General features: G+C 71.9%; 47 protein-coding genes and 2 tRNA genes (1 of these 49 cut by a window edge). 40 read left to right on the forward strand and 9 right to left on the reverse strand.

What is annotated here, in order from left to right; translation table 11 throughout:
• Nucleotides 1-94: 94 nt before the first annotated feature.
• Nucleotides 95-1,117 (reverse strand): rod shape-determining protein, encoded by a 1,023-nt coding sequence (locus tag ACWGH0_RS12640; RefSeq protein WP_453404164.1) that lies wholly within the window; start codon nucleotides 1,115-1,117, stop codon nucleotides 95-97.
• A gap of 150 nt (nucleotides 1,118-1,267) precedes the next feature.
• Here ACWGH0_RS12640 and folC point away from each other — a divergent pair, with 150 nt between their 5' ends.
• The 24 genes from folC to ACWGH0_RS12760 all read left to right on the forward strand — a co-directional run bounded on the left by folC (nucleotide 1,268) and on the right by ACWGH0_RS12760 (nucleotide 33,410).
• The gene (folC, locus tag ACWGH0_RS12645) at nucleotides 1,268-2,782 is read left to right on the forward strand and encodes a bifunctional tetrahydrofolate synthase/dihydrofolate synthase (RefSeq protein ID WP_453404165.1); all 1,515 of its coding nucleotides are present in this window, start codon (nucleotides 1,268-1,270) and stop codon (nucleotides 2,780-2,782) included.
• 5 nt (nucleotides 2,783-2,787) lie between these two features.
• On the forward strand, nucleotides 2,788-3,144 hold the full coding sequence (locus ACWGH0_RS12650) for a DUF4233 domain-containing protein (protein WP_453404166.1): 357 nt from the start codon (nucleotides 2,788-2,790) through the stop codon (nucleotides 3,142-3,144).
• Nucleotides 3,145-3,236: 92 nt separating this feature from the next.
• Nucleotides 3,237-3,650: a nucleoside-diphosphate kinase gene (gene ndk, locus ACWGH0_RS12655; RefSeq protein ID WP_453404167.1), complete on the forward strand. Its 414-nt coding sequence runs from the start codon at nucleotides 3,237-3,239 to the stop codon at nucleotides 3,648-3,650.
• A gap of 289 nt (nucleotides 3,651-3,939) precedes the next feature.
• On the forward strand, nucleotides 3,940-4,959 hold the full coding sequence (locus ACWGH0_RS12660; protein WP_028813452.1) for a rod shape-determining protein: 1,020 nt from the start codon (nucleotides 3,940-3,942) through the stop codon (nucleotides 4,957-4,959).
• 101 nt (nucleotides 4,960-5,060) lie between these two features.
• A complete protein-coding gene (gene mreC / locus ACWGH0_RS12665) occupies nucleotides 5,061-6,014 on the forward strand; it encodes a rod shape-determining protein MreC (protein WP_453404168.1) in 954 nt (317 codons plus the stop codon).
• A 12-nt stretch (nucleotides 6,015-6,026) separates the two neighbouring features.
• Nucleotides 6,027-6,698: a rod shape-determining protein MreD gene (mreD, locus tag ACWGH0_RS12670; RefSeq protein WP_453404169.1), complete on the forward strand. Its 672-nt coding sequence runs from the start codon at nucleotides 6,027-6,029 to the stop codon at nucleotides 6,696-6,698.
• A gap of 37 nt (nucleotides 6,699-6,735) precedes the next feature.
• Nucleotides 6,736-8,904 carry a penicillin-binding protein 2 gene (gene mrdA, locus ACWGH0_RS12675; protein ID WP_453404170.1) on the forward strand — a complete coding sequence of 723 codons (2,169 nt, stop codon included), beginning with the start codon at nucleotides 6,736-6,738 and terminating at the stop codon, nucleotides 8,902-8,904.
• The gene (gene rodA / locus ACWGH0_RS12680; RefSeq protein ID WP_453404171.1) at nucleotides 8,904-10,103 is read left to right on the forward strand and encodes a rod shape-determining protein RodA; all 1,200 of its coding nucleotides are present in this window, start codon (nucleotides 8,904-8,906) and stop codon (nucleotides 10,101-10,103) included. Before mrdA ends, rodA begins: the two co-directional genes overlap by 1 nt.
• Nucleotides 10,104-10,142: 39 nt before the next feature.
• Entirely contained in the window at nucleotides 10,143-11,690 is a 1,548-nt protein-coding gene (locus ACWGH0_RS12685) for a CYTH and CHAD domain-containing protein (protein ID WP_453404172.1), read from the forward strand.
• 51 nt (nucleotides 11,691-11,741) lie between these two features.
• Entirely contained in the window at nucleotides 11,742-13,667 is a 1,926-nt protein-coding gene (locus ACWGH0_RS12690) for a TIGR03960 family B12-binding radical SAM protein (protein ID WP_453404173.1), read from the forward strand.
• Between the two features lie 127 nt (nucleotides 13,668-13,794).
• Nucleotides 13,795-14,958, forward strand: a complete 1,164-nt coding sequence (locus ACWGH0_RS12695) for a hypothetical protein (protein WP_453404174.1) — start codon at nucleotides 13,795-13,797, stop codon at nucleotides 14,956-14,958.
• A 129-nt stretch (nucleotides 14,959-15,087) separates the two neighbouring features.
• Nucleotides 15,088-15,870 (forward strand): TIGR03936 family radical SAM-associated protein, encoded by a 783-nt coding sequence (locus ACWGH0_RS12700; protein ID WP_453404175.1) that lies wholly within the window; start codon nucleotides 15,088-15,090, stop codon nucleotides 15,868-15,870.
• Nucleotides 15,871-16,100: 230 nt separating this feature from the next.
• Nucleotides 16,101-20,021 carry an Rne/Rng family ribonuclease gene (locus ACWGH0_RS12705; protein WP_453404176.1) on the forward strand — a complete coding sequence of 1,307 codons (3,921 nt, stop codon included), beginning with the start codon at nucleotides 16,101-16,103 and terminating at the stop codon, nucleotides 20,019-20,021.
• Nucleotides 20,022-20,325: 304 nt separating this feature from the next.
• Nucleotides 20,326-20,646, forward strand: coding sequence for a 50S ribosomal protein L21 (rplU, locus tag ACWGH0_RS12710; RefSeq protein ID WP_223774625.1), 321 nt, complete (start codon nucleotides 20,326-20,328; stop codon nucleotides 20,644-20,646).
• An 11-nt stretch (nucleotides 20,647-20,657) separates the two neighbouring features.
• A complete protein-coding gene (gene rpmA / locus ACWGH0_RS12715; protein WP_093800874.1) occupies nucleotides 20,658-20,915 on the forward strand; it encodes a 50S ribosomal protein L27 in 258 nt (85 codons plus the stop codon).
• Between the two features lie 133 nt (nucleotides 20,916-21,048).
• Complete coding sequence (obgE, locus tag ACWGH0_RS12720; protein WP_453404177.1) at nucleotides 21,049-22,482, forward strand: GTPase ObgE; 1,434 nt, start codon at nucleotides 21,049-21,051, stop codon at nucleotides 22,480-22,482.
• A 233-nt stretch (nucleotides 22,483-22,715) separates the two neighbouring features.
• Nucleotides 22,716-24,215: a D-ribitol-5-phosphate cytidylyltransferase gene (locus ACWGH0_RS12725; protein ID WP_453404178.1), complete on the forward strand. Its 1,500-nt coding sequence runs from the start codon at nucleotides 22,716-22,718 to the stop codon at nucleotides 24,213-24,215.
• A gap of 169 nt (nucleotides 24,216-24,384) precedes the next feature.
• Complete coding sequence (locus ACWGH0_RS12730) at nucleotides 24,385-26,508, forward strand: hypothetical protein (RefSeq protein WP_453404179.1); 2,124 nt, start codon at nucleotides 24,385-24,387, stop codon at nucleotides 26,506-26,508.
• A 192-nt stretch (nucleotides 26,509-26,700) separates the two neighbouring features.
• Nucleotides 26,701-27,930, forward strand: coding sequence for a glycosyltransferase family 2 protein (locus ACWGH0_RS12735; protein WP_453404180.1), 1,230 nt, complete (start codon nucleotides 26,701-26,703; stop codon nucleotides 27,928-27,930).
• Between the two features lie 192 nt (nucleotides 27,931-28,122).
• Nucleotides 28,123-29,250, forward strand: a complete 1,128-nt coding sequence (gene proB, locus ACWGH0_RS12740) for a glutamate 5-kinase (protein ID WP_453404181.1) — start codon at nucleotides 28,123-28,125, stop codon at nucleotides 29,248-29,250.
• Between the two features lie 133 nt (nucleotides 29,251-29,383).
• Nucleotides 29,384-29,869 (forward strand): hypothetical protein, encoded by a 486-nt coding sequence (locus tag ACWGH0_RS12745; RefSeq protein ID WP_453404182.1) that lies wholly within the window; start codon nucleotides 29,384-29,386, stop codon nucleotides 29,867-29,869.
• A 313-nt stretch (nucleotides 29,870-30,182) separates the two neighbouring features.
• Nucleotides 30,183-31,487 carry a glutamate-5-semialdehyde dehydrogenase gene (locus ACWGH0_RS12750; RefSeq protein WP_453404183.1) on the forward strand — a complete coding sequence of 435 codons (1,305 nt, stop codon included), beginning with the start codon at nucleotides 30,183-30,185 and terminating at the stop codon, nucleotides 31,485-31,487.
• Between the two features lie 75 nt (nucleotides 31,488-31,562).
• On the forward strand, nucleotides 31,563-32,168 hold the full coding sequence (locus ACWGH0_RS12755) for an SCO2584 family spore wall biosynthesis protein (RefSeq protein WP_453404184.1): 606 nt from the start codon (nucleotides 31,563-31,565) through the stop codon (nucleotides 32,166-32,168).
• 123 nt (nucleotides 32,169-32,291) lie between these two features.
• Nucleotides 32,292-33,410 (forward strand): SCO2583 family membrane protein, encoded by a 1,119-nt coding sequence (locus ACWGH0_RS12760; RefSeq protein ID WP_453404185.1) that lies wholly within the window; start codon nucleotides 32,292-32,294, stop codon nucleotides 33,408-33,410.
• Here the strand turns inward: ACWGH0_RS12760 and ACWGH0_RS12765 are convergent.
• Complete coding sequence (locus tag ACWGH0_RS12765; protein WP_453404186.1) at nucleotides 33,407-34,486, reverse strand: M48 family metallopeptidase; 1,080 nt, start codon at nucleotides 34,484-34,486, stop codon at nucleotides 33,407-33,409. The genes ACWGH0_RS12760 and ACWGH0_RS12765 overlap by 4 nt on opposite strands.
• Before the next feature lie 192 nt (nucleotides 34,487-34,678).
• Between ACWGH0_RS12765 and ACWGH0_RS12770 the strand changes: the two genes are divergently transcribed.
• From ACWGH0_RS12770 to ACWGH0_RS12805, 8 genes are all read left to right on the forward strand, one after another.
• Nucleotides 34,679-34,846, forward strand: a complete 168-nt coding sequence (locus ACWGH0_RS12770; protein WP_167518260.1) for a hypothetical protein — start codon at nucleotides 34,679-34,681, stop codon at nucleotides 34,844-34,846.
• 38 nt (nucleotides 34,847-34,884) lie between these two features.
• Nucleotides 34,885-35,499 carry a nicotinate-nucleotide adenylyltransferase gene (gene nadD / locus ACWGH0_RS12775; protein WP_453404187.1) on the forward strand — a complete coding sequence of 205 codons (615 nt, stop codon included), beginning with the start codon at nucleotides 34,885-34,887 and terminating at the stop codon, nucleotides 35,497-35,499.
• 52 nt (nucleotides 35,500-35,551) lie between these two features.
• Complete coding sequence (locus tag ACWGH0_RS12780; protein ID WP_453404188.1) at nucleotides 35,552-37,216, forward strand: LCP family protein; 1,665 nt, start codon at nucleotides 35,552-35,554, stop codon at nucleotides 37,214-37,216.
• Nucleotides 37,217-37,284: 68 nt separating this feature from the next.
• Nucleotides 37,285-37,722: a ribosome silencing factor gene (gene rsfS, locus ACWGH0_RS12785; protein ID WP_453404206.1), complete on the forward strand. Its 438-nt coding sequence runs from the start codon at nucleotides 37,285-37,287 to the stop codon at nucleotides 37,720-37,722.
• Nucleotides 37,719-38,387, forward strand: a complete 669-nt coding sequence (locus ACWGH0_RS12790; protein WP_453404207.1) for a histidine phosphatase family protein — start codon at nucleotides 37,719-37,721, stop codon at nucleotides 38,385-38,387. The genes rsfS and ACWGH0_RS12790 overlap by 4 nt, the downstream gene beginning before the upstream one ends.
• A gap of 70 nt (nucleotides 38,388-38,457) precedes the next feature.
• A tRNA-Ala gene (locus tag ACWGH0_RS12795) sits at nucleotides 38,458-38,530 on the forward strand.
• Nucleotides 38,531-38,830: 300 nt separating this feature from the next.
• Nucleotides 38,831-38,986: a hypothetical protein gene (locus ACWGH0_RS12800; RefSeq protein ID WP_453404209.1), complete on the forward strand. Its 156-nt coding sequence runs from the start codon at nucleotides 38,831-38,833 to the stop codon at nucleotides 38,984-38,986.
• A 3-nt stretch (nucleotides 38,987-38,989) separates the two neighbouring features.
• Nucleotides 38,990-39,223: a hypothetical protein gene (locus ACWGH0_RS12805; RefSeq protein WP_453404189.1), complete on the forward strand. Its 234-nt coding sequence runs from the start codon at nucleotides 38,990-38,992 to the stop codon at nucleotides 39,221-39,223.
• Here ACWGH0_RS12805 and ACWGH0_RS12810 read toward each other — a convergent pair.
• Complete coding sequence (locus tag ACWGH0_RS12810; RefSeq protein ID WP_453404208.1) at nucleotides 39,192-40,406, reverse strand: glycosyltransferase 87 family protein; 1,215 nt, start codon at nucleotides 40,404-40,406, stop codon at nucleotides 39,192-39,194. The two genes, ACWGH0_RS12805 and ACWGH0_RS12810, sit on opposite strands and share 32 nt — an antisense overlap.
• Nucleotides 40,407-40,539: 133 nt before the next feature.
• Between ACWGH0_RS12810 and ACWGH0_RS12815 the strand changes: the two genes are divergently transcribed.
• Nucleotides 40,540-40,612, forward strand: a tRNA-Ala gene (locus ACWGH0_RS12815).
• A 130-nt stretch (nucleotides 40,613-40,742) separates the two neighbouring features.
• On the opposite strand, the gene ACWGH0_RS12820 is transcribed toward ACWGH0_RS12815, so the two are convergent.
• Together ACWGH0_RS12820 and ACWGH0_RS12825 are read right to left on the reverse strand one after the other, a co-directional pair.
• The gene (locus ACWGH0_RS12820) at nucleotides 40,743-42,320 is read right to left on the reverse strand and encodes an NADH-ubiquinone oxidoreductase-F iron-sulfur binding region domain-containing protein (RefSeq protein ID WP_453404190.1); all 1,578 of its coding nucleotides are present in this window, start codon (nucleotides 42,318-42,320) and stop codon (nucleotides 40,743-40,745) included.
• On the reverse strand, nucleotides 42,317-43,774 hold the full coding sequence (locus ACWGH0_RS12825) for a hypothetical protein (protein ID WP_453404191.1): 1,458 nt from the start codon (nucleotides 43,772-43,774) through the stop codon (nucleotides 42,317-42,319). The genes ACWGH0_RS12820 and ACWGH0_RS12825 overlap by 4 nt, the downstream gene beginning before the upstream one ends.
• A 511-nt stretch (nucleotides 43,775-44,285) precedes the next feature.
• Here ACWGH0_RS12825 and leuS point away from each other — a divergent pair.
• The 5 genes from leuS (at nucleotide 44,286) to ACWGH0_RS12850 (ending at nucleotide 53,339) form a co-directional block, all read left to right on the forward strand.
• A complete protein-coding gene (gene leuS / locus ACWGH0_RS12830) occupies nucleotides 44,286-47,150 on the forward strand; it encodes a leucine--tRNA ligase (RefSeq protein WP_453404192.1) in 2,865 nt (954 codons plus the stop codon).
• A 237-nt stretch (nucleotides 47,151-47,387) separates the two neighbouring features.
• Nucleotides 47,388-48,158 (forward strand): hypothetical protein, encoded by a 771-nt coding sequence (locus ACWGH0_RS12835; RefSeq protein WP_453404193.1) that lies wholly within the window; start codon nucleotides 47,388-47,390, stop codon nucleotides 48,156-48,158.
• A 320-nt stretch (nucleotides 48,159-48,478) separates the two neighbouring features.
• Entirely contained in the window at nucleotides 48,479-49,324 is an 846-nt protein-coding gene (locus tag ACWGH0_RS12840) for a DegV family protein (RefSeq protein ID WP_453404194.1), read from the forward strand.
• 710 nt (nucleotides 49,325-50,034) lie between these two features.
• Nucleotides 50,035-50,802: a helix-hairpin-helix domain-containing protein gene (locus ACWGH0_RS12845; RefSeq protein ID WP_453404195.1), complete on the forward strand. Its 768-nt coding sequence runs from the start codon at nucleotides 50,035-50,037 to the stop codon at nucleotides 50,800-50,802.
• Complete coding sequence (locus tag ACWGH0_RS12850) at nucleotides 50,799-53,339, forward strand: ComEC/Rec2 family competence protein (RefSeq protein ID WP_453404196.1); 2,541 nt, start codon at nucleotides 50,799-50,801, stop codon at nucleotides 53,337-53,339. The genes ACWGH0_RS12845 and ACWGH0_RS12850 overlap by 4 nt, the downstream gene beginning before the upstream one ends.
• On the opposite strand, the gene ACWGH0_RS12855 is transcribed toward ACWGH0_RS12850, so the two are convergent.
• From ACWGH0_RS12855 to ACWGH0_RS12865, 3 genes are all read right to left on the reverse strand, one after another.
• Entirely contained in the window at nucleotides 53,336-53,794 is a 459-nt protein-coding gene (locus ACWGH0_RS12855) for a pyridoxamine 5'-phosphate oxidase family protein (protein ID WP_453404197.1), read from the reverse strand. The genes ACWGH0_RS12850 and ACWGH0_RS12855 overlap by 4 nt on opposite strands.
• 164 nt (nucleotides 53,795-53,958) lie before the next feature.
• The gene (locus ACWGH0_RS12860) at nucleotides 53,959-54,972 is read right to left on the reverse strand and encodes a hypothetical protein (RefSeq protein WP_453404198.1); all 1,014 of its coding nucleotides are present in this window, start codon (nucleotides 54,970-54,972) and stop codon (nucleotides 53,959-53,961) included.
• Between the two features lie 135 nt (nucleotides 54,973-55,107).
• A complete protein-coding gene (locus ACWGH0_RS12865; protein WP_453404199.1) occupies nucleotides 55,108-55,353 on the reverse strand; it encodes a hypothetical protein in 246 nt (81 codons plus the stop codon).
• A 105-nt stretch (nucleotides 55,354-55,458) separates the two neighbouring features.
• Here ACWGH0_RS12865 and holA point away from each other — a divergent pair, with 105 nt between their 5' ends.
• A complete protein-coding gene (gene holA, locus ACWGH0_RS12870) occupies nucleotides 55,459-56,442 on the forward strand; it encodes a DNA polymerase III subunit delta (protein WP_453404200.1) in 984 nt (327 codons plus the stop codon).
• 344 nt (nucleotides 56,443-56,786) lie between these two features.
• On the opposite strand, the gene rpsT is transcribed toward holA, so the two are convergent.
• Nucleotides 56,787-57,053 (reverse strand): 30S ribosomal protein S20, encoded by a 267-nt coding sequence (rpsT, locus tag ACWGH0_RS12875; RefSeq protein ID WP_028813489.1) that lies wholly within the window; start codon nucleotides 57,051-57,053, stop codon nucleotides 56,787-56,789.
• A gap of 202 nt (nucleotides 57,054-57,255) precedes the next feature.
• Here rpsT and lepA point away from each other — a divergent pair, with 202 nt between their 5' ends.
• Nucleotides 57,256-57,671 carry the 5' end (the start) of a translation elongation factor 4 gene (gene lepA / locus ACWGH0_RS12880; RefSeq protein WP_453404201.1) on the forward strand. Its footprint extends 1,450 nt past the window's final position, so the window shows 416 of its 1,866 coding nt (coding positions 1-416); its start codon is at nucleotides 57,256-57,258; the stop codon falls past the right edge of the window.

Here is a 57,671-nt window from a genome sequence, read left to right on the forward strand (position 1 = left end):
GCCCGCGCGCCCCCCCCTTTCGCGCCCGTCCCCCCCCACCCGGGGCGCCCGCCCCCCGGCGGGGGGGGCCCCCGGCCGTGCGGAGCCGGTGCGGCTAGTCCGCCAGGAAGTCCTCCAGTACGTCGAAGTTCTCGACGCACTTGCCCGCTCCCAGCGCCACGCAGTCCAGCGGCTCGTCCGCCACGAACACGGGAACCCCGGCCCCTGCCGCTATGCGCAGGTCGAGGCCCGGAAGCAGCGCCCCGCCGCCGGTCAGCACGATGCCGTGCTCCATCACGTCGTCCGCCAGTTCCGGCGGGCACTCCTCCAGCGTCGACTTGACCGCCGAGACGACCGCTTCGCACGCCTCGTCGAGCGCCGCCCGCACCTCGGCCGCCGACAGCTCCAGCGTGTGCGGCAGGCCGCCGTGGATCTTCTCCCGCCCGCCCACGGCGAACGTGCGGTTCTCCAGCTCGGGATCCTCCGGGACCGGCCACGCCGAACCGATCGCGAGCTTCACGGCCTCGGCCGTCCGCTCGCCGATGAGCAGCCCGTGCTCCTTGCGCACATGGTCGGCGATGGCGGCGTCCAGCCGGTCGCCGCCCACCCGCAGCGACCACGCCGCGACGATCCCGCCGAGCGAGATCACGGCGACCTCCGTGGTGCCGCCGCCGATGTCGACCACCATCGACCCGTGCGCCTTCGACACCGGCAGCCCGGCTCCCATCGCCGCCGCCATCGGCTCGTCGACGAGGTGCACGCTGCGGGCGCCCACCCGTTCGGCCGCCTGGACGATCGCGCGCTCCTCGACCGGCGTAATACCGCTCGGTACGCACAGGACCATGCGGGGGCGGGCCTTGCGGCCGGGCACGGCCTTGCGCACGAAGTGCCGGATCATCTCCTCGGCGGCCCGGTAGTCGCTGATCGCACCGCCCTTGAGCGGGCGGATCGCCGTGATCGAACCCGGCGTCCGGCCGATGGTGTCCCTGGCCTCGCGGCCGACCGCGAGGGCGGTGCCGGAACCCGCCTGCACCGCCACCACGGAGGGCTCATTGAGCACGATGCCCTTGCCGCGGGCGTAGACGATGGTGTTCGCCGTACCCAGGTCTATGCCGATGTCGTTGGCCGTGTCACCCATCTGGAGAAACCTCCGATCGTGTTTCCCCAGGCTGGCACGACATCAGCGGATCCGCCGCCGCAGAGGGGCCGAAGGCCGTCCGGTCGGGGGACCGGGGCGGTGGACAGGTCCTGGCGGGGCGCTGTCGGTGGCGCTCCGTAGACTGGTCCCGTGAGCCAGCTCCCCCCGCACGATGACAGCGACACTCCCGACGCCTTCGAAGAGATCGTCGAGGCCGAGACCGGCCGCGACCCCGACCTGGCGGTGATCGAGGCAGGCAGCCGCACCCTGCGCACCCAGGGCGCCCCGCGCCAGGGCGACGACGCCGCCGGGCGTCCGCGGGATCCGGAGGTCGACAAGGCGCTGCGCGCCGTCGAGCAGGAGCTGATGGGCCGCTGGCCCGAGACCAAGCTGGATCCGTCGCTGGTCCGGATGGCGGCGCTGATGGACGTCCTGGGCGAGCCCCAGCGCGCGTACCCCTCGGTCCACATCACCGGCACCAACGGCAAGACCAGCACCGCCCGCATGATCGAGGCGCTGTTCGGCGCCTTCGAGCTGCGCACCGGCCGGTACACCAGCCCGCACGTGCAGTCGATCACCGAGCGCATCAGCCTGGACGGCGTCCCGATCGACCCGGAGCGCTTCATCGAGACGTACCGGGACATCGAGCCGTACGTCGAGATGACCGACGGCATGCAGGAGCACCGCCTGTCGTTCTTCGAGACCCTGACGGGCATGGCGTACGCCGCGTTCGCCGACGCGCCCGTGGACGTGGCGGTCGTCGAGGTCGGCATGGGCGGCAGCTGGGACGCGACGAACGTGATCGACGCGTCCGTCGCCGTCGTCACACCCATCGACCTCGACCACACCGACCGGCTCGGCGCCACGCCCGGCGAGATCGCGGTCGAGAAGTCCGGGATCATCAAGCAGGGCGCCACGGTCGTCCTGGCCCAGCAGCCGGTCGACGCGGCGCAGGTGATGCTGAAGAAGGCCGTCGAGGTCGACGCCACGGTGGCCCGCGAGGGCATGGAGTTCGGCGTCGTCTCCCGCGAGATCGCGGTCGGCGGCCAGCTCGTCACCCTGCGCGGACTCGGCGGCGAGTACGAGGAGATCTTCCTGCCGCTGCACGGCGCGCACCAGGCGCACAACGCGGCGGTGGCCCTGGCGGCCGTCGAGGCGTTCTTCGGCATCGGAGCCGAGCACGCCCGCACGCTCGACAACGACACGGTCCGCAAGGCGTTCGCCTCGGTCACCTCGCCCGGCCGGCTGGAGGTCGTCCGCCGCAGCCCGACCGTGGTGCTGGACGCGGCGCACAACCCGGCGGGCGCCCGGGCGGCGGCGGAGGCCGTCACCGAGGCGTTCAGCTTCAGCCGCCTGATCGGGGTCGTCGGCACCAGCGGCGACAAGGACGTGCGAGGCGTCCTCGAAGCCTTCGAGCCGGTCTTCGCCGAGGTCGTCGTCACCCGTAACTCCACCTCCCGCGCGATGGACGTGGACGAGCTGGCCGCGATCGCCGTCGAGGTCTTCGGCGACGACCGCGTCCAGGTCGAGCCGCGCCTCGACGACGCGCTGGAGGCCGCCGTCACGCTCGCCGAGGAAGAGGGCGAGTTCGCCGGCGGCGGCGTTCTGGTGACCGGTTCCGTGATCACGGTCGGCGAAGCCCGGCTGCTCCTCGGGAGGGGCTGAATCCTGTGCGTATGCTCTGCGCGTCCACTCTCATCAGCGAGTTCTTCGTCGTGGCCTTCGCCGGCCTCGTCGCGATGAAGTCCGACGACCTGTCGATGACGGCGGTCTGGACGGTCTGCGGCGTCGCGATGCTGCTGTCCGTCCTGCTCTGCGGAATGCTCGGCCGGCCGGGCGGTGTCCAGCTCGGCTGGGCTCTGCAGATCGGGCTGATCGCGAGCGGCTTCGTGGTCCCGGCGATGTTCTTTCTCGGCGCGGTCTTCGCGGGCCTGTGGTGGGCGTCGATCCACTACGGGCGCAGGATCGACGAGGCGAAGGCCCGGTGGGCCGCGCAGGCCGAGGCGCAGGAGGCGCAGGCCCAGTAGGGCGCGGTGGCCAGTGCCGGGTGCCGCCGCCGCGTCGGGTCCTTGTAGCCTCTGGGCATCGCATTCGCCATGCCCTGCAAGGAGCCCCGTACATGTCTCAGCGCACTCTCGTCCTTCTCAAGCCGGACGCGGTCCGACGCGGGCTGATCGGCGAGGTCGTCGGTCGCATCGAGCGCAAGGCCGGCTGGAAGATCACCGCGCTGGAGATGCGCAGCCTCGACCACGAGACGCTGGAACAGCACTACGGCGAGCACAAGGGCCGCCCCTTCTACGAGCCGCTGGTCGAGTTCATGTCGTCCGGTCCGGTCGTCGCCCTGGTCGTCGAGGGCGAGCGCGTCATCGAGGGTGTACGCCAGTTGGCGGGTCCCACTGACCCGATCGCGGCGGCTCCGGGGTCCATCCGGGGTGATTTCGGCACCATCGTCCGGGAGAACCTCATCCACGCCTCGGACTCGGAAGGCTCGGCGGAGCGGGAGCTGAAGCTTTTCTTCCCCGGTCTTTCCTGACACCAGGTCAGCCAAATAGAGGTCAAGCCCTGGGGCGACCGAAGTAATTCGGCCGCCCCCCGGCATATGCGGGAAGATGTGGGGAACGGATCCCTCCGACACGACGTCACCATTACTGGGACGGGTACGTGTTCCGCTCACAATGGCGAAGGACCCTCGCGCCGCTTCCGTGCAGGCGGCACTACGATGGAAACCGCCACGCCCGCACCACCCACTCCGCCGTCCTAAAAAGCCAACCGCTCCACTTGGGAAGGCCCGACGCATCCTCATGGGGAACAAGGGGAACTCAATGTCGTTCATCGGCCGTGACATGGCTGTCGACCTCGGGACCGCCAACACGCTGGTGTACGTCAGGGGCAAAGGGATCGTGCTCAACGAGCCCTCCGTCGTCGCCATCAACACCAACACCGGCGGCATCCTGGCCGTAGGTGCCGAGGCCAAGAAGATGATCGGCCGGACGCCGGGCAACATCGTTGCCGTCCGGCCGCTGAAGGACGGCGTCATCGCCGACTTCGAGATCACCGAGCGGATGCTCCGCTACTTCATCCTGAAGATCCACAAGCGCCGCTACCTGGCCCGCCCCCGCGTCGTCGTCTGCGTGCCCTCCGGCATCACCGGAGTCGAGCGCCGCGCCGTCATCGAGGCGTCCACGCAGGCCGGCGCCCGTCAGGTGCACATCATCGAAGAGCCCATGGCCGCGGCCATCGGCTCGGGCCTCCCCGTCCACGAGGCCACCGGCAACATGGTCGTGGACATCGGCGGCGGCACCACCGAGGTCGCGGTCATCTCCCTCGGAGGAATCGTCACGGCACAGTCGATCCGGGTCGCCGGCGACGAGCTGGACAGCTCGATCATCCAGCACATCAAGAAGGAGTACTCCCTCCTGCTCGGCGAGCGCACCGCCGAACAGATCAAGATCACGATCGGCTCGGCGTTCGACCTGGAGAAGGACGAGCACACCGAGATCCGCGGCCGCGACCTCGTCTCCGGTCTGCCCAAGACCGTCGTCATCTCGGCGGCCGAGGTCCGCAAGGCCATCGAGGAGCCGGTCAACGCCATCGTCGACGCCGTGAAGACGACGCTCGACAAGTGCCCGCCCGAGCTCTCCGGCGACGTCATGGACCGCGGCATCGTCCTCACCGGCGGCGGCGCGCTGCTGCGCGGCCTCGACGAGCGGCTGCGCCGTGAGACCGGCATGCCGATCCACATCGCCGAGGACCCGCTCGACTCCGTCGCCCTCGGAGCGGGCAAGTGCGTCGAGGAGTTCGAGGCGCTCCAGCAGGTACTGGACGCCCAGCCCCGCCGGTGAAGCACCCCGACGAATCCGCCGCACGAGGCCATCCCTCTCGTGCGGCGGATCGTTGATATACAGACACGAGAATTCCGACGAGGAAGGCACGGCCGCCGCACGTGAGGGACACACGAGAGAGCCGGCTGCTCCTGGTGCTGCTGATCGCCATCGCATTCGCGTTGATCACGGTGGACATCCGTGGCGGCGAGGATTCGCCGGTCGACGGCGCCAGGCGGGCCGCCGCCACCGTCTTCGGACCGGTGGAGAACGGGGTCGCCGCAGCCGTCGACCCGATCGGCAACGCGGTGGGGGCCGTTCGGGACTCGGGCCGGCGACACGACCGCCTCGCCGTCCTCGAACGCGAGAACGCCGCGCTCAAGCACAAACTCGGCAGTGACGACCGCAACCGCAGCGGCGTACGCCAGCTCGACAAGATGCTCAAGCGGGCGGGCGCCGGCCAGTACGGCATCAAGGGCGCCGAAGTCATCGCGATAGGAGCGGCCCAGGGCTTCTCCTGGACCGTCACCATCGACTCCGGCAGCAACGACGGCATCAAGCGCGACATGACCGTGCTCAACGGCGACGGACTCGTCGGCCGCGTCACCACCGTCGGCCCGGACACCGCGACCGTACTGCTCGCCAACGACCCCGACTTCACCGTCGGCACCCGCCTGGAGAAGACCGACGAACTCGGCTTCGCCACCGGCCAGGGCGACCGTCCGCTGCGCGTCCAAATGCTCAACGGCAAGGCCAAGGTCAAGGCCGGCGACCGGCTCGTCACCTTCGGCTCCGAGGCGTCCAAGCCGTTCGTGCCCGGCGTACCGGTCGGCCGCGTCGTCCGCGTCGACCCCTCCGGCGGCGACCTCACCCGTACCGTCTACGTCCGCCCGTACGTCGGCTTCACCAAGCTCGACATCGTCGGCGTCGTCGTCCAGGCGCCCCGCAAGGACCCGCGCGACATGGTCCTGCCGCCGAAGCCCGCAGGCCCCAGGCCCACCCCCACGGTCACCGTCACCGTCACCCCCTCGGGGCCGCCCGCCGACGGCGGAGTCGTCGCCGACGGCGGCGAGTAGGAGCTGAACCCCATGCGCTTCAACCGGATGCTGCTCTCCACCACCCTGGTGATCGTCGCCCTCGTCGTCCAGGTCACCGTTCTCGCCCGGCTCCAACTGCCCGGCGCCGTACCGGACCTGATGCTCCTGACCGTCCTCGGCCTGGCCTTCGTGTACGGCAGCACCAGCGGCGCCCTCATCGGGTTCGGCGCGGGCCTCCTCGCCGACCTCGCGCCGCCCGCCGACCACGCCGCCGGCCGCTACGCGCTCGTCCTGTGCGTCATCGGCTACCTCGCCGGACTCGCCAAGCCGGAGACCGGCCGGCTCAGGTCCGCGACCGCCCCGATGATCGCGGTCGTCGTCGCCGCGATCGGCTCCACCCTCCTGTACGCGGGAGTGGGCGCCCTGGTCGGTGACACGGCCGCCCGCCACGTGGGCATCGTGAACCTGCTGTTCACCTCCGCGCTGTACGACCTGCTGCTCGCCCCGTTCGTCGTGCCCGGCGTCATGGCGCTGGCCAGACGCGCCGAGAACGATCCGCTCGCCGACAGCCAGAGCGGCACCAACGGCGCCGACGTCGCCAGCGGCTGGCTCGCCTCCGGCACGGGCCTGCGCATCGGCAGCCAGCGCGCGGGACTGCGGGTCAAGGCCGCCCGGTCGCGGGCCGCCCGGGCCGGACGCATCAAGGGGGTCAAGCGCCTGTGACGACCCCGCGCACCACGGGCCACGAGGAGGGGACGACGTGAGCAACATTCCCGAGACCGGGCGGACCCCCCGGGTCCAGATCCGGCTCATCATCATCCAGGTCCTCGTCTTCTCCCTGCTGCTCACCCTCGGCGGCCGCCTCTGGTACCTCCAGATCCGCAACGGCGACGAGTACACCGCCGAAGCCGCCGGCAACGGCGTGCAGCAGGTCGTCCAGCCCGCCGTCCGCGGCTCGATCCTCGACGCCCGGGGCGTGCCGCTCGCCGACAACGAGACCCGCCTCGTCGTCTCCGCCAGCCGCACCGAGCTGATGAAGATGAAGGACGACGGCAAGGGTGTACTGACCCGCCTCGCCGGCGTACTCGGCATGAAGCCCAAGGAAGTCGCCGACAAGGTCAGGCTCTGCGACTCCAAGACCCCGCAGCCCTGCTGGAACGGCTCGCCCTACCAGCCGATCCCCGTCACCGACGAGGCCACCACCAAGCAGGCCCTCCAGATCCGCGAGCGCGCCGAGGACTTCCCCGGCATCACCGCCGAACCCACGGCCGTACGCCGCTACACCGCCCCGGGCAAGGCCAGGACCGCCCAGGTCCTCGGCTACCTCTCGCCCGTCACCGACCAGGAGATCGAGAAGGCCAAGGACGGCCCGTCGCCGTACCTGCGCTCCGACATGGTCGGCCGCTCGGGACTTGAGCGCACGTACGACAAGGAGCTGCGCGGCAAGGCCGGCGTCACGCGCTACGAGGTCGACAACCTCGGCCGCGTCATGGGCGAGGCCGAGAACGACCCCACCGTGCCCGGCTCCAGCGTCGTCACCAGCCTCGACGCCCGGGTCCAGGCCGTCGCCGAGTACGAACTCCACCAGGCGATGAAGAAGGTCCGCGACGAGACCGACAAGGTCACCGGCCGCAAGTACGAGGCCGACTCGGGCGCCGTCGTCGTCATGGAGTCCAAGACCGGCCGCGTCGTCGCGATGGCCTCCCAGCCCGACTACGACCCCAACGCCTGGGTCGGCGGCATCTCCGGCAAGGAGTACGCCAGGCTCACCGGCAAGAACTCCAACTACCCGTTGCTCAACCGGGCCATCCAGGGCCAGGCGCCCGCCGGCTCCATCTTCAAGGTCGTCTCGGCGAGCGCGGCCGTACGGGCCGGCTACCCCTTCGACGGCCGCTACAACTGCAGCAGCTCCTACAGCCTCGGCAGCCGCAGCTTCGCCAACTTCGAGTCCAAGGGGCACGGCCCCATCTCCCTCGGCGACGCCCTCAAGTTCTCCTGCAACACCGTCTTCTACGCCCTCGGCCACAAGGAGTGGCAGCGCGACGGCGGAATAAAGCCCAAGAAGAACGCCCACAACTGGTTCTACCGGACCGCCCACGACTTCGGACTCGGCTCCGAGACCGGCATCGACCTGCCGAACGAGGTCAAGGGCCGCATCCCCGACCGCGAGTGGAAGCAGAACTTCTGGAAGGCGAACAAGGACGCCTGGTGCAAGCAGGGCAAGAAGGGCGGCTCCTACGTCGAGCAGATCGCCTACGAGAGCTGCCTCGAAGGCAACCAGCTCAAGGCGTTCGACAGCATCAACTACGCCATCGGCCAGGGCGACGTCCTCGTCACCCCCATCCAGATGGCCACCGCCTACGCCGCCATCAGCAACGGCGGCACCCTCTACCACCCCACCGTCGGCAAGGCCGTGATCAGCCCCGACGGCAAGAAGATCCAGGAGATCCGGCCCAAGGCCCAGGGCAAGCTGCCGGTGAACGCCGAAACCATCAGCGACCTCGACAAGGGCCTGCGCTCCGTCGTCGAGCCCGGCGGCACCGCCGCCTGGCGGTTCGGCGGCTGGCCGCAGGACAAGATCCCGATGCGCGCCAAGACCGGCACCGCCCAGGTCTACGGCAAGCAGACCACCTCGTGGTTCGCCACTTACACCGACGACTACACGATCGTCATGACGATCTCCCAGGGTGGTACGGGCTCCGGCGCCTCCGGCCCCGCCGTACGCAACATCTACGACGCCCTCTACGGCGTCAGCGACGAGGGCGACATCAACCCGAAGAAGGCCCTGCTCCCCAAGCCGCAGAAGGACCTCCCGAAGATCGGCTCGGACGGCTCCATCGAGGCACCGGAGATCCGGCCCTACGTACCCGAAAAGCCCAAGGATCCGGCTGCCGACCGGCAGATCGCGATCGGCAGGAGTGGCGACTGATGGCCGGCCCGCACGGTTTCTCCGTCCAGCGGTACGCCCCCGAGCGCGGCACCCTCGGCAAGCTCACCGCCCGCGACTCGGTGGTGCGCCGGCTCGACTGGCCGCTGCTCTGGGCGTCGCTCGCACTGTCCGTCATCGGCGCGCTGCTCGTCTGGTCCGCGACCCGCACCCGCGACCAGCTCAACCAGGGCGACCCCGAGTACTTCCTCTGGCGCCACATCCTCAACACCGGCATCGGCCTCGTCCTGATGATCGGCACCATCTGGCTGGGACACCGGACCCTGCGCGGCGCCGTCCCCGTGCTCTACGGACTGTCCGTGGTGCTCGTCCTGCTCGTCCTCACCCCCCTCGGCGCCACCATCAACGGCGCCCACGCGTGGATCGTGCTCGGCGGCGGGTTCTCCCTCCAGCCGTCCGAGTTCACCAAGATCACGATCATCCTGATCATGGCCATGCTGCTCGCCGCCCGCGTCGACGCCGGCGACCAGGAGCACCCCGACCACAGCACCGTCGTCAAGGCCCTGTGCCTCGCCGTCGTACCGATCGTCGTCATCATGCTGATGCCCGACCTCGGCTCCGTCATGGTGATAGCGGTGATCATCCTGGGCGTCCTGCTCACCTCCGGGGCGTCCAACCGCTGGGTCCTCGGCCTCATCGGCACGGGCGCCGCCGGCGCCGTCGTCGTCTGGCAGCTCGGTGTGCTCGACGAGTACCAGATCAACCGCTTCGCCGCGTTCGCCAACCCCGAACTCGACCCCGCGGGCGTCGGCTACAACACCAACCAGGCACGCATCGCGATCGGCTCCGGCGGCCTCACCGGCACCGGCCTGTTCAAGGGCAGCCAGACCACCGGCCAGTTCGTCCCCGAACAACAGACCGACTTCGTCTTCACCGTCGCGGGTGAGGAACTCGGATTCCTCGGCGCCGGCCTCGTCCTGCTGCTCCTCGGCGTCGTCCTCTGGCGCGCCTGCCGCATCGCCCGCGAGACCACCGAGCTGTACGGCACCGTCGTCGCCGGCGGCATCATCGCCTGGTTCGCCTTCCAGTCCTTCGAGAACATCGGAATGACCCTCGGCATCATGCCGGTCGCGGGACTCCCGCTGCCGTTCGTGTCGTACGGAGGCTCCTCGATGTTCGCCGTCTGGGTCGCCATCGGACTGCTCCAGTCGATCAGGGTCCAGCGGCCCATGTCGGCATAGCGCCTGCCACCGGGCCGCGATCGCGTCTAGATTCGGTACATGGCGGACACGAAGCGCGAGATCGAGCGGAAGTACGAAGCCCCGGCCGGCACCGGCGGCGAGCCCCGGCTGCCCGACCTGTCCAAGGTGGCCGGGGTCTCCTCCGTACGGGACGACGGCGTCACCCCACTCGACGCCGTCTACTACGACACGGCCGACCTGAGGCTCGCCGCGGAATCGCTCACCCTGCGCCGCCGCACCGGCGGCGACGACGCCGGCTGGCACCTCAAGGTCCCGGTCGCACCGCACGTGCGCGACGAGATCCGGGCACCGCTGACCGACGACCTGCCCCCCGCCCTCGCCGCCCTCACCCGCTCCCGCACCCGCGACGAACCCCTCGTCCCCGTCGTACGGCTGCGCACCGTCCGCGACGTACGCCACCTCCTCGACGCCCACGGCGTACCCCTCGCCGAGGTCAGCGTCGACACCGTCACCGCGCAACGGGTCGGCGTCGACGCCGGCGGGGCCACCACCCGATGGACCGAGGTCGAGGTCGAACTCTCCGACGGCGCCGACCCCGCCCTCCTCGACGCCGTCGACAAGAAGCTCCGCAAGGCCGGCCTGCGGCCCGCCACCTCCGCCTCCAAGCTCGCCAGGGCACTGGAGCACACCACACCGTCGTGGAAGAAACCGCAGCAGCACGAACCCGGCCGGACCGCCGCACGGACCGCGGGCGACCACGTCCTCGCCTACCTGCGCGAACAGCACGCCTCCCTCGTGGCGTACGACCCGGCCGTACGGCGGAACCTGCCCGACTCCGTCCACCAGATGCGCGTCGCCACCCGCCGGCTGCGCAGCGCCCTGCGCACCTACCGCAAGATCCTCGACCGGACCGTCACCGAACCGGTCGCCGAGGAGCTGAAGTGGCTCGCCGGGGAACTCGGCGTCGACCGCGACCAGGAAGTCCTGGACGCCCGGCTCCACGCCCGCATCGACGACCTGCCCGACACGCTCCTCATGGGCCCCGTACGGGGCAGGCTGCGCATCTGGTCCGTCGCCGGCCGCGAAAGCGCGCACACCCGGACCCTCGCGGCCCTCGACAGCACGCGCTACCTCGACCTCCTCACCGCCCTGCACACCCTGCTGACCGAACCGCCGCTGCGCCCCGCCGCGTCGCGCCCGGCCGCCGACGTCCTGCCCCGGGCTCTGCTCAAGGACTACGGGCGGCTCGCCCACCGCATGGAAGCCGCCCTCGCCCTGCCCCACGGCGAGGAGCGGGACCACGCCCTGCACCGCGCCCGCAAGGCCGCCAAGCGCACCCGCTACGCCGCCGAGGCCGCCCGGCCCGCCCTCGGCAAGCCCGCCGGGCGGTTCTCCAAGCGGCTGAAGGCCGTGCAGTCCGCGCTGGGCGCCCACCAGGACTCCGTGGTCACCCGCGAGACACTGCGCACCCTCGCCGCCCAGGCCCACGCGGCGGGGGAGACGGCGTTCACCTGGGGCCTGCTGCACGGACGCGAGGAAGCCGCCGCCGACACCGGCGAGCCGGAACTGGCGCACGCCTGGCAGCGGGCCGCCGCCCGGAAAACTCGGGCGGATCTGGGCGGCTGACGGCCGGGGTACGCTTGATGGTCACCCCTGCCAGCTCATGAGAGACACACGATGCCTGTCGAGTCGGTCTTCCCACGCCTGGAAGCGCTTCTCCCGCACGTCCAGAAGCCGATCCAGTACGTCGGCGGCGAACTCAACTCCACCGTCAAGGACTGGGACGCCACGGACGTCCGGTGGGCGCTCATGTACCCCGACGCGTACGAGGTCGGGCTGCCCAACCAGGGCGTCATGATCCTTTACGAGGTACTGAACGAGCGCGACGGAGTCCTGGCCGAGCGCACCTACAGCGTGTGGCCGGACCTCGAAGCCCTCATGCGCGAGCACGGCGTACCGCAGTTCACGGTGGACGCTCACCGGCCCGTCAAGGCGTTCGACGTCTTCGGGCTGAGCTTCTCCACCGAGCTCGGCTACACCAACATGCTCACGGCCCTCGACCTCGCGGGCATCCCGCTGGAGTCCAAGGACCGTACGCTCGACGACCCGATCGTCCTCGCCGGTGGCCACGCCGCCTTCAACCCCGAGCCGATCGCGGACTTCATCGACTGCGCGGTGATCGGCGACGGCGAGCAGGCCGTCCTGGAGATCACCGAGATCGTCCGCGCCTGGAAGGCCGAGGGCCGTCCCGGCGGGCGCGACGAGGTGCTGTTCCGCCTCAGCAAGACCGGCGGCGTGTACGTGCCCCGGTTCTACGACGTCGAGTACCTGCCCGACGGCCGCATCGCCCGCGTCGTCCCCAACAGGTCCGGCGTGCCGTGGCGCGTGTCCAAGCACACCGTCATGGACCTCGACGAGTGGCCCTACCCCAAGCAGCCCCTGGTCCCGCTCGCCGAGACCGTCCACGAGCGGATGTCCGTGGAGATCTTCCGCGGCTGCACCCGCGGCTGCCGTTTCTGCCAGGCCGGCATGATCACGCGCCCCGTGCGGGAGCGAAGCATCACCGGCATCGGCGACATGGTGGAGAAGGGTCTGAAGGCGACCGGCTTCGAGGAGGTCGGCCTGCTGTCGCTGTCCTCGGCCGACCACACCGAGATCGCGGACGTCGCCAAGGGCCTCGCGGACCGGTACGAAGAGGACAAGATCGGCCTCTCGCTGCCGTCGACCCGCGTGGACGCCTTCAACATCGACCTCGCCAACGAGCTGACCAGGAACGGCCGCAGGTCCGGCCTGACCTTCGCCCCCGAGGGCGGCTCCGAGCGCATCCGCAAGGTCATCAACAAGATGGTCTCGGAAGAGGACCTCATCCGTACGGTCTCGACGGCGTACGGCAACGGCTGGCGCCAGGTCAAGCTGTACTTCATGTGCGGCCTGCCCACCGAGACCGACGAGGACGTCCTCCAGATCGGCGACATGGCCGTCAAGGTCATCGCCGAGGGCCGCAAGGTCTCCGGCCAGAACGACATCCGCTGCACCGTCTCCATCGGCGGCTTCGTGCCCAAGCCGCACACCCCGTTCCAGTGGGCGCCGCAGCTCTCCGCCGAGGAGACGGACGCCCGCCTGGAGAAGCTGCGCGACAAGATCCGCGGCGACAAGAAGTACGGCCGCTCCATCGGCTTCCGCTACCACGACGGCAAGCCGGGCATCGTCGAGGGCCTGCTCTCCCGCGGCGACCGCCGCATCGGAAGCGTCATCCGCGCGGTCTACGAGGGCGGCGGCCGCTTCGACGGCTGGCGCGAGTACTTCAGCTACGACCGCTGGATGCAGGCCGCGGCGAAGACCCTGCCGGACTTCGGCGTGGACGTCGACTGGTACACGACGCGTGAGCGCACGTACGAGGAGGTCCTCCCCTGGGACCACCTGGACTCCGGCCTGGACAAGGACTGGCTCTGGGAGGACTGGCAGGACGCCCTCGACGAGACCGAGGTCGAGGACTGCCGCTGGACGCCGTGCTTCGACTGTGGCGTGTGTCCTCAAATGGACACCCAGATTCAGATCGGTCCGACGGGCAAGAAGCTCCTGCCTCTGACGGTCGTCAAGTAGCGCGACCGCGAGTGGGGTGACGAAGGCCCGGCCGGGAAACTTCCCGGCCGGGCCTTCGGTGTGTAACGGATCAAGATCGTTGGGCGTCGTCGGGAGCCGGGCGGCGGGGTGTTGCGTCCATGAAGGCATGGACTTCGAAAAGCAGCCGTCCCAGCCGCAGTCGCCCGTGCCGGGGCGCGCGGCGCCGCAGGCGGAGGGTTGTCTCACCGTCGCTGTGCGGATCCCGGTGCGGATCGTCGTGCTGGTCGTGGTCGTGCCGGTGCGGATGGTGTGGGATCTGCTCGCGGTCTGCGGGAAGGCGGTCGGTCGCGCGCTCGGCGCGGTCCTGCGGGTGCTGGTCGTGACCCCGTTGGTGTGGCTGTACGGGAAGGTCGTCGTTCCGGTCGCCAAGGCGCTGGGGTACGTCGCCCACGCCGTGCTGGTCATGCCGTGGGTGCTGCTGTGGACGTACGTCGTGGTGCCCGTGGTGCGGTACGGGGTCGTGGTGCCGGCGGTGTGGTTGTACCGGTGGGTGCTGACTCCGCTCGGGCACGCGACGGTGTGGCTCGGGCGCGCGGTGGGCACGGCGGCGGCCTGGCTGGTGCGCTCCCTGGTGGTGTCGCCGCTGGGATGGCTGTACACGCGGGTCCTCACCCCGGTCGGGCACGTGCTGGCCGTGGTCGGCAGGGCGCTGTTCGTGTGGCCGTGGGTCGCGTTGTGGCGGTACGTGCTCGCGCCGCTGGGCCGGGGCGTCTCCTGGCTGGTCACCGGCCTGGCGCACGGGGTGTGGGCGGGGACCGCGTGGTGCGTGATGACGCTGCTGGTGCGGCCGGTGGTCTGGGTGTGGCGCGCGGTGCTGGTTCCGGTCGGGCGGGAGGTCGCCGCCGCGTTCGGACACGCCTGGCGCGTCGCCGGGTACGTGTCCCGGGCCGTGGGGCGCGGGCTGAAGTGGCTGGCGTGGCATCTGGTGGGGCGGCCGGTGCGCTGGGTGTGGCTCGGTGTGTGCGCGCCGGTGGGGCGCTGGGTGCGCGACACGCTGTGGGCGCCGGTGCGGCGGGCCGGCCTCGAAGCGGGCCGTGCGGCGCGCGGGGCGCTGCGGGCCGCACGCGAGACGGTGCGCCAGGCCCGGCGCGACGCGTGGCGGGCGCTGGTCGGCGGCCCGGCGGACACCTGGCCGGCCGGCGGCCCGGACGAGGCCGTGGAACCGGTGCGGGCTCCTGCGCGTACTCTGGGTAGTAAGACCACTGCCCCCAGCGCGGCACCCGCGTCCGAGATCTCCCTGCCCGGCGGAAGCACAGCCGGCCGGGGGTGAGCCGGCCGCCGGGACGCGAGGGGGCGACCCCCACGCCGGAAGGGCGGCGCGCGGACAGCGCGGCGCCCCGCACGAGGAGAAGAACCACTGGGCAAGCGACAGCCCGAAGGCCCGCCGCCCGCACCGGCGGTGCAGCGCATCCGACTGCGCTACACCAAGCGCGGCCGCCTCCGGTTCACCAGCCACCGTGACTTCCAGCGCGCTTTCGAGCGGGCGCTGCGACGCGCCGACGTACCCATGGCGTACTCGGCCGGCTTCACCCCGCACCCGAAGGTCTCGTACGCCAATGCCGCACCCACCGGCACGGGCAGTGAGGCCGAGTACCTGGAGATCGCGCTGACCGCCCCGCGCGACGCCGACGAGCTGCGCGAGCTGCTCGACGAGTCGCTTCCGGACGGGCTCGACATCACGGACGCGGTCGAAGCGCGTACGTCGGGCCTGGCCGACCGGCTCCAGGCGTCCGTGTGGGAGATGCGCCTCGACGGCGTGTCGCCCGAAGACGCGGAGAAGGCCGTCGGGGCCTTCCTCGCAGCCGAGAGCGTCGAGGTGCAGCGCCGTACCAAGAACGGCATGCGGTCCTTCGACGCCCGCAGCGCCGTCGCCGCCCTGGAGGCGGTGCGTCCGCCGTCCGATAGGCCGGAGGACAAGCCCTGTGCGATACTGCGGCTGGTTGTTCGGCATTTGACACCCGCCGTACGACCCGACGACGTCCTGTCCGGTCTCCGAGCTGTGGCCGACCTGGCGCCGCCGGTCCCCGCAGCGGTGACCAGGCTGGCGCAGGGGCTCTTCGACGAGGAGTCCGGCACGGTGACCGACCCGCTCGCGCCCGACCGCGAGGCAGTCACGGCCGCCCCACCCACGGCCGCCGGACTGACCGCCGCGAAGGCGCCGGAAGGTGCAGGTTCCGCGTAGGGCGGTCGTTGTAGCGCAGCCCTGGCACTCGGGAGCCACCTGGGTCGGGCGGCGCACTGACCAGAAGACTTTCGCCAGGCCGTGCGCACTCCGTGTACGGAACCGGCGAGCTAGACAACAGCTCCCGTGCGGCGCCCGCGCCCCGGACGGCGGTACCGCGCTCATCGTGCGGACCGGACCGGACCGGAACAAGGCGCGGCGCCCGGGAGCGTGACGGGAGAACCGCCCGCATGCTTGAGCCGAACGATTCCACCGAGCCCTCGGCCGGTACCGCGCGTACCGCCGGGGCCACCGACGACAACCACTCGCCCAGCGACACGCTGCCGCCGCGCCGCCGGCGCCGCGCGGCCTCGCGCCCTGCCGGTCCGCCGGCCGGGGACGCGAAGGCCGCAGCCCAGTCCGCCGCCAGCACAGAGGCCGCGGCTCCGGCCATACCGGCCGGAGAGGGCGCCGTGAACGAGCCCGCAGAGAGCACCGAGCCCGCAGCAGAGTCCGCGCCGAGCGCCGAGGCCGCCGCGCCTGCTCGTACGCGTCGCCGTGCGACCCGTAAGGCGACCGCTCCGGCGGGTGCGCCGAAGGCCGCCGAGGCCGAGGAGGCGCCCGCGCCGGTAGCCGCGGAGCCTGAGCCCGCTGCCGCTCCGGCGGCTGTGGAGGAGGCCGCGGCGCCTGCTCGTACGCGTCGCCGTGCGACCCGTAAGGCGACCGCGCCCGCCGGTGCGCCCAAGGCCGCCGAGGCGGAGGAGGCCCCCGCCGCCGCGCCCGAGCCGGTAGCCGCCGAGCCCGAGCCCGCTGCCGCTCCGGCGGCCGTGGAGGAGACCGCCGCGCCGGCCCGTACGCGTCGCCGTGCCACCCGTAAGGCGACCGCTCCGGCCGGTGCGCCGAAGGCCGCCGAGGCCGAGGTCGAGGCCGAGGAGGCGCCCGCCGCCGAGCCGGCCCCGGCGGAGCCCGTGGCGGCCGAGGCCGAAGAGGCGCCGCGCGGCCGCACGCCGCGCCGCCGCGCCGGCCGCAAGGCCGCCGCCGCCGACGAGGCCGCCGCAGAGGTCGCCGAGCCGAAGCCCGAGGCCGCGCCCGCCGAGGAGCCGACGCGTTCGCGCCGCCGTGCGACACGGCCCGCCGTGGCCGTGTTCCAGGCGCCGGTCTTCACCGAGCCCATGTTCCAGACCCCGGAGACGGCCGCCGCTGCCGCCGCCGCGCGGGTGACGGAGCCGGACTACATCGAGGACGTGGAAGAGGACGAGGAGGCGGAGGAGACCGTCACCGTCGAGACTCCTCCCGTACAGCAGGCCGCCCCGCGCGGCCGTCGTCGCCGTCGCCGCGGTGAGCCGTCCGAGGACGAGCGCGCCGAGCGGTCGGAGCGTACGGAGCGCCCCGAGCGCGCCGTCGAGGCCGCGCCCGCCGAGCCGGCCGAGGCCGTCGAGGAAGAGCGCGACGACGAGGCGCACGACGAGTCCGACGAGGCCGAGGACCGCAGGGCGCGCCGCCGTCGCCGCGGTGGCCGTCGCCGCCGCCGTGGCGAGCTCGCGGACGCCGAGGACGCCGAGGAGCAGGAGCCGTCCGAGGAGCCCGCCGCCGAGCGGACCGAGGACGAGGAAGCACGCGCCGAGGACGAGGACGACGAGTCGGGCGCGGGTTCCGCCTCCAGCCGTCGCCGCCGCCGTCGCCGCCGCCGCAGCGGTGACGCGGGCCCGGAGGCCGAGGCGAACGGGGCGGACGACCCCGAGCGCACGGTCGTCAAGGTCCGTGAGCCGCGCAAGAAGGAAGCCGAGCGCGAGCCCGGCACCGGCTTCGACGAGGTCCAGTCCATCAAGGGCTCGACCCGTATGGAGGCCAAGAAGCAGCGCCGCCGCGAGGGCCGCGAGCAGGGCCGCCGCCGCGTCCCGATCATCACGGAGGCCGAGTTCCTGGCCCGCCGTGAGGCCGTCGAGCGCGTGATGGTCGTACGGCAGAACGGCGACCGCACCCAGATCGGCGTGCTCGAGGACAACATCCTCGTCGAGCACTACGTCAACAAGGAGCAGTCGACCTCGTACGTCGGCAACGTCTACCTGGGCAAGGTGCAGAACGTACTGCCGTCCATGGAGGCCGCGTTCGTCGACATCGGCAAGGGTCGCAACGCCGTCCTGTACGCCGGTGAGGTGAACTTCGACGCGCTCGGCATGGGCCACGGCCCGCGCCGCATCGAGACGGCCCTGAAGTCCGGCCAGTCGGTCCTCGTGCAGGTCACCAAGGACCCGATCGGCCACAAGGGCGCCCGCCTCACCAGCCAGGTCTCGCTGCCCGGCCGCTACCTGGTCTACGTGCCCGAGGGCTCGATGACCGGCATCAGCCGCAAGCTGCCCGACACCGAGCGCGCGCGCCTGAAGACCATCCTCAAGAAGATCGTCCCCGAGGACGCGGGCGTCATCGTGCGCACCGCCGCCGAGGGCGCGAGCGAGGACGAGCTGCGCCGCGACGTCGAGCGTCTCCAGCAGCAGTGGGAGGACATCCAGCGGAAGTCCAAGAGCAGCGGCGCGACCAGCGGTCCGACGCTCCTCTACGGCGAGCCGGACATGACCGTCCGCGTCGTGCGCGACATCTTCAACGAGGACTTCTCGAAGGTCATCGTCAGCGGTGACGAGGCGTGGCAGACCATCCACGGTTACGTCGCGCACGTCGCCCCGGACCTGACGGACCGGCTCTCGCGCTGGACGTCGGAGGTCGACGTCTTCGCGACGTACCGGATCGACGAGCAGCTGATGAAGGCGCTGGACCGCAAGGTCTACCTGCCGAGCGGCGGTTCGCTGGTCATCGACAAGACCGAGGCGATGATCGTCGTCGACGTCAACACCGGCAAGTTCACCGGTCAGGGCGGCAACCTCGAAGAGACCGTCACCAGGAACAACCTGGAGGCGGCCGAGGAGATCGTGCGTCAGCTGCGGCTGCGCGACCTCGGCGGCATCGTCGTCATCGACTTCATCGACATGGTCCTGGAGTCGAACCGCGACCTGGTGCTGCGGCGCCTGCTGGAGTGCCTGGGACGCGACCGTACGAAGCACCAGGTCGCCGAGGTCACCTCGCTCGGCCTGGTGCAGATGACCCGCAAGCGGGTCGGCCAGGGTCTCCTGGAGTCGTTCTCCGAGACCTGCGTCCACTGCAACGGGCGCGGCGTCATCGTGCACATGGAGCAGCCGACCGCCGTGGGCGGCGGTGGCGGTGGCAAGCGCGCGAAGAAGCGCGGCCGCGGCGCTGAGGCCGAGCACGAGCACGTGGAGCCGGCCGGGACCGAGGAGGCCGAGACGGAGGCCGAGGTCGCCGCCGAGGTGGCCGCCCCGGTGGCGCTGCCGGAGCCGGAGTTCGTGCCCGACGAGGAGCTGTACAGCAGCGCCGCGGAGGCCGAGGCGGCGGCGGGACGCGGCCGTTCGCGTCGTCGCGCGTCGCGCAGGGCGTCGGCCCCGGCCGGTGCGCCGAAGGCGCCGGAGCCGGTGTACGCGCCGGAGCCCGTGGTCGTGGCCGAGCCCGAGCCGGTCGCCGCGGCGGAGCCCGAGCCGGTCGTCGAGGCCGCGCCGGAGCCGGTCGTCGAGCCCGAGCCCGTCGTGCAGGAGGCCGCCCCGGCCCGTACGCGCCGCCGTGCGACGCGTAAGGCGACGGCTCCGGCCGGTGCGCCTAAGACGGCCGAACCGGTCGTCACCGACCCGGTCCAGGTCGTCGCCCCCGCCCCCGTGGCGGAGGAGCCGAAGGCCCAGGAGCCGCAGGCCGCCGCGCCGGTGGCCGAGGCCCCGGCCGAGGAGCCGGCGGCGGCTGCCCCGCCGCGTGCGCGCCGTCGTGCGACCCGCAAGGCCACCGCGCCGGCCGGGTCGCCCAAGGGCGCGGAGGAGGCGGCCGTACTGGTCGTCGAGGCCCCGGCCGACAAGGCGGCCGAGCCCGCCGCGGCGGAGCCGGAGGCCGGTGCGCAGGCAGGCGCCGAGCCCGAGGGCGAGGAGGCGGCCCCGGCCAAGAAGACGGCGCGCAAGACGGCCGCCAAGAAGGCCCCCGCCAAGAAGGCGGCGGCCAAGAAGACGGCCGCGAAGAAGACGACGGCGAAGAAGACGACGGCCAAGAAGGCGTCGGCTTCGAAGAAGACCTCGGCGGCGGAGCAGTCGCAGCCGTCGGTCTCGGCCACCACCGAGGACTGATCTCGGGCCGTACGTCGCGCTCTACGGCTCTGCGGGCCGCCCCGGAACCTTCCGGGGCGGTCCGCACCGCTGTTCCCTCCGGTGCGGGGAGTGAGCCGCGGGACCCGGTTTGACCCTCCCCGCGGTGGACCGTACTCTTGACCGTCGGCGTGTTTCTGTGCACGCCATCTCCTGAGCACCTCCCTTCCGGCTCTCCTTCGGGGAGCCGTTAGAGGCCGCTCGTCCATTCGGACTCGTCGCGGGCCAACGGCCCGTGCGAGCGGCTGGCATCAGGGGTCCCGTCCCGAGCGAAAGAGAGATCAGCGTGTACGCCATCGTGCGCAGCGGTGGTCGCCAGCACAAGGTTGCTGTCGACGACATCGTTGAGGTTGACAAGATTCCCACGGCCAAGGTTGGCGACACGGTCGAGCTCTCGACCCTGCTCGTTGTCGACGGCGACGCCGTCACCAGCGACCCGTGGGTGCTGGCCGGCATCAAGGTCACCGCCGAGGTCGTGGACCACCACAAGGGTGCCAAGATCGACATCCTTCGGTACAAGAACAAGACCGGCTACCGCCGTCGCCAGGGTCACCGCCAGCAGTACACGGCGATCAAGGTCACCGGTATCCCCACGGCTGCGAAGTAAGGGACTGAGACATGGCACACAAGAAGGGCGCATCGTCCACTCGGAACGGTCGCGACTCCAATGCCCAGCGGCTTGGCGTGAAGCGCTTCGGCGGTCAGACCGTCCTCGCCGGTGAGATCCTGGTCCGCCAGCGCGGCACCCACTTCCACCCGGGCACGAGCGTCGGCCGTGGTGGCGACGACACGCTGTTCGCACTCGCCGCCGGTGCGGTCGAGTTCGGCACGCACCGTGGCCGCAAGGTTGTGAACATCGTTCCGATCGCCGAGTAATTCCGGCTTTCGTCGAGCGACAACGCACAGCACTTTCCGAGGGCGGACGCTCTTTCCCGGGTGACGGGGAAGCGCGGCCGCCCTTGGCGTGTTACGTAGGTAGACATTTCCGTATGTACTGGAGGACCCACCCATGACCACCTTCGTGGACCGCGTCGAACTGCATGTCGCCGCGGGTAACGGGGGCCACGGCTGCGCCTCCGTACACCGTGAGAAGTTCAAGCCGCTCGGCGGTCCGGACGGCGGCAACGGCGGGCGGGGCGGCGACGTCACCCTCGTCGTCGACCAGTCCGTGACCACGCTGCTGGACTACCACCACAGCCCGCACCGCAAGGCCACCAACGGCCAGCCCGGCGCGGGCGACAACCGTTCCGGCAAGGACGGCCAGGACCTGATCCTGCCCGTGCCCGACGGCACGGTCGTGATGGACAAGGACGGCAACGTCCTGGCCGACATGGTCGGCCACGGCACGACGTACGTCGCGGGTGAGGGCGGCCGCGGCGGCCTCGGCAACGCGGCGCTGGCTTCGGCCCGCCGCAAGGCGCCCGGTTTCGCGCTGCTCGGCGAGCCGGGCAAGTCCGGCGACATCGTGCTGGAGCTCAAGACCGTCGCCGACGTGGCGCTGGTCGGCTATCCGAGCGCCGGCAAGTCCTCGCTGATCTCGGTGCTGAGCGCGGCCAAGCCGAAGATCGCGGACTACCCGTTCACCACGCTCGTCCCCAACCTCGGTGTCGTGACGGCCGGTTCGACCGTCTACACGATCGCCGACGTCCCCGGTCTGATCCCCGGCGCGAGCCAGGGCCGCGGCCTGGGCCTGGAGTTCCTGCGGCACGTCGAGCGCTGCTCGGTCCTCGTCCACGTGCTCGACACGGCGACCCTCGAGTCCGAGCGCGACCCGCTCACCGACCTCGACGTGATCGAGGAGGAACTGGCGCAGTACGGCGGTCTGGACGACCGGCCGCGCGTGGTCGTCCTCAACAAGGTCGACATCCCGGACGGCAAGGACCTCGCCGACATGATCCGCCCCGACCTGGAGGCGCGCGGCTACCGCGTCTTCGAGGTGTCGGCGGTCGCCCACCTGGGCCTCAAGGAGCTGTCCTTCGCGCTGGCCGAGGTGGTCTCCAAGGCGCGTGCCGCGAAGCCCAAGGAGGAGTCGACCCGGGTGGTCATCCGTCCGAAGGCCGTCGACGACGCCGGCTTCACCATCACCGAGGAGGACGGCGTCTACCGCGTGCGCGGCGAGAAGCCGGAGCGCTGGGTGCGTCAGACCGACTTCAACAACGACGAGGCCGTGGGTTACCTCGCGGACCGCCTCAACCGCCTGGGCGTCGAGGACAAGCTGATGAAGGCCGGCGCCCGTGCGGGCGACGCGGTCGCCATCGGCGCCGAGGACAACGCGGTCGTCTTCGACTGGGAGCCGACGGTGATGGCGGGCGCGGAGATGCTCGGCCGCCGTGGCGAGGACCACCGTCTCGACGCCCCGCGTCCGGCCGCGACGCGCCGCAAGGACCGCGAGGCGCAGCGTGACGACTCGCAGCGGGAGTACGACGAGTTCAACCCCTTCTAGGGGGCGGGGGCAACCACGCGCTGTGGCATCACTCACCTCATTGGTGTGAACCATGACGCCCCGCTGGACGTCTCACTGATCGCGGGGCGGACTCAACGAAGCGAGTCCGCCCGGCGGTTGGCGAACACTCCAGGTTTCGTACAGGTGTCGGCAGAGGTACGTCCACCTTGCGAGACGGTCACGGAGAGTGCGACGATCGCGAAGTCCCCCAGTCCCCTCGAGGTAGGTCGTCTGTGTCAGTGCAGCCCATAGCCAAGACCCGAACCACAGCAGTCGTGCTCGCCGGTGGTACCGGTCAGCGTGTGGGTCTCTCGATCCCGAAGCAGCTGCTGAAGATCGCAGGCAAGGCGGTCATCGAGCACACCCTGTCGATCTTCGAGCAGGCAGAGGGCATCGACGACATCATCGTTCTCATGGCGCCGGGGTACGTGCCCGACGTCGAGAAGATCGTCGCGAAGGCCGGCCTGACCAAGGTCACCAAGGTGATCGAGGGCGGCTCGACGCGCAACGAGACCACCGAGCGGGCCATCTCGGCACTGGGCGAGGGCCTCGCCGAGGGGGAGGACCGCAACGTCCTCTTCCACGACGCGGTGCGCCCCCTGCTGTCACAGCGCGTGATCCAGGACTGCGTCGACGCGCTGGAGCGCTACGAGGCGGTCGACGTGGCCATCCCGTCGGCGGACACGATCATCGTGACGCGTACGCACGGCGGCGACGGCGAGTTCATCACCGAGGTCCCGGACCGGTCCCGGCTGCGCCGCGGCCAGACCCCGCAGGCCTTCAAGCTGTCGACCATCCGCAAGGCGTACGAGGTCGCGGCCGGCGACCCCAACTTCCAGGCCACCGACGACTGTTCGGTGGTGCTGAAGTACCTGCCGGACGTGCCGATCTACGTCGTCGCGGGCGACGAGTACAACATGAAGGTGACCCAGCCGGTCGACGTCTTCATCGCCGACAAGCTGTTCCAGCTCGCCTCCACCGCCGCCCCGCAGCAGGCCGACGAGGCCGGGTACCGCGAACTCCTCGCGGGTAAAACGCTGGTGGTCTTCGGCGGTTCGTACGGCATCGGCGCGGACATCGCCGCCCTCGCCGAGGAGTACGGCGCCAACGTGTACGCGCTGGGCCGCTCGACCACCGGCACGCACGTGGAGAACCCCGAGCACGTCGACGAGGCCCTGTCGAAGGCGTACGCCGAGACCGGCCGCATCGACTACGTGATCAACACGGCGGGCGTGCTCCGCATCGGCAAGCTCGCCGAGACGGACAACACGACCATCCAGGAAGCGCTCAACGTCAACTACCTGGCCCCCGTGCAGATCGCCCGCGCCGCGCACAAGTACCTGGCGAAGACCAAGGGCCAGCTGCTGCTCTACACGTCCAGCAGCTACACCCGCGGCCGCGCCGAGTACAGCCTCTACTCCTCCACCAAGGCCGCCATGGTGAATCTCACCCAGGCGCTCGCGGACGAGTGGGCGGCCGACGGGGTGCGCGTGAACTGCGTGAACCCCGAGCGCACGGCGACCCCGATGCGGACCAAGGCGTTCGGCGAGGAGCCCGCGGGCTCGCTGCTGTCGTCCGAGGCCGTGGCGCGTACGTCGCTGGACGTGCTGCTGTCGGAGCTCACCGGTCACGTCATCGACGTACGGCAGGTGGACCCGACCCGTGGCGCGTCCGAGGCGTCGGGATTCGAGCAGGCTCTGGCAGCCGTACTGGACCGTCAGGAAGATGTGTAATACTGCTTGACAATTATGAATTCGGGCCTCTGTAGTCGCCGTAAAGCGATATGCAGAGGCCCGACTTCGTGAAACCGGACTGCACAATTCCATTGCACCGATCTACGTGTCTGTTGCACTGATCTCATTGCACCGTAAATAACCGGCACCCCTCAGGAGCAGGTTCTTCGTGATTTCGACCGCCATCCGCCTCGCCCGCGTGGGCAGCGGATCCGAACTGGCCGCCGCCGCCGTCATCGGCCTCGGGTATCCGTGCGTCATGCTGGCCGCGCTGCTTCCGAACCTCTGGTTCTTCGCGGCCGCCGTCGCCGCGACGTACCTCGCGGACCGGCATCTCCACCGGCGCGGCAGCTACCTGATCAACCGCCTCGGCAAGGTCCGCGCCGGTCTCTCGATCCGCTTCCTGGTACGCCAGTTGCTGCTGATCCTGCTGCTGGCCCGCATGCAGCTCGCCGACCAGACGATCTTCTACGTGACGATCGCGGCCCTGCTGCTCTTCTACGCGCTCCAGGCCCCGCACGGCGCACTGGTCACGCTGATCCGCCTGCGCCGCCGGATGCCGGTCGTCACCCGCAACATCGACCTCGGGACGCTGCACATCCCGCCCGCCCCGCCCCAGGGGCTGCTGAACCGGTCCGCCGAGAAGATGCTGCACCTCGACGTCTTCGCCGTGGCGGGCGTGCTGGTCGCGGTCCAGAGCGGCGAGTACGCCGTGGGGTACGCGGGCCTCGCGCTCACCCTGGGGCTGGCCGTCGCGTACGTCGCGGTGCTGCTGCCCTACCTGCGCCGCGGCCGCCGCGTGCCCCCCGCCGAGACCGTCCTGGAGGGCGTCGACGCCTGGCTGCGCGCATACCGGCCCACCACGGTCCTGTACTTCTCCGGCTCCCGCGAGTCGGCGTACCAGGTCAACATGTGGCTCGACACCATGAAGCAGCTCGACGGCAGGCCGCTGATCGTCCTGCGCGAGCGCCACATCGTGCCGCAGCTCGCGCCGACCTCGGTGCCGGTGATCTGTGTCCCGAGCGCCACGCACCTGATGAACATGGACCTCTCCACGGTCCGCGTCGCGCTCTACGCCGCCAACGTCGGCAAGAACATCCACATGCTGCGCGTCCCGACCATGAAGCACGTCTTCATCGGGCACGGCGACAGCGACAAGGTCGCGAGCATCAACCCGTTCAGCAAGGTGTACGACGAGGTGTGGAGCGCGGGTCGGGCCGGCCGCGACCGGTACGCCCTCGCCGACGTCGGTGTCCGCGACGAGGACATCGTCGAGGTGGGCCGCCCGCAGCTCGCCCCGATCAAGCCCTGGACCGGTGCGCCGAAGAACCCGGTGCCCACCGTCCTGTACGCCCCCACGTGGGAGGGCTGGGACGACAACCCGGGCAACACCTCCATCCTGCTGGCCGGCGAGAACATCGTCAGGCGCCTCCTGGAGGCCCGGGACCCGGTCCGGGTGGTCTACAAGCCGCACCCCTTCACCGGCACGCGCAGCCCCGCCGCCAAGGCCGCCCACGCCCGGATCACCGCCATGGTGGAGGAGGCGGCCGCCGCGCGTGCGACCGACGCCCGCTGGGCGCGGGAAGCGGCCGCACTCCAAGAGCAGCAGGCCGCCGCGAAGGCCGAACTGGACCGGATCGAGGCCCGTCTCGGCGAACTGGGCGCCCGGGGCAAGGCCGGCGCCAAGAACGGCAGGGACGAGGCGGAGACGTCCCGCGACGCCCTGCCGGACCCGGCGCGCGAGGCCGAGCTGGCGCAGCTCAGGGACGAGTGGAACGACGCGTACTGGCGCTCGTTCGGCTGGTGGGAGCACCGGGTCGTCACCGGCGCCGAGCCGCGTCTGTACGACTGCTTCAACGAGTCGGACGGCATGGTCTCCGACATCTCCAGCGTGGTGTCGGACTTCATCGCGAGCGGCAAGCCGTACGCCGTGACCGACTCCGCCGAGCTGGGCGTCGAGGAGTTCAAGCAGCAGAACACCGCCGTGCGCGCCGCGGTGATCCTCGACAACGATGCCGGTCAGCTCGGTGAGTTGCTCGCCGCGATCACGGGCGGCGAGGCCGCGGACCCGCTGGCGCAGGCGCGGCGCGAGCTGAAGGCGTACCTGCTGGGGCCCGACGAGCCCGCGTCCATCGTCCAGTTCAACGACGCGGTACGCGCGCTGGCGGCCAAGTCCGAGGCCCGCAACCTCGGGGTGGCGCAGCGCACCGGCGTCGAGACCGCGCTCACCGCGGCCGACCCGAGCGACTCCGCGCCGGAGGCAACCGGGGTGGACTCGACCGTGGCCGGCTGAGACAGGCAGTCGGTCGACCGGTCGATTCCCGGACATAGGTGCAGAACCGGCCCGGCAGGGCGTCTTTCGAGACGTTCTGCCGGGCCTTTGGTGTGTGGTGTGGCGAGCGTCACGTGGAAAAGTAACGATGGTGAACAACCCACACCCATGTGCCGACTGTCTTGGATGTCGATGAACGAGAATGAGACGGGCATGGCCGCAGTCGAGATTCCCGATGTAACCGTGATCATCGGTGCGTACGAGGCGATGCCTTACCTGATCCCCTGTTTGAAGTCGGTCGAGGCTCAGACTCTGGGCGCCGACCGCATAGAGATCGTGGCCGTCAACGACGGCTCGACCGACGGGACCGGAGACTATCTCGACGAATTCGCAGCCAGGAGCAAAGTCGCCACCCGCGTCGTTCACCAGGAGAACTCCGGTGGACCCAGTGGCCCCCGCAACGTAGGTCTCGACATGGCCCGCGGCCGCTATGTCTTCTTTCTCGACGCCGACGACTACCTCGGCGAAGAGGCGCTGGAGCGCATGGTCGCCATGGCCGACCGCAACGGCACGGACGTCGTACTCGGCAAGATCGAGGGCGTCGGGCGCGGTGCGCCGAAGTCCATGTTCGGCCGCACCCTGGAACGTACGGACCTGTTCTCCTCCAACATCAAGTTCACGCTCAGCGCGGAGAAGCTGTTCCGGCGCGAGCTGCTGGAGAAGCACCGCATGCGCTTCGATCAGCAGCTGTATACAGGCGAGGACGCGCGCTTCACCCTTGAGGCGTATGTGCGAAGTTCCGGGGTGTCGATCGTCGCCGACTACGTCTGCCTCTACATCGTGCGCCGCGACGACGGCAAGCACATCACGCAGAGCGGCAGTTACGAGATGCGCTTCGACTCGGCGACCGCCCTCATGGATCTCATCGCCGACTTCTTCCCGCCCGGCGACCAGCGGGACGAGCTGATGATCCGCCCCTTCGTGATCACACTGCTGCCGCAGTTCGACCACCGCTGGCTGAAGGGGAAGCCCGCCACCCGTCAGCACAAGCTCGACCTCGCGCAGCCGCTGACCGACAAGTACTGGACGCTCGGCGTGGCCCGCCGGCTGAAGGTCCCCGAGCGCCTGCGGATGCACTACGTCGCCGAGGGGCGGGCCGATCTGCTGGCGGAGCACCTGACGTTCCTCCAGGAGAAGAAGGTGCCGGAGGTGGTCCGCAAGGGCCGCCAGGGCAAGCCGTACCTGGCCTACCCGCACTTCGGCGACAAGAAGGCGGGCGTGCCCGACGAGATGTTCGCCGTCACGGTCGCGGAGTGGGTCGACGGGGTGCGCGTGAGCGCGCCCAAGGCCGGCAAGCCGAAACCATCCTTCGCTCGCCGCGTGGTCCGCAAGCTGCGCCGGATGGCGCGCGGCGCGGTGGCGGGCCGTCCGGTGAGTTCCTGACGGCAGGTCACCCGTGAGCGGTCCGCGTCCCGTTGTCCCCGGCAGGGGGCGGCGGGACGCGGCCGTCCCGGCCCCGGCCGCCCGCCCGCCGGTGAGCCGCACGCCGTCCACGGGGCGAAATGCGCGGGCGGCGTCCGGAGCGGCTCACGTACATTGCGGGGAGAACCGGGCGAGCAAGAGTGGGGACTGTACGTGTCAGGGGCAAGGCAGGGCGTTTCACAGGCCCGCAGGATCGTTGTGAAGGTCGGCTCCTCCTCACTCACCACGGCGTCGGGAGGGCTGGACGCCGACCGCGTCGACGCGCTCGTCGACGTCCTGGCCAAGACGCGCAGCGGCGGCGAGAAGGAGATCGTCCTGGTCTCCTCCGGCGCCATCGCCGCCGGACTCGCGCCGCTCGGGCTGGCCCGCCGCCCCAAGGACCTCGCCAGGCAGCAGGCCGCCGCCAGCGTCGGCCAGGGCCTGCTCGTCGCCCGCTACACCGCCTCCTTCGCGCGCTACGGCGTGCGGGTCGGCCAGGTGCTGCTCACCACCGACGACACCAGCCGCCGCGCCCACTACCGCAACGCCTACCGGACGCTGGACCAGCTCCTGGCCATGGGCGCCGTCCCCGTCGTCAACGAGAACGACACCGTGGCCACGGACGAGATCCGCTTCGGCGACAACGACCGGCTCGCCGCCCTGGTCGCCCATCTCGTACGGGCGGACCTGCTGGTGCTTTTGTCCGACGTGGACGGGCTGTACGACGGCGACCCCAGCCTCCCGGGCACCTCGCGCATCGACGAGGTGCGCGGCCCCGGCGACATCGCCCACGTGTCCATCGGCAGCGCGGGCAAGGCGGGCGTCGGCACCGGCGGCATGGTGACCAAGGTGGAGGCCGCGAGGATCGCCGCCGCCGCGGGCATCCCCGTCGTCCTCACCTCCGCCAGCCACGCGGCCGACGCCCTCGCCGCCCGCGACACCGGCACGTACTTCCGTCCCACCGGCCGCCGCAGCGCCGACCGGCTGCTGTGGCTTGCGCACGCCTCGACGCCGCAGGGCGCGCTCGTGCTCGACGACGGGGCGGTACGGGCCGTCGTCGAGCGCCGTACGTCGCTGCTGCCCGCCGGAATCGCCCGTGTGGAGGGCGAGTTCAGCGCCGGCGACCCGGTGGAACTGCGGGACACGGCCGGCGTGGCGGTCGCCCGCGGGCTCGTCAACTACGACTCCAAGGAGATCCCGCAGCTGCTCGGCCGCTCGACGCGTGACCTGGCCAAGGAGCTCGGTCCCGCATACGAGCGAGAAGTCGTACACAGGGACGATCTGGTCGTTCTCCACACCTGAATCGGCTGAAAGACCGGCCCCGCGGCAGAGACCTTCCGGAAAACCGCCCCGCGCCAGGCCCAGGACTGGTCAACTTTGTTGCGGGAGAAACAGCGCGGGGTACGGCACAGCAACGCATTACAGGAGGCCGCCGGTGAGACGAGCGCGTCCGGGGGCGCTGCCCCGAGGGACGGCCGAACGAGCCCTGACCAGTGTCGGGGCGGGCGCGGACTTCGGTGACGCCCCGGAGCCGGGCCAGGGGCCCGTACCCGTCCAGGAGGCCCACGGCACCCGGGAGGCGTCGAGGCTGTGGCACATCACCCTCAGCGTGTCGGGCGCCGAGGCGCCGTTGCAGGAGGTCAGACGAGGGCTCGAACAGCTCGCCCACGACCATCCCTTCCTGCTGACCAGCAGGTACGCCAACGATCACGCCGAGATCCGGTACTGGGAAGAGGCCCGCGACCTGCACGACGCGGCGGCCGTCGCCCTGCGCCTGTGGGGCGAGCACCGGTCGACGTCGAAGCTGCCGCCCTGGGAGATCGTCGGCCTGGAGGTCATCGACCGGGACACCTACCACCAGCGGGTCGCCGAGGGCTACGGCCCGCCGCCGGCGGCGCCGGTCGGGGTGCATCCGTACTGACGGGGCGGCCGGCCGCGTGTCGCAAGCGACGGCTGTCCGCGCGCCGGGCCGCGGTGACCCCGCAGGCCGCCTGGACGGGCTGCCGAGTACGGCGGTGCGCCCGTGGCGGGCCGCCGGTGGTGACCGGCGGGGCGGGCCGTGGTGGCCTGCGGCACGCTGTTGCCCGCTATGACATTCAGGGCGGTCGCGCCGCGGCGGGTGGCCGTGACGAGTTGGCTGGCCGTGACGAGCCGGGCGGCCGGGTCCGGTCGCGGGCGTCTCGCGGGCCGGGACAGCCGGTGAACGCCCGCAGAGCGCGCATTACCCTGCGTGTATGACCTCGCAGACTCCTCCCGCCGGCACCGACACGACCGTGGCCGCCGAGTCCCCCGTCACGCTGACCGCCCGGCGGGCCCGCGCCGCCGCCGACGCGATCGCGCCACTTCCGCGCTCCGCCAAGGACGCCGCGCTGCTGGCCGTCGCCGACGCGCTGGAGGCCCGTACGGACGAGATCGTCGAGGCCAACGCCCAGGACGTCGCCAAGGCCCGCACCGCCGGTACCAGCGAGACGGTGATCGACCGGCTGACCCTGACCGCCGAGCGCGTCGCCGCCATCGCGTCCGACGTCCGGGACGTGGCGGGGCTGCCCGACCCGGTGGGCGAGGTCGTGCGCGGCTCCACCCTGCCCAACGGCATCGACCTGCGGCAGGTCCGCGTGCCGCTCGGCGTCGTCGGGATCATCTACGAGGCCCGGCCCAACGTGACCGTGGACGCCGCCGCGCTCTGCCTGAAGTCCGGCAACGCGGTGCTGCTGCGCGGCTCCTCGTCGGCGTACGCCTCCAACACCGCCCTCGTCGGGGTCGTGCGCGACGCGATCACCGGGGCCGGCCTGCCCGCCGACGCCGTACAGCTCGTGCCGGGGGAGTCCCGCGACTCGGTCCGCGAGCTGATGCGCGCCCGTGGTCTGGTCGACGTCCTGATCCCGCGCGGCGGCGCCTCCTTGATCCGTACGGTCGTCGAGGAGTCCACCGTCCCCGTCATCGAGACGGGCACCGGCAACTGCCACGTCTACGTGGACGCCGCGGCGGACATCGACATGGCCGTGGACATCCTCGTGAACTCCAAGGCGCAGCGGCCCAGCGTCTGCAACGCGGCCGAGACGCTCCTCGTCCACCAGGACATCGCGGGCGCCTTCCTGCCGCGCGCGCTGGACGCGCTCGCCGAGGCGGGCGTCACGGTGCACGGCGACGAGCGGGTGCTGCCGTACGCCGAGGGGTCCAAGGCGGCCGTCGTGGCCGCCACGGACGACGACTGGGAGGCCGAGTACCTCTCGTACGACATCGCCGCCGCCGTCGTCGACTCGCTGGACGGGGCCGTCACGCACATCCGCCGCTGGACCTCCGGGCACACCGAGGCGATCGTGACGACGTCACAGGCCGCGGCTCGCCGGTTCACCCAGTTGGTGGATTCGACCACGGTCGCCGTGAACGCCTCCACCCGCTTCACGGACGGCGGTCAGTTCGGCTTCGGCGCCGAGATCGGCATCTCGACGCAGAAGCTGCACGCCCGTGGCCCCATGGGTCTTCCGGAGCTCACCTCGACGAAGTACATCGTGACGGGCGACGGCCACACGCGTTAGCGGACACGGCGGACCGGTCCCGCGACGTTTGCGGGTTCCCTGCCCAAAACGACCGTCCAGGTCTACGCTGAACGAGTGCCGGACGACGTGGGGGGCAAGCCGTTCCAGGACGGCTGGGAGCCCGACGACGACCGCGGAGGCGCGGACGAGGACTTCGCCCCCGTGGTGTTCGACGAGGACTTCGTACGGGCCGCCGAGATCCATGAACCGACCGCCGTCGAGCGGCTGCTGGCCGCTGCCCAGGCGCGCGCCGAGGCCGAGGCGAGCCGGGCGAGGGCCGGCCACGTCCCCCCGGACGACGACCTGTACGACGACGGGTACGGCTCCGGGTACGGCTCCCGGGAAGGCGGCCACGACGGCGCGTACGGGCCGCTGGACGGCGACGACGCGTACGACGACGACGCGGGCCCGTACGGGCGGCACGGGGGCGCCCTGCGGCCCTACCGGGGACAGGCGCGCTGGTACCGGCCGGTGGCGTGGATGCTGGCGCTGCTGATGGGTATCGGGATGGTGGCGCTCGCCTTCAGCGCGGTCTACCGCGGTGCGTCCCAGGGGCGCGACGAGCAGGTGCCGCTGCCCGCCACGAGCGACAACTCCCGGCCGGGCGGGCCGGTGGGCCCCTCCGCACCGGTGGAGTACACCCCGCCCGCGGCGTCCGCCGTGCCGCGAACCGCGCCCTGAGAACGCCGCCCCCAGTCCCGAGGCCCTCCCGGCCGGGCCGCGATCACGCTGCGTGAGCGAAGTCGTCGCAACTGCCGCGCACCAGCGCGTTTACCTTCCCCTCCGCCGACCTACTCTGAAGGTATGGCAGGGCACGGCGAGCCACCTGAGGGGGCGCCCGACGGCCTCCCGGGCGGCAGCGACGACGAGTACCGGTCCGTCGTCTTCGACGAATCGTTCGTCCGCGCTGCCCGCCTCCAGGAGTACTCCGCCCAGGAGCGCATGAGCGACCACGAGAAGGCCGTCCGCAGCCGGCCCGGGTGGAACGGGCGCGAGCGCGGCGGCGGGCACGGGGGCGCCGGGATCAGGCAGGCGCTGGTGCTCGTCCTGCTGGTGGCCGTCGCCTTCGGTACGGCGGTCTACATGGGCGTACGCCACCCCTACCAGCCGCAGCCCGCCACGCGCGCGGGACTGCTGAGGTCCACGGTGATACCGCTGGCCCCGGAGGGCCAGGTGCCGGGCGGTGAGCCCGCCGAGCTCTTCGAGCGCAGCCCGGCCGCTCAGTTCCGGACCGGCGCCGAAGGCATCACGCTGCCGCCCGCACGGCGCACCGCCCACTTCTCGGAGGGGCAGGTGATGGCCGCGCTCACCATCGCCAAGAACTACCTCACCGTGTCGTCCCTCGATCCCGGCGTACTGAAGGGCTCCACGGTCCGCCCCGTACGCGCGCTGCTCGACCCGGACCAGCTGGCCCAGTTCGACCGCAGCTTCACCACCCCGGCCGACGACGGCAGGCACGCCGCCACGGGATGGCTGGTCCGCTTCGACCCGGCGAAGGTGACGCTCGCGGCCGCGGCGCCGCGCGTCGACGGCGTCCTGCGCATCGAGGAGACGGAGTCCGACCGCCTCGAAGTGACCTCGGACCACACCTTCGTCTACGCGCTGCGCCCCGCGGCCGGCGCGGCCGGGGACAAGCGGGCGGACGGCGCCTCGCTCTTCACCGTCCGCCGCGAGCTGCACCTGCGCTTCGACCGCGACGACCTGCGGACGCACCGGACCGAGCTGCTCGTCTCGTACGCCCAGGTCGGTCCCCAGGCGTGCTCGGCCGACGGGGCGGCCCACCTGCGGCCGGTGCTGGCCGGCCAGCGGGCCCCCGACGGAGGACCGGCCGGGACCGACCCGTACGCGACGGGTCCGGCCACGGCGGCCCTCTGCGGCGCCCTCGCGCCGGGCGCGATGCCCAGCCCGCGGGGCGGCGGCTAGCCCTTGCCGCCGGCGGAGCCGGTGCCGCTGCTTCCGTTGCTGCCGTTGCCCCCGGTGCTGCCGGTGAACACGTCCCGGAGCTTGCCGCCCAGGTCGCCGGCGCCGCCCGCGATGTCGCCGACGAGCTTCATCAGCGGGTCCTTGCTCTGACGGACCGTGTCGGCGTAGTGCGACGCGGACTCCCGGAAGGAGTCCGTGACGGAGGTGTCGCCGTCCTCGTCGCGCTTCGGGTAGTGGCCGTCCATGATCCGCTGGTAATCGCGGCTCTCCGACCACTTCTTCAGCTCGGCCGCGCGGACCGTGGTGAACGGGTGGGAGCGCGGCAGTACGTTGAGAATCTTCAGGACGGAGTCGCGCAGGTCGCCGCCCGCCTCGTACTCCTCGGCCTGCGCCAGGAACGCGTCCACGTTCATCTCGTGCAGGTGGTTGCCGCCGGCGATCTTCATCAGACCGCGCATCGACGCCTGGAGGTCCTGGCCGACCAGCAGGCCCGCCCGGTCGGCGGAGAGCTCCGACTTGCGGAACCACTCGCGCAGCCCCGTCACGATCGTCATGATCGCGATGTTGCCGAGGGGGATCCATGCGACCTTGAGGGCCAGGTTGGTCAGGAAGAGGAGGATCGTCCGGTACACCGAGTGGCCGGAAAGGGCGTGGCCCACCTCGTGGCCGACGACCGCCCGCATCTCCTCCTCGTCGAGCAGCTCGACCAGGCCCGTGGTGACCACGATGATCGGCTCGTCGAGACCGATGCACATGGCGTTGGGCTTCGGGTCCTGCGTGACGTACATCGGAGGGACCTTCTCCAGGTCCAGGATGTGGCAGGCGTCCAGCAGCATCGCGTGCAGGTGGGCGAACTGGACTTCGCCCACCCGCACCGAGTCGGAGAGGAACAGCAGCCGCAGGCTGCGCTCGGGAAGCAGCCCGCTCATCGCCTTGAACACGGTGTCGAACCCGCTGAGCTTGCGCAGGGCCACCAGGGCCGAGCGGTCCGCCGGATGTTCGTACGCCCGGGACGAGATGCCCGGGAAGCGCCGGCGATTGCGGCTCGGTACGTTCTCGTGAATGCCGTCGGTCATGGTTGGCCCCCTGTCTACGAGTGTTTCCCGTCCCCCTGACCGCCTCAGCGTATGTGCTCCCGCACGGCACGCTCGGCCGGTTCGCCGGGCCGGACATGGCGTGAACGACTGAGTCGGCGTGAGCGTGCCCGCACCGCCCGCATACGATGTCCGCGAAGTCTCCGCTCCGACTCCCGATAGGTCCTGCCGAAGATGAGCCTCCACAGCACCGCCGCCTCCCTCGTGACCCTTGCCTCCGGTGAGGGCGGCGAGCACGGCGGGAACCACGAATCCCTGAACCCCTACCTCACCGGTGGAGGCGCCCTGCTCGCGCTCCTCCTGCTGCTGTGGATCACCACGCGCTTCAACCGCGACCGCTGAGGCGGGGCCGCGAGACGGGGCCAGTAGGCTCTGCACGCATGGGAGAGCAGCAGAGGCCGAGTGGTTCCGCCAAGCGCCGACTCGGCGTGATGGGCGGGACGTTCGATCCGATCCATCACGGACACCTGGTGGCCGCCAGCGAGGTGGCCGCCCAGTTCCACCTCGACGAGGTGGTGTTCGTGCCGACCGGGCAGCCGTGGCAGAAGAGCCACAAGCACGTCTCCCCCGCCGAGGACCGGTATCTGATGACGGTCATCGCGACGGCGTCCAACCCGCAGTTCTCGGTCAGCCGGATCGACATCGACCGCGGCGGTCCGACGTACACCATCGACACGCTGCGTGATCTGCGCGAGCTGAACAGCGACTCGGACCTCTTCTTCATCACCGGTGCCGACGCCCTCGCCCAGATCCTCACCTGGCGGGACGCCGAGGAGCTGTTCTCGCTCTCCCACTTCATCGGGGTGACCAGGCCCGGCCACGACCTGACGGACGACGGGCTGCCGAAGGGCGGTGTGTCCCTGGTGGAGGTGCCGGCCCTGGCAATCTCGTCGACCGACTGCCGGGCGCGGGTCGCGGCGGGAGAGCCTGTCTGGTACCTCGTTCCGGACGGTGTCGTCCGCTACATCGACAAGCGCGCGCTGTACCGCGACTGAGCGGTCGGCCCGGCCGTACGGGGAGCACAGACAAGCAGGGAGAGGGGCACCGGTGAACGACCGAAACCACCCGTACGACCCGTACGCGCAGGATCCGTACGCCCAGCAGCCGCAGATCATCGGCTACGACGCGTACGGGCAGCCGGTGTACCAGCAGGACCAGCAGCAGGACCGGCCGCAGCCGCAGCAGTACGGGCAGCAGCAGTACGACACGGGACAGCAGCAGGGGTACGGCTACGACCCGTACGCCCAGCAGCAGCCGTCGTACGACCCGTACGGGCAGCAGCAGGACCAGCAGCAGTACGGGTACGTCGACACCGCCCAGCAGCAGCAGTGGATCCCGCAGCAGGCCGCGCCCGCCCCGGCGCCCGCTCCCGCACGCGAGCCCGAACCGGTCCGCGAGCCGGTCCGTGAGCCGGTCCGTGAGTCCGCCGCCGTTCCCGAGCAGCGCCGTCCGGCGAACGAGTACGCCACCGAGCAGTTCTCCTTCGTCGAGGAGCCGGACGAGAACTCCGAAGACGTCATCGACTGGCTGAAGTTCACCGAGAGCCGCACCGAGCGCCGCGAGGAGGCCAGGCGGCGCGGCCGCAACCGTGTCGTCGCCCTCGTCGTGGCGGTCGCCCTGGTCGTGGTGGGCGGTGTCGGATACCTCTGGTACGCGGGCATGCTGCCCGGCCTCTCCGGCGAGAAGGCGGCCCCCACCGCGGCGTCGGGACCCCAGAAGCGCGACGTGATCGCGGTGCACCTGCACACCACGAAGGGCGCCACCTCGACCGCGCTGCTCGTGAACAACGCCACCACGCGACAGGGCACCACCGTCCTGGTCCCGAACTCGCTCTCCGTCGCGGACGAGGACGGCACCCCCACCACGGTCGGCAAGTCGGTGGACGACGACGGCACGGCGGGCACGCGCGAGGCGATCGGTTCCGTTCTCGGGACGCGTATCGGCGGCACCTGGCGGCTCGACACGCCGTACCTGGAGAACCTCGTCGAGCTGGTCGGCAACATCGAGATCGACACGGACACCGACGTGCCCGACACCAAGAAGGGCGCGTCGCCCGTGGTGCGGCAGGGCAAGCAGCAGACGCTGAGCGGCCGGATGGCCGTCGCGTACGCCACCTACCGCGCGCCCGGCGAGGCGGAGGCCGGGCAGCTCCAGCGGTTCGGGCAGGTCATGCAGGGCGTACTGAAGAAGATCTCCGACGACCCGCAGGCCGCGACCACCACCGTCCGCACGCTGGCGCAGATCCTCGACCCGTCGCTGCCCGAGAAGGACCTCGGCGCCTCGCTCGCGAAGCTCGCCGAGCACGCCAAGAGCGGCGACTACGAGACCGCCCTGCTGCCGGTCCAGCCCGACGGCACGCTGAGCGATTCCGCCGCCGACAGCGTGGTGAAGGACATCCTCGGCGGTACGGCCAGCAGCCCGGAGCAGGGCGCGGCGGTGCGCGTCGGGGTCCGCAACGCGCACGGCGACAGGGACGCAGCCGAGACCGCCAGGATCGCCCTGGTCAACGGTGGATACACGTATCTGGACTCCGGAAAAGCCACCGCCCCCATCACGTCGTCGCAGGTCAGCTATGGCGACGCGGACAAGAAGGCGGCGGCAGAGGAGGTCGCGAAGACGCTGGGCCTGCCGCCGGGCGCGGTGCGCAAGGGGAAGGCCGCCGCGAACGCCGACGTGACGGTCGTACTGGGCCAGGACTTCACCGTGAAGTAATGCCGTCGGGGCTGTCGGCGGTCCGTGAGACCCTGGAGGTGTCTCTGACCGCCGACGAAAGCCTGCTAGTGACCGCCACTGACCGTTCCATCGAGCTCATCAACGCCGCCGCACAGGCGGCCGCCGACCGGCTCGCGCACGACATCATCGCCTACGACGTCAGCGATGTGCTGTCCATCACCGACGCCTTCCTGGTCGCCTCGGCGCCCAACGACCGCCAGGTCAAGTCGATCGTCGACGAGATCGAGGAGCGGCTGAACAAGGAGCTCGGCGCGAAGCCCGTGCGTCGCGAGGGCGACCGCGAGGCCCGCTGGGTGCTCCTCGACTACGTCGACATCGTCGTCCACGTCCAGCACAGCGAGGAGCGCGTCTTCTACGCGCTGGAGCGCCTGTGGAAGGACTGCCCCGAGATCACGCTTCCCGAGGACGCCGTGAAGACCCGGGGCCGGGCCGAGGAGCACGCCAAGCTGCGTGCGTCCGGTGAAGTGGACGGAGACCTGAGCTGAACGGCAGCGACGCCGCGACCGGCAAGAAGGGCCGGGGCCGCCGCATCGTCCTGTGGCGGCACGGCCAGACCGCGTGGAACCTGGAGCGCCGCTTCCAGGGCAGCACCGACATCGAGCTGACCGAGACTGGCGTCGCGCAGGCGCGCCGGGCCGCCAGGCTGCTCGCCTCCCTGAAGCCGGACGCGATCGTCGCCTCCGACCTCAAGCGGGCGGCGGCCACGGCCGGTGAGCTGTCGGCGCTGACCGGCCTCGACGTGACGCACGACGCAGGGCTGCGCGAGACGTACGCCGGCGCCTGGCAGGGACTGACGCACGACGAGATCATCGAGCGGTTCGGCGAGCAGTACGCGGCGTGGAAGCGCGGCGAGGCCGTGCGGCGCGGCGGTGGCGAGCTGGAGACGGAGGTCGCCGACCGGGCGGCTCCCGTCGTGCTCGCGCACGCCGACAAGCTGGTCGACGGCGGCACGCTGGTCGTCGTCAGCCACGGCGGCACCATCCGCACCACCATCGGCCGGCTCCTCGGTCTGGAGTCGTACCACTGGGAGGGCCTCGGCGGGCTCTCCAACTGCTGCTGGTCGGTGCTGGGCGAAGGCGCGCGCGGCTGGCGGCTCCTGGAGCACAACGCCGGGACGCTCCCGGAACCGGTGCTCGGGGACGACGACTGACGGATTTCACTTTCTGGCAGGTCGCAGGCTAAAGTTCTTCTTGTTCGCAGCGCACAGCGCAGAGAACAGCGGGGCTATAGCTCAGTTGGTAGAGCGCCTGCATGGCATGCAGGAGGTCAGGAGTTCAATTCTCCTTAGCTCCACAATCGGATCCCGGTCCCTCCTCCAGGAGGGGCCGGGATTCCTCGTTGTACCGGTCCGGGGATTGCTTCCACGGGGGCGCGCAGTTCCAACCGGCTTGCCGGTAAGGGCTTTTGCGCAGCTCCGGTGGCCGGGGCACGCGTACCGCGCCCGGTCCGTCCCCCGGCCGCACCGGACAGAACGCGCCGGGACGCATGCGTACGCCGGTGCGCTGTGGGTATGTGCCCTGCGCCCGCCGCGCGCCGATCTTCGAAGCTGTGGCGGACCTCCTGCGCTCACGCCACTGACCCCCTTGCGGAGCCATGGCAGAATCGGACCCGCCGGAGGGGGACGACGGTCTGATGGGGAGGGAGAGCGCGATGCCCGCGAGCATCCTCGATGCGGTCCGTGGTCTGCCCGGCAGCGACAACGGAGGTATCTCGTACGTGTGCACGGCCTGCCGCCACAGCTGGACCTGAGTGATGGGCGCACACAGGCGGAAATGCGACTGGTGCGACAGTGGCACGCCCATCGTCAGGGACATGGAACCCGTCAACGCCGACTATCAGTACTGGTGCGAGGAATGCGCCCGGGCGCTGATCATAAAAGGCGACCCCATCGAGACGTACCGCGAACTCGAAGGGGAGCCGATCTACGGACGGCTGCTCGACGAGCACTGCACGCTCAAGCGCTTCTACTCGTTCGCCACGGCCTGACCGGTCCGCACACGGCGGCCAGCGCGGCGAGGGCGACGAGCGGGTAGAGCGCCGAGAGCGCCATCTGACCGATTCCCTGGGCGAGTTCGGGCCGTCCCGGGCCGTGCGGAACCCACCACAGGGCGTACGAACAGAACACCGCGCCAGTAGCCACCGCGGCCCCGCCGCGGCCGCGCGCGGCCAGCAACAGGACCGCGGGCACGCACCACACCCAGTGGTGCGACCAGGACACCGGGCTCACCAGGAGCGCGGTCACCGCGCAGGCGACCACCGCCCCGGCCCGCTCGCCGCGCAGTTCCGCCGCCACCGCCACCGTGACGCCCGCCACGGCCGTCACGCCCGCGGCAACGGCCCACCACACGCCCGGATCGCCGGTGTGCAGCAGCCGGGCCAGCACGCCCCGCAGGGACTGGTTGGCGGTGTCCTCGGCGTGCCCCACCCGGCTCGCCTCGAAGACCATCCGCGTCCAGTAGCGGTACGAGTCGTACGGCAGGACGGCCGCCGAGGTGACGGTGGCCGCCAGGAAGACGGCGGCGGCGGTCCCGGCCTGGCGGAGCAGGGGGTCGCGGGCCGGGCCGCGCAGGGCGCCGCGTGACCGTACGAGACCGGCGACCAGCAGGAAGACCGCGAAGAGGGCCGGTGTGAGCTTCATCGCGGCGGCGAGCCCGATGCCCGCCCCGGCCCAGCGGTGGCCTTCGCGGCGGGTGAGGTCCCACAGCACGGCCGTCGCCAGGAGCAGGTTGACCTGCCCGTACCGCAGGGTCGTCCACACCGGTTCGCACCAGACGGCGAGCGCGGCGGTCAGCAGGACGGCGACGGCGCTCTCGCGGCCCACCAGACGCAGGGAGAGGCGCACGAGCCCGACGAGCAGCAGGAGGTTCGCCGCGGTGGCGAGAAGCCGCATCTCGGGAACGCCGAGGAGCGTCAGCGGGGTGAACAGCAGGGCGGCGAACGGAGGGTAGGTGTTCGGCAGGTTCGCCTCGGTGGCCCGCATCGCGTAGAGGTCCTGGCCCGCCCGTACGGTCTCGCCCTCGGCCCGGTAGACCATGAGGTCGATCATCGAGACTCCGGCGGCGGCCTGGGCGGCCCAGAAGGCCGCGAAGGACAGCAGGCAGACCGAGCCGGCGGCGAGTATCGGACGCCGGGCGACGGTGGGGCGGGCGGCTGCGGTGTGCGCGGTCACGGTCACGCTGGCTGACAGTACCGGGCGTATGGGGACAGAACGGGTGTGCGGACAAAGGATTTGGTGGAGCACCCGGGGGACCGTGTAATGTTGGCGGAGCCGCCGGGGAAACCCGCAGGGCGGCGGAACGCAAGGGGCTATAGCTCAGTTGGTAGAGCGCCTGCATGGCATGCAGGAGGTCAGGAGTTCAATTCTCCTTAGCTCCACAGGACGAAGGTCCCCCGGTCGAATCGACCGGGGGACCTTTTTATGTTCGGGGTGCTCACGGGCGCACGGGCGCACGGGCTCCCGGGCCCCGGAGCTTTGGGGCTCCGGGGCTCACGGGACTCCTCGGCCTCAGCCTCTGCCGCTGCCCAGGGCCTTGCGGCCGGCGGACGGCAGCGCGGGCCGCGACGGCCGCTGCGGGGCTTCCTCCTCGATGCGCAGCGCCAGCGCGGGGCACCGGCGTACGGCACGCTGCGCGCGGCCGCGCAGGTGCACCGGAACCGACGCGTCCGCGAGCGCCGGGTAGCCGTCGGGGCCGAGCCGGATCAGCTCCGGGACGATGTCCGCGCACAGGCCGTGGCCCTTGCACAGCGTCCAGTCCACCGCGAACTTCTCGCCGCTCGGGATGCCCTCTTCCTCGTAACCGGGACCCGGCAGCGGCAGGACGCCCGTCGTCTCGCGGCCGCACCCGCCGCCCAGGACGTGCGCCGCCAGGTCGTCGGTGAAGGCGTTGAGGGTGGAGACGAAGAAGCGCACCGAGCCGTCGGGGTGCTTGCACGCGCCCCGGCCCTTCACGGCCTGCGTCACCTCGCGCAGTGCCTCCAGGGCCGCCTGGCCGCCGCCGTTCAGCACGTCCGACAGGCCGCCGGCGGCGGCGGGCAGCCCCAGGCGGCAGGGGCCGCACTGGCCGGCCGTCTCGGCGGCCAGCCAGTTCGCGACGCGCAGCGACTCGCCCAGCGGGCACGTCTCTGGGCCGATCGGGAGGATCGCGCCCGCGCCGAGGGCGCCGCCGAAGGAGGCGAGGGACTCCCGGGAGATCACGGCGTCGTGCGCGGCGACCGCGTCGATCCAGTTGCCGTGGTAGCCGCCCGTCAGCACGCCCTGCGGGAGCGGCGGGGCGCCGGCCATCTGGAGGACGTAACGCAGCGGCACGCCGGTGGGGACCTCGACCACCATGGGGCGGGAGACGGCGCCGGACAGGGTGAGCATGACCGTGCCCGGCTCGTTCTCCAGGCCGGTGTGGCCGTACCGGCGGGCGCCTATGCGGGCGGCGACGGCGAGCTGCGCGAACGTCTCCGTGTTGGACAGCAGCGTCGGCGCGCCTCCCACGCCCGTCTCCGAGGCGCGTTCGCGGCGTCCGGGCGGCAGCGCCGGCCCGCCGTTCGCGGCGCGGATCAGGGACGAGGCCTCGCCGGAGACCATGCGTTCCGGGGTGCGGACGATCCGCGCGCGCAGTTGCTGGCCGCGCCGGTCGGACAGTCCGCGCTCGGCGAAGGCCGCGCGTATGGACGCCTCCGTCGAGTTGCGGGTGACGCCGACGATCAGGGTGCGGGCGCCGAGCGCCTCGGCGGCCAGCAGGGCGCCGTCGAGGGCCAGGTGGGGGGCCCGGTTGAGCAGGACGGTGTCCTTGCGGCAGGCGGGCTCGCCCTCGCTGCCGTTGATGACGACCACGGGGCGCACTCCGCGCCGGATCGACGCCTTGGCGACCGCCCGCAGTTTCTTGCCGAAGGGGAAGCCGGCGCCGCCGCGCCCGCGCAGCGAGATGTGGTCGGCGAGCTCGGCCAGGCGCTCCCCGCCCATCGGCTCCAGGGGGCCGTGCACCTTCAGGTGCATGCCGAGGTCGAGGCGCTCGACCAGGTCGAAGCCGGTGGTCAGCTGGGGAAGGCCGACTACGCGTACTTCGGGGACGTCGGGAAGGGGGACGTTCAACGTCGGTCTCCTGCGGGTGCGTGCCAGGGCTCTCCGGCGGCGGGCCGGTAGAGCGGACCCGGCGCGGGCTCGGTGGTGTCGAGGGGGTGGTGGAGCGGCCCGGTGGGGGTGGCCGGGGCGTCCGGGTCGTACGCGGGAACGCCGGGTGCGGCGTTCCGGCTGTTCCAGGGAGCGTCGGTTGCGGGCGCGGCGCTGTTCCAGGGAACGTCCGTTTCCGGGTTCGAGCTGTTCCAGGGAACGTCGGTTTCGTGGTTCGGGCTGTTCCAGGGAACGTCGGTTTGCGGCGAGGAGCTGTTCCAAGGGGCGTCGGTTTCGGGGTTCGGATCGTTCCAGGGAGCGTCGTTCCGGCTGTTCCCGGGAGCGTCCGGTACGCCGTCGGGGCCGTACCCGGGCAGGTCCGGAGCCGGGACGGCTCCCGGGCCGTACGCGGCGCGGTCCGGGTCGTAGGGAGGGCGCGCGGCCTGCGCGGGGGGCGGGGGCGAGGGAGTGGGCCAGCGCGGGGGCGCGGGCGCGGCCTGGACGGGGATCTCCTCCGTCATGGGGATCTGTTCCGCGAGGGGGATCCGTTCGGTGGGCGCCGACGCGGCCGAGGCCGACACGGCGCGGTACCCGGCGGATATGCCGGTGCCTGTCCCCGCGCGTAGACCGTCCGACGAGCGCCCCGCCTCGTACAGCGGCGGGGCCGGTGCGGCGAGGCGCTGCGGCTGGGCCGGCGGCGGGTCCTCCCGGAACAGCGGCTCGGACTGCGGCCGCGGCGGCTCCGGCGGCGGTGCGAACCCGCCGCCCGGCAGCGGCGACACCGAGGAGTCGCGGGGCGCCGCCTCGGGCGCGGCGGCCAGGGAACGGGAGGTCACCAGAGCCACCACCCGGTCGGCGATCGTCCGCTTGAGCGGCGGAGGAAGCAGGCGCAGCGAGAGGGCGCCGACGACCGCCGTGAGGGCCAGGGCGTACATCGTGACGACCCATCCGGCGGCGGGCCGGCCCGCGAACAGGCCGTGGACCAGGGCCGACCCCCACGCCGGGTACGCGACCATGTGCAGCGACCGCCAGCGGCCCGCGATGCGTCCCGGCGTGGCGAAGGCGCTGCGCAGAGCGCCGGTGGAGGCGGCGACGACCATGAGGATGCCGGCGAGCGAACCGAAGCCGATGAGGCCCGACGTACCGCTGACGCCGAGGCCGAAGGGGACCAGGGCGCCCAGAAGGGCGACGTGTCCCAGCGCCACCTTGACCGTGACGTGCAGCAGGAGGAAACCGATGGACGCGACCGCGGTGGCGCGGTGGATGCCCTGGGCGAGGAGCCGGTGGCGCGGCCGCAGCAGCAGCCGGTCGGTGGCCAGCAGGCCCCAGGCGACGGCGGCGGTGAGGGAGACCAGGGACAGGACGCCGGTCGTGAAGTCGAGCGCGGCGCGCAGGCTGTCGCTGCCGAAGACGGCGAACAGCGGTATGAGGATCAACGCCGCGGCGGTGAGGCCTCCTTGCGCGGGACGGCTCAATGGAGGGAAAGCCAGAGAGGTTTGAATTTTTCGGTGCGGGTTCATGAGGGGCGACTCCGAATGGTTCGGCAAAGTGGTCCCGTTGCCGCATGCTAGGTCGGCCCATACCAAGCAGTACGAGCTTTGGGGGTTTAGCGTTCAGGAAGAGCGAAAACTTGCTCGGGCGCTGCCCCGGATAGGGCCGATACGCCGAGTAACCCCAAGGGCAAGGGGTGACCGGTCCGTGGGACGGACAGCCGATGCGTCCGGCTCGGCCGCTGCGGTACCCTGACGCCATGCGTGCCGTACGCCTTCTGCTTAGCGAGCCGCGCTGATCAGTCCCGACGGATGAGAGATCCGGTCGGAATCGGCGCGGCGTCCCCTCCTGTGCGAGGGGATTTTTCATTGGCTGAACGTCACAGATCATTCGCTGTACGTCACAGCCTGAATGTCGCAGCCGCTGGCAGAGACGATCGATGGAGCTTTGAGGATCATGAGCGAGACGAATTCCGCTGCCGAGGTGGCAGCGCCGCACCGCTACACGGCCGCGATGGCCGCTGACATCGAGGCACGCTGGCAGGACTTCTGGGACGCGCAGGGCACGTACGAGGCGCCGAACCCCAGCGGGGACCTGGCGGGCGACCCGGAGCTGGCCGCCAAGCCCAAGAAGTTCATCATGGACATGTTCCCGTACCCCTCGGGCGCGGGACTGCACGTGGGCCACCCCCTGGGTTACATCGCCACCGACGTGTACGCCCGGTACCAGCGCATGACCGGCCACAACGTCCTGCACACCCTGGGCTTCGACGCCTTCGGCCTGCCCGCCGAGCAGCACGCGGTCGCCACCGGCACGCACCCCCGGGTGTCGACCGAGGCCGCCATGGACAACATGAAGCAGCAGCTGCGCCGGCTGGGCCTGGGCCACGACAAGCGCCGCTCCGTCGCGACGATCGACCCGGACTACTACAAGTGGACCCAGTGGATCTTCCTGCAGATCTTCAACTCCTGGTACGACAAGGAGGCGGACCGCGCCCGGCCGATCGCGGAGCTGGTCGCGCAGTTCGAGAGCGGGGAGCGTACGACGCCGGACGGGCGCCCGTGGAGTGAGCTGAACGCCGCCGAGCGCGCCGACGTCCTGGGCGAGCACCGCCTGGCGTACGCCTCCGACGCGCCGGTCAACTGGGCGCCGGGCCTGGGCACCGTACTGGCCAACGAGGAAGTCACCGCCGACGGCCGCTCCGAGCGCGGCAACTTCCCCGTCTTCAAGGCCAAACTGCGCCAGTGGAACATGCGCATCACCGCCTACTCCGACCGCCTGCTGAACGACCTGGACGGCCTGGACTGGCCCGAGGCGATCAAGCTGCAGCAGCGCAACTGGATCGGGCGCAGCGAGGGCGCGCGCGTGGACTTCCCGGTCGGCGACCACGCCATCACCGTCTTCACCACCCGTCAGGACACCCTGTTCGGGGCGACTTACATGGTGCTGGCGCCCGAGCACGACCTGGTCGAGAAGATCGTCCCGGCCGCCTGGCCGGAGGGCACGCACGACGTGTGGACCGGCGGTCACGCCACCCCGGCGGAGGCCGTCGCCGCGTACCGCGCACAGGCCGCCTCCAAGTCGGACGTGGAGCGGCAGGCCGAGGCCAAGGACAAGACCGGCGTCTTCACCGGCGCGTTCGCCGTCAACCCGGTCAGCGGCGAACAGGTCCCCGTCTTCATCGCGGACTACGTGCTGATGGGCTACGGCACCGGCGCCATCATGGCCGTACCGGCGCACGACTCCCGCGACTTCGCCTTCGCGCGCGCCTTCGAGCTGCCGATGCGCTGCGTCGTCGAGCCGTCGGACGGGCGGGGCACGGACCCGGCCGAGTGGGACGACGCGTTCGCCTCGTACGACGCGAAGATCGTGAACTCCGCCGGTGACGACATCTCGCTGGACGGCCTGGGCGTCGTCGAGGCCAAGGCGAGGATCACCGAATGGCTGGCCGCGCGCGGCATCGGTGAGGGCACCGTCAACTACCGGCTGCGCGACTGGCTGTTCAGCCGTCAGCGGTACTGGGGCGAGCCCTTCCCGATCGTCTACGACGAGGACGGCATCGCCCACCCGCTGCCCGAGTCGATGCTGCCGCTGGAGCTGCCGGAAGTCGAGGACTACTCGCCGCGCACGTTCGACCCGGACGACGCGAACACCGTTCCCGAGACGCCGCTGTCGCGCAACGAGGAGTGGGTGAACGTCACCCTGGACCTGGGAGACGGTCCGAAGAAGTACCGGCGCGAGACCAACACCATGCCCAACTGGGCGGGTTCCTGCTGGTACGAGCTGCGCTACCTGGACCCGCACAACAGCGAGAAGCTGGTCGACCCGGCGGTCGAGCAGTACTGGATGGGGCCCCGCGAGGGCATGCCGCACGGCGGCGTCGACCTGTACGTCGGCGGCGCCGAGCACGCCGTACTGCATCTGCTGTACGCGCGGTTCTGGTCCAAGGTGCTGTTCGACCTGGGGCACGTCTCGTCGGCCGAGCCGTTCCACAAGCTGTACAACCAGGGCATGATCCAGGCGTTCGTCTACCGCGACGCGCGCGGCATCGCGGTCCCGGCGGCCGAGGTCGAGGAGCGCGACGGCGCGTTCTGGTACCAGGGCGAGAAGGTCAGCCGCGTCCTGGGCAAGATGGGCAAGTCCCTGAAGAACGCCGTCACCCCGGACGAGATCTCCGCCGAGTACGGCGCGGACACGCTGCGGCTGTACGAGATGGCGATGGGCCCGCTGGACGTGTCGCGGCCTTGGGACACCCGTGCGGTGGTCGGCCAGTACCGGCTGCTGCAGCGCCTGTGGCGCAACATCGTCGACGAGACGACGGGCGAGGTCACGGTCGTCGACACGGAGCCCGACGAGGACACGCTGCGCGCGCTGCACAAGGCGATCGACGGGGCGGGCCAGGACATGGCCGGGATGCGTTTCAACACCGCCATCGCCAAGGTCACCGAGCTGAACAACCACCTGACCAAGGCCGGCGGCCCGCTGTCCCGGTCGGTGGCCGAGCGGCTGGTGCTGCTGGTCGCGCCGCTGGCGCCGCACATCGCCGAGGAGCTGTGGCGCAAGCTGGGGCACACGGACTCCGTGGTCTACCAGGACTTCCCGGTCGCGGACCCGGCGTACGTCGTGGACGAGACCGTGACGTGCGTGGTGCAGGTCAAGGGCAAGGTCAAGGCGCGCCTGGAGATCCCGCCGACCATCGGTGACGACGAGCTGGAGAAGCTGGCGCTGGGCGACCCGGCCGTGGTCGCGGCGCTGGGCGGCGCCGGGATCCGCAAGGTGATCGTGCGGGCGCCGAAGCTGGTCAACATCGTCCCCGCCTGATCGCGGCGCCCGGCCTCGCCCGGTGGGCGGGGCTGCGGTGATGGGCTCGGGCCTGTGGGCCCGGGCTGCGGCGGAGGCTCGGGTCGTGTGGGCCGGGCGGTGGCGGTGGGCTCGGCGCGTGCCAGGGCTTTCCCCTACGGGCAGGTTGAGGGTTGCGATGGAACCCTCGGCCTGCCCGTTCCGTTTACGGTGGAGAGACCACGCGAGCCGAGTGGACCGACAAACGGAGGGGCGCTCATGGAAGCCGTCACGCTGATCCTCATCCTGGCGCTGCTTTTCGTGGCGTTCGTGGCGGCGGGGGTGTACGTGAGCGTCAAGGCGGTCGGCGCTGCCAAGCGCGGCGTGGACCGCAAGATCACCCAGGCGCGCCGCACCGTCGAGGACACCACGCTGCGGGCGAAGAGCTTCGGTCAGGTGGGCGTCGCCGGGGAACTGGCGCAACTGCGGCTCGACCTGCGTACGTCGATGAGGGCCACCCGCGAGGCGCTGAACGCGGGCGTGGCGGAGGACGCCTCCCTGTCGGAGTCCGTCGCCCTGTTCGAGCGACTGAGCGCCCACGGCCACGAACTGGACGACGACCTGAAGCGGCTGGAGCGCGAGCCGGACAAGGCACGGGTCGCGGAGCGGCTGCCGGAACTGCGGGAGCGTACGGAACGGGTGACGCACGCGGCCGACTCGCTCCGGTGGGCGGCGCGGGACCGGGCGCAGCGGTTCGCCGACGACGACCTCGCGGCCCTGAGCGCGCAGATCGAGGTGGAGTCGGGGGCGCTGCGGCACTGGGCGACGGGTCCCGACGCCGACGCGTCACGGTCGGCGGCGGCGGACGGTGCGGGCGCCGCCGGGGCCGCCGGAGCCGGCGCGGGTACGGGTCGCCGGCAACAGGAGCCCGAGGGGGACGAGGCGGCGCGCCGGCCGGCTTCCGGGCCGGAGGCGATCACGGCTCGGGACCCGCAGTGGCAGCCGACGTACCCGTGGCAGAAGACGGCCCGCCCGGAGGGCACGGTCTGAGCCTGTTCGGCCGGTACTGGCCGGGACCGGGCGGTGGGAGTTTCCCGGGACGGTCCGGGGGCACCTGGATCCGGCCGGGGCGCGGTAGGGGACCTTCCGCAGGCACAGGAGGGGACCGTCCGGAGGCGCAGTACGGGACCGTTCGCGGCACAGGACGGGATCGTCCGGTGATGCACTGCCGGTGATGCACTGTCCCAGGTTGTCCATCGGGCGTCGTTTGCGATCTTCCGGGGCCGTTACGGGACAGTTCCGGCACCCGGGCGGATCATTGAGCGGGCCCGGACTGCCGCCGGGCGTCCCCGCCGGGTAACCTCCCGCTCATGTCCCGCCATGTCGCGATCGTCACCGATTCAACGGCCTACCTGCCGCAGCAGACGATGGAGCGGCACGGCATCACCTCGGTGCCGCTGACCGTCGTCATCGGCGACCGGGCCCTCGAAGAGGGCACCGAGATCTCCGCCCGGTCGCTGGCCCAGGCCCTGCAGAAACGCCGGTCCGTGACGACCTCGCGGCCGAGCCCCGAAGTGTTCGCCGCCGCCTACCGCGCGGCCGCCGACGCGGGGGCGAAGGGAGTCGTGTCGCTGCACCTGTCCTCCGAGTTCTCCGGTACGTACGACGCCGCCGTGCTGGCCGCGCGGGACGCGCCGGTGCCGGTACGCGTCGTGGACACCGGCATGGTCGCGATGGCCCTCGGTTTCTGCGCGCTGTCGGCGGCGGAGGTCGCGGAGGCCGGCGGCACGGTTGACGAGGCGGTGGCCGCCGCGGAGAAGCGCGCGGCCGGGATGTCGGCGTACTTCTACGTGGACACGCTGGACTACCTGCGCCGAGGCGGACGTATCGGAGCTGCGCAGGCGCTGCTGGGTTCGGCGCTCTCCGTGAAGCCGTTGCTGGAGCTGGACGGCGGCCGTATCGAAATGCTGGAGAAGGTACGGACGGCGTCCAAGGCGATCGCCCGGCTGGAGGAGCTCGTCGCCGAGCGGGCGGGCAGCCGGCGCGTGGACATCGCGGTGCACCACCTGGCGGCTCCCGAGCGGGCCGAACGGCTGGCGGAGCGGCTGCGCGTCCGGATCGGCGGCCTGGCCGAGCTGCACGTCAGCGAGGTGGGGGCGGTGATCGGCGCGCATACGGGGCCGGGGCTGCTGGCGGTGGTGGTCGCGCCTCACTGAGGCCGCGGGCCCCGGCGGGACGGGTTGGGCGTCACTGAGGCCGAACTTCAGCCTTCCGGGTGGCGGAGATATCCACAACCGGGGGGTTCTCCACCGGAATTGACCATGATCAGCAGGCCGGGGCGGATATGCCTAGCGTCTCCTGCATGGCTTCTCACACACGCTCACGTTCGCGATCCGCTACCAGTGGCCCGGGCCGCGCCCAGGCTTCCGACGGCCGGGCCGCCGACGGCCGCGCTGGTGGTGCCCGGCCTCGCCCGAGGCACGGCCCGGGCGGGCGGCGTCTGCGCCGCCGCGTCCACGAGGCCGCCGCTTCGGCGGCGTTGCGCCGCCGGGCGGCGGCGCTCTTCGAGTCGCCACCGCGCGGACGCCCACCCGCGGCCGACGGGCCCACGGCTCGTGCCCCGCTTGCGCCGCTGCCGTTATCCCGTACGCCGCTGTCTCCGGCACCGGGTGCAGCCGGGTGGGCCGCTGCCGGCTCGGGGCGCTACCAGTCGCTCCCTGTCGGCTCGGAGCCTTCGGACTCGGGACCCGCGCGCGCCGTGGCTCGTGCGGCGCCCTCCCGTACCCCGCAGGTGTCGCCGCGTGCCGCGGGCGTCGGGCACGCCGGTGGGGTGCGGACGGTGGCCGCCGGGGCGGGGTGCACCGGGCCGCTGCCCGGGCCGGGGGAAGCTGAGGACCGTGGCGCCGAATCGGCGGCGAATGGTCCGGTGCTCGTGCAGGCCGCCGGCGGCGCGGACGCCGACGTACCGGCCCGGGGTCATGGCGTGCGGCGGGCGCGGGCGGCCGTGCTGGAGCGGCTGCCGGTGTGGGTCCATTCGCGGTGCGGATTCGAACCGAGGACGCTGGCCGCGTTGGCGGTCGTCCTGCTCGTGACCGCCGTCTTCGCCGTCCAGCACTTCTGGTCGGGGCGGCCCCAGCCCGTACGGCCTCCGCAGGTGGTGGGCGGGGACCAGGTCCCGGGGCGCCCGCAACCGTCGCCGGGACAGCCTCCGGCTTCGGCCGGCGGTGAGCCGGGCCGGGCGGCCGGTTCTGGCGGCGAGGGGCGCATCGTCGTGGACGTCAACGGAAAAGTACGCCGGCCCGGCCTGCACCGGCTGCCCGCCGGCGCCCGGGTGGCGGACGCGCTGCGGGCCGCCGGCGGCGTCAAAGCGGGTGCGGACACCGCCGGACTGAACCGCGCGCGCCTGCTCATGGACGGGGAGCAGGTGGCCGTGGGGGTGCCCGGACCGCCCGGCGCCGCCGGTCCGCTCGCCCCCGCAGGTCCGGGCGCGGCCGGTGCCGCGGGACCGGTGGGCCTGAACGCCGCCACCGCCGAGCAGTTGGAGACGCTGCCCGGGGTCGGTCCCGTGCTGGCGCAGCACATCATCGACTACCGCACCCAGCACGGCGGTTTCCGTTCCGTCGAAGAGCTGCGCGAGGTCAAGGGGATCGGCGACCGCCGGTTCGCGGACCTCCAGCCGCTCGTACGGCCATGACGCGCCCGGCTGTCCACGACGCCTCCGGACACCGGCTCGGGGCCTCCGACCCACGGGAGGAGGGGCCCGCGGATCTGCGTCTGGTGCCGCCCGCGCTGGCCGCCTGGGGTGCGGCCGCCGTCGCGCTGGGGATCACCGGGCGCCGGGCGGCGGCGTTCGCGGTGCTGTGCGTGGTGACGGCGGCCGTGCTGCTGGTCGTCAGGGGAGTGCGGCGCAGGCGGGTGTCCGATTCTCGTGGCGCCGCGCGCCGGCCGGCGGCCCGGAGCGGTTGGCCGGGCGTGATGGCTTTCGCCGCCGTACTGCTGTGCGCGGCGGCCGGGGCCGCCTCCGCCGGGTTGCACGCGGCGGACCTGCACCGTGGCCCCGTGCCCGGCCTGGCGAGCCGGTACGCGTACGTCACGACGGAGCTGACGGTCACCTCGGACGCCCGCACGGTCCGGCCCCGCGTGCGCGGCGATCAGACGCTGCCGAGGCTGCTCGTGCTCAACGCGGACATCACGCGCGTCACCCGCCTCACCGGAGGCGACCGGGCAGCGACCGACGTCCGCACCCCGGTCCTGCTGGTCATGCGGGCAGGCGGGCCGGACGCGGCCCACTGGCAGCGGTTGCTGCCGTCCACCGGGCTGCGTCTGACGGTGCGGCTCGCACCGCCGTCGGAGGGCGGCGGGGACCGGGTCGCCGCCGTGCTGCGCGTGCCGGACGGCGCACGGCCGCAGACCGTACGCCCACCGAGTGCCGTGCAGCGCGCCGCCGGTGGGCTCAGGGCCGGCCTGCGCGAGGCGACCGACGGACTGGCACCGGACGCGCGGGCCCTGCTGCCGGGGCTCGTCGTCGGCGACACCTCCCGCGTGCCGCCCGAGTTGCAGGAAGCCTTCGAGGCCACCGACCTCACCCACCTTCTCGCGGTGTCCGGCAGCAACCTCACGATCATCCTGGTCCTGCTCATCGGACCGCCCGGCACGGCGCTGCGGGCGGAACGCGGCGGGCTCGCCCCGCTCCTCGGGATCCCGCTCCGGGTGACCGCCCTGCTCGGCGGGGGACTGACGCTCGCCTTCGTCGTGGTGTGCCGCCCCGAGCCGAGCGTGCTGCGGGCCGCCGCCTGCGGGCTGATCACGCTGCTCGCCATCGGCACCGGCCGCCGCAGGCAACTGATCCCGGCGCTCGCGGCCGCCGTCCTGCTGCTCGTCCTGTACGACCCGTGGCTGGCCCGCAGTTACGGCTTCCTCCTGTCCGTGCTCGCCACGGGCGCCCTGCTCACCATCGGTCCACGCTGGAGCGCCGCGCTGCGACGGCGCGGTGTGCCGCCGAGGCTCGCCGAGGTACTGGCGGCGGCCGCCGCCGCGCAGGCCGTGTGCGCGCCCGTCGTCGCCATGATGGCGGCCCGGGTGAGCCTGGTGGCGATCCCCTGCAATCTGTTCGCCGAGTTCGCGGTCGCCCCCGCGACGGTCCTCGGCTTCGCGGCGCTCGCCGCGGCTCCGGTGGCGATGCCCGTCGCCGAACTGCTCGCCCGGTGCGCCGGCTGGCCGGCCGGATGGATCGCGGCCGTCGCCCGCGCGGGAGCCGCGCTGCCCGGCGCGGAGGTCGACTGGCCGGGCGGCTGGCGCGGCGGGCTGCTGCTGGCGGCCCTGACGGTCGTCGCGATCACGGCCGCCCGCCGCCTCCTGGGTCACCCGTGGCTGAGCGCCGCCTGCGCGCTGCTGCTGGTCGTCGCCGTCCTGCGGCCCGCTCCGGTCACGCGGATCGTCACCGGCTGGCCGCCGCCCGGCTGGAAGTTCGCCATGTGCGACATCGGCCAGGGGGACGCGTCCGTTCTCGCGGCGGGCGACGGGACGGGCGTCGTCGTCGACGCGGGTCCGGACCCCGGACGCGTCGACCGCTGCCTGCGTGCGCTCGGCGTCACCAGAGTCCCGCTCGTACTTCTCACCCACTTCCACGCGGACCACGTGGCCGGGCTGCCGGGTGTCCTGCGCGGACGGTCGGTGGGAGAGATCCGGACGACGACCCTCCAGGAGCCCTTGGAGCAAAGCGCGTTCGTCCGCAGGACGGCGGCCGAGGCGCGCGTACCGCTGCTGGAGACGGCGCCGGGGGAGCGGCGCCGGATCGGCCCGCTGTCCTGGCGGGCCCTGTGGCCGCCGCCCTTCCCCGCTCCGGACCCCGGGGAACCCAACGACGCCAGCGTCACGCTCCTGGTCCGCTCCGGCGCCCTCAGCCTGCTGCTCCTGGGCGACCTCGAACCACCGGCGCAGCAAGCCCTGCTGAGGACCCATCCGAACCTTCCGCCCGTGGACGTACTGAAGGTCGCCCATCACGGCTCCGCCTACCAGGACCCCGCTCTGCTCGCCCGTGCCCGTCCCCGGCTGGCCCTGGTGTCCTGCGGCCGGGACAACCCGTACGGCCACCCCTCGCCCCGTACGCTCACCGCACTGCGCACGGGCGGAGCGACGGTGCTGCGCACGGACACGGACGGGGCGATCGCCGTGACGGGGGCGGGTGCCGGCCTGCGAGCGCTGCCGGAGGGCAGAGACGCCGGCCCCTAGACGAGCCAGTGGCCGTCCCGCATCAGCTCCCGGTCGGGCAGTTCGTTCTCCTCGCGCCACGCCTTCACGGTGCGCGGTGCGAGGCGGAGGTAGACCCAGGCCTGCCGGTCGCGCGGGTCCCAGCCGCGCAGCTTCGCCGCGAAGGCGTCGGCGGAGCCGGCCGCCAGCTGCGAGCCCTCCACCGGCTCGACGGCACCCTCGATCAGCACCACGTCCCTGGTGTGGCCGAGACAGACGCGCGCCTCACCGGCCGGGGTGAGGTTGCGCGCCGTCGGGTTCGTCCGTCGCGTGCACATCAGGATCGTGTCGCGGTCCCAGACGAAAGACAGTGGCACCAGGCACGGCACGCCGTCCGGCGAAGCCGTCGCGACCCAGAGGTCCTCGTCCTGCGCCAGGCGGTCGAGTACGTCCTGCTTGCGCTGTTCGCGGGAGCGCGCCGGTTCGGTGATCGTCATGCCCGCAGGCTAGCGACACGCCTCCCGCACACACCTCGGCCGAACGCCCCAGGCCCGGGGACGGGGACAGGGACGGGGACGGGGACGGGGACGGCCGAGCCCGGCCGACGGCCTCGCGAAGCCATCGCCCGAGACCGGCGAGAGGGCGGTCGGCCGGTCCGAGGTCAGCCGACAGGTTCGGCCACGCGCGCGAGCAGCGCGGCCGACTCCTCCGGCGTGAGGGCGTTGCCGTACACGAGGTCGCCGGTCATGCCGGGGAAGAAGCGGCCTGCCGGCCAGTTCCTCCGGTACGCGGGCGGGTCGAGAACCACGAGCCGGACACCGTCCACGACGGGGATGTCCGACGGTCTGCCTTCGTTCCATATCAACTCGCCGTCGACGCCGACCATGTCGAAGGAGCCGACGGTCGGCACCATCCCGGCCTGGTCGCGGCAGCAGGCGACGGCTTCGGCCGACGGCGCTTCGCCCGCTACGAGACCCCGGCCGATCAGGGCGTCGGCGAGGAGGGTGTGCAGTTGGAAGTTGTCGCCGACGCCGGAGACGCGCAGGGCGAAACCGGCGCCGGTCGCGCGGTCGAGCGCGACGAGCGGCTCGTCGTCGAGGACGGCGAGGGCGTAGTCGAGGCACTTGAACGGATCGCCGGACAGCTCCGCGACCCGGGCGACCGCGGTCCGCAATCCCTCACGATCCGGCACAGCGCGGCGCACGTGCGCGGAGTTGAGCACGGCCACGCAGGCCATCTCGAACTGGGGCAGCGCCTGCCAGGCCATGACGGGCTGGAAGCCGATCCGCTCGAAGTCGGCCTCCTCCAGGCCCTCGCCCTCGTGGCCGGGCAGCCCGCCACGCCCTCCGGCCGCCCACCGCTCGCAGAACACCGCAGCCTGCTCGAAGGCGTCGAGGGCGCTCGCGAATACGGCGGGTGCGCAGGCCAGCGGGTCGGCGCCGCGCTCGACGCACGCCCCGACGACCACGGCCACCACCGCGCGCGGCCCGGGCGGAACCTCTCCGAGCAGGGCGGCGAGCCGAGGCCCCGCTGCCCGCAGATCGGCGTCCGCCGCCTTGCCGAGACTCTGCGTCAGCCGCGCGAAGGCACGCTCAGCCGCGTCCGAGTCCTGCGCCCGAACAGCCGCTTCCAAGTCCCCGACGGCGGCCCGGAACCGCCCACGTCCGAATATCATCCGCGCACCCTAGCCGACGCCGCGACAGGCCCCGGACTGCGTGCCCGCCGCTGCCGCCCGGCACCCCCGACCTCAGAACATGCCGGGCGAATGAGCCCGGCGGAGCCGGTGGAACCGGGCGCCTGCTACCGCGCGTCAGGGGCGTTCGAGCCAGCCCTCGTACTCACCGGCCAGGGCGTGCAGCGCGTCGTCGTCGAGCCGGGCGCCCGGGTCCTCGACGACGACCAGCCACTGCGCGTCCTCGGCGTCGTCCTCGCCGGCCAGCGAATCCCGTATCAGCTGCGGCTCCTCGACGGCTCCGAAGCGCTCGCAGACCGCTACGGCCACCTCCTCGGCGGCTTCCCGGTCGGGCAGGACGAGTACGTGTCTCACATCGCTCACCTGCCCATTCTCCAACACGAACGTCTCCCGGCACGCGACGGACCGCCTACGCGGGCGCCCGTCCCCGCGAGGAGCTGTCAGTGGGCCGTGGGATGCTGGACCACGATGGCCACCAGGAAGAACTCGACCGACGATCCGCTCGCCCCCCTCACCCTCGCCGTGGGGCAGGAGGACCTGCTGCTCGACCGCGCCGTGCAGCAGGTGGTGGCGGCCGCCCGCGCCGCCGACGCCGACACCGACGTACGCGACCTCACGCCCGATCAGCTCCAGCCCGGCACCCTCGCCGAGCTGACCAGCCCGTCGCTCTTCGCCGAGCGCAAGGTCGTCGTCGTGCGCAACGCGCATGACCTGTCCGCCGACACGATCAAGGACGTGAAGGCGTACCTGGACGCCCCCGCCGAAGAGATCACGCTCGTGCTCCTCCATGCGGGTGGCGCCAAGGGCAAGGGGCTGCTCGACGCCGCCCGCAAGGCCGGGGCCCGCGAGGTGCCCTGCCCCAAGACCACCAAGCCCGCCGAGCGGCTGTCGTTCGTACGGTCGGAGTTCCGGGCGCTGGGCCGCTCCGCCACCCCCGAGGCGTGCCAGGCCCTCGTCGACTCCATCGGCAGCGACCTGCGCGAACTGGCCAGCGCCGTGGCCCAGCTCGTCGCCGACGTCGAGGGGACGATCGACGAGGCCGTCGTCGGGCGGTACTACACGGGCCGCGCCGAAGCCTCCAGCTTCACGGTCGCCGACCGGGCCGTGGAGGGCCGGGCGGCCGAGGCCCTCGAGGCCCTGCGCTGGTCGCTGTCCACAGGCGTCGCACCCGTCCTGATCACCAGCGCGCTGGCCCAGGGCGTCCGGGCGATCGGCAAGCTGTCGTCCGCGCGCGGCGGCCGCCCCGCCGACCTCGCCCGCGAGCTCGGCATGCCGCCGTGGAAGATCGACCGCGTACGGCAGCAGATGCGGGGCTGGACGCCGGACGGCGTCGCGCTCGCCCTGCGGGCCGTCGCCGAGGCCGACGCCGGAGTGAAGGGCGGCGGCGACGACCCGGAGTACGCGCTGGAGAAGGCGGTCGTCACCGTCGCCCGCGCCGCCCGCCACCGCTAGCCGGTCGGCACGAATCGGTCGGAACGAACCGGTCCGCACGGACCGGTCCGCACCTGTCCGCATGCACCGGTCCGCACAAACCGGCCAGCGCGTAACCGCACCCTCCCAGCAGCGCGAACACCCACCACACCCCCCACCCCCACAGCACGAAGGCCCCGGCCCCCGTCCTGGGGAGGACCGGGGCCGGGGCCGACGTGAGAAGCCCTGAAGCCTGTCAAAGCCTTGTTGCGCCGCACCCGCGTGGCGAACGCAGGCCGCGTGCGGCGCGAGGTGCCGGGTCAGGAGCGGAAGAGAGGGCCCGCTGAGTCCCTACCGGCGATCGTGCGGGTCGTACAAGCGAATGCTCAGCCCTGCAGGGAGGCAACCTTGTGCGCCAGCGCCGACTTCTTGTTGGCGGCGGCGTTCTTGTGGATGACTCCCTTGGAGACTGCCTTGTCGAGCTTGCGGGAAGCCTCGCGGACGGCCACGGTGGCCTTCTCGAGGTCACCAGCGGTGACAGCCTCGCGGGCCTTGCGGATCGACGTCTTGAGCGAGGACTTGACGGCCTTGTTGCGCAGGCGCGCCTTCTCGTTCGTCTTGTTCCGCTTGATCTGGGACTTGATGTTCGCCACGAAAGAGCCTCTACAGGTTCGTTGGATCTTCGATGAGTGCCCCGCCGACCGGAGCGGCCCGCAGGCCGCTCAGAGGGTTGTGAGACACAGCTGCTCAGCGTACCAGCGGCCCGCCGTACGGCCCAAACCGAGACCCGCCCGCGGTCCGTGGGACCATGGAAGCTACGTATCGATCCAACATCGCCCCGAGACGAGACCCTGCGTGCCCGCGACTCCTACCCACGTGCCCGAGCCGAGCCGTACCGACCCGGCGCTGATCCGCAACTTCTGCATCATCGCGCACATCGACCACGGCAAGTCCACGCTCGCCGACCGGATGCTCCAGCTGACCGGTGTGGTCGACCAGCGGCAGATGCGTGCTCAGTATCTCGACCGGATGGACATCGAGCGCGAGCGCGGCATCACGATCAAGTCCCAGGCCGTACGGCTGCCCTGGGCGCCCAACGAGGGCCCGGACGTGGGCAACACCCACATCCTGAACATGATCGACACGCCCGGCCACGTCGACTTCACGTACGAGGTCTCGCGGTCGCTCGCCGCGTGCGAGGGCACGGTGCTCCTCGTCGACGCCGCGCAGGGCATCGAGGCGCAGACCCTCGCCAACCTGTACCTGGCGAT

This window comes from Streptomyces sp. NPDC054887, assembly GCF_053610585.1.

Coding starts and splice junctions, on each gene's coding strand:
- ACWGH0_RS12640 (WP_453404164.1), bottom strand. CDS start 1,117: ATGGGTGACACGGCCAACGACATCGGCATAGACCTGGGTACGGCGAAC.
- ndk (WP_453404167.1), top strand. CDS start 3,237: ATGTCTCAGCGCACTCTCGTCCTTCTCAAGCCGGACGCGGTCCGACGC.
- ACWGH0_RS12660 (WP_028813452.1), top strand. CDS start 3,940: ATGTCGTTCATCGGCCGTGACATGGCTGTCGACCTCGGGACCGCCAAC.
- mreD (WP_453404169.1), top strand. CDS start 6,027: ATGCGCTTCAACCGGATGCTGCTCTCCACCACCCTGGTGATCGTCGCC.
- rodA (WP_453404171.1), top strand. CDS start 8,904: ATGGCCGGCCCGCACGGTTTCTCCGTCCAGCGGTACGCCCCCGAGCGC.
- ACWGH0_RS12685 (WP_453404172.1), top strand. CDS start 10,143: ATGGCGGACACGAAGCGCGAGATCGAGCGGAAGTACGAAGCCCCGGCC.
- ACWGH0_RS12690 (WP_453404173.1), top strand. CDS start 11,742: ATGCCTGTCGAGTCGGTCTTCCCACGCCTGGAAGCGCTTCTCCCGCAC.
- ACWGH0_RS12695 (WP_453404174.1), top strand. CDS start 13,795: ATGGACTTCGAAAAGCAGCCGTCCCAGCCGCAGTCGCCCGTGCCGGGG.
- ACWGH0_RS12705 (WP_453404176.1), top strand. CDS start 16,101: ATGCTTGAGCCGAACGATTCCACCGAGCCCTCGGCCGGTACCGCGCGT.
- rpmA (WP_093800874.1), top strand. CDS start 20,658: ATGGCACACAAGAAGGGCGCATCGTCCACTCGGAACGGTCGCGACTCC.
- obgE (WP_453404177.1), top strand. CDS start 21,049: ATGACCACCTTCGTGGACCGCGTCGAACTGCATGTCGCCGCGGGTAAC.
- ACWGH0_RS12735 (WP_453404180.1), top strand. CDS start 26,701: ATGGCCGCAGTCGAGATTCCCGATGTAACCGTGATCATCGGTGCGTAC.
- ACWGH0_RS12750 (WP_453404183.1), top strand. CDS start 30,183: ATGACCTCGCAGACTCCTCCCGCCGGCACCGACACGACCGTGGCCGCC.
- ACWGH0_RS12760 (WP_453404185.1), top strand. CDS start 32,292: ATGGCAGGGCACGGCGAGCCACCTGAGGGGGCGCCCGACGGCCTCCCG.
- ACWGH0_RS12765 (WP_453404186.1), bottom strand. CDS start 34,486: ATGACCGACGGCATTCACGAGAACGTACCGAGCCGCAATCGCCGGCGC.
- ACWGH0_RS12770 (WP_167518260.1), top strand. CDS start 34,679: ATGAGCCTCCACAGCACCGCCGCCTCCCTCGTGACCCTTGCCTCCGGT.
- nadD (WP_453404187.1), top strand. CDS start 34,885: ATGGGAGAGCAGCAGAGGCCGAGTGGTTCCGCCAAGCGCCGACTCGGC.
- ACWGH0_RS12800 (WP_453404209.1), top strand. CDS start 38,831: ATGGCAGAATCGGACCCGCCGGAGGGGGACGACGGTCTGATGGGGAGG.
- ACWGH0_RS12805 (WP_453404189.1), top strand. CDS start 38,990: ATGGGCGCACACAGGCGGAAATGCGACTGGTGCGACAGTGGCACGCCC.
- leuS (WP_453404192.1), top strand. CDS start 44,286: ATGAGCGAGACGAATTCCGCTGCCGAGGTGGCAGCGCCGCACCGCTAC.
- ACWGH0_RS12835 (WP_453404193.1), top strand. CDS start 47,388: ATGGAAGCCGTCACGCTGATCCTCATCCTGGCGCTGCTTTTCGTGGCG.
- ACWGH0_RS12840 (WP_453404194.1), top strand. CDS start 48,479: ATGTCCCGCCATGTCGCGATCGTCACCGATTCAACGGCCTACCTGCCG.
- ACWGH0_RS12850 (WP_453404196.1), top strand. CDS start 50,799: ATGACGCGCCCGGCTGTCCACGACGCCTCCGGACACCGGCTCGGGGCC.
- ACWGH0_RS12855 (WP_453404197.1), bottom strand. CDS start 53,794: ATGACGATCACCGAACCGGCGCGCTCCCGCGAACAGCGCAAGCAGGAC.
- ACWGH0_RS12860 (WP_453404198.1), bottom strand. CDS start 54,972: ATGATATTCGGACGTGGGCGGTTCCGGGCCGCCGTCGGGGACTTGGAA.
- holA (WP_453404200.1), top strand. CDS start 55,459: ATGGCCACCAGGAAGAACTCGACCGACGATCCGCTCGCCCCCCTCACC.